Source organism: Salinibacterium sp. TMP30, assembly GCF_038397785.1.
GTDB lineage: Bacteria > Actinomycetota > Actinomycetes > Actinomycetales > Microbacteriaceae > Rhodoglobus.
On the sequence record NZ_CP151642.1, the window covers coordinates 1,953,523 to 2,011,193 of the forward strand.

The window sequence follows — 57,671 nt, forward strand, 5'->3', positions numbered from 1 at the left end:
AGCACCGCAGGCTGCGCGCCGCGGAATGAGCCCGTTGTGAGATCGGGGTCACCGAAACCGATAATCGTGATGCCGCGACTGGCCAGCGCGCGCAATAAAGAAATGGTGGCTTCGGTGAGCTCGTGGGCATCATCCACAATCAGCAAACGCAATCGATCGATGGCAGCGTAATGCCCCTGAGTGATGAGCCCCGCAGCCTCCGCAAGCAACTCACTCGCATCGAAGTGTCGATCGCGATAGCTGGCCTTTACAGCGTCGTATACAGAAATGAATGCGGATGCGGCCACCCATTCTGGTCGGCCGGTGCGTTCGCCCAACTGCGCAAGATCGCGGGGTGTGACACCAAACTCAACACAGCGCATCATGAGATCTCGCAACTCAGTGCGGAAGCCGCGGAGCCGGCGAACCTCCTCATCGAGGTGAGTGGGCCACGGAGCACCGCTATTGTCGGCAATCTCGCCCGCCAAGAGTTCGGCGATTATCTGATCCTGTTCGGCCCCAGTGAGCAGCGTGGGGGCACCGTCACCCGCCGCAGCAGCAGCCTCGCGAATCACTTCGAACGCCAACGAATTAGCGGTGCGCGCTAGGGGCCCGAGGGTCGGGGCATCGATGCGTGCCGCCAGCCGATCCCGCAAAGAGGTGGCGCTCTGCCGCGTCGCTGACAACACCACGATCTGTTCGGGTGACCAACCACGCGCGTGCACCCGATCGGCTACCACCTCAACGAGAGTCTCGGTCTTACCCGAGCCGGGCGCTCCGACCACGATCGCACTCATGCCATCCTCAAGCGCAACAACGGCCTGCTGTGAAACGTCGAGTGTGTGCGGCTCAGATGCCGCGACATCCGCACTCTCTCGTGGCAATGTGACCATGAATCAACGTTATCTGGATGCGCTGACAGAGAACGGACATTTGTCGACTCTGGTTGTGTCGTAATCTTGGCGTGTGGACATAAGCATCGGTATCAACAACAGCCCCCGTGAGATCAACTTTGAGTCGGCCCAGTCGTCGAGCGAGGTTGAATCGATCATTGCCGAGGCATTGAACTCGGATGCCAAGTACGTGAGCCTTCGCGACGCCAAGGGCAAGCTTTATATCGTTCCGACCGCGGCTGTCGCCTACGTCGAGCTCGGTGAAGAAGAATCCCGCCGCGTCGGATTCGTGGCCTAGCCGTGGAACTGCTCTTCGTCACCGTCATCGGAGCATCCCTCGCGGCGATCCTGCGTTACCTCCTGCCCTCACGCGGCATGTACGGCAGTGCACTCTTGCCTGCCGTCGGCGCGGCCGTGACCGCAACGGTCTGGGTCGCCCTCGTCTGGATTGGTCTCACGTTTGACGGGACCTGGATCTGGGTTGCCAGTTTGCTGGCGGGCGCAGGTGCAGCTCTGGCTACAGCGCTCATGCTTCCGCGGCACCGTGAAGCTGCAGATGCTCGCGCATTCAATGAGCTCGCCCGCAACTAGGCAGTAAGGCCGAGCACTAAGCCGTGAGGCCGAGCGCATCCATTCGACGCGTGTGTGCAGCGATGAGTTCGGTGAATACCGGTTCGACCTGCGCCTCGGTAGATCGTGTGTGATCGGGAAACACGAGAGCGGAGCGCGCGGTCAACATCATGTCGCCAACGAGCCGACGACCCCACATTGCCAGCCGGGAGTCGAGTCGCGGGTTGGCGTCGATGGCCGCCTGCAGGTATTCGGCAAGAACCTTCTCGCCGGATTCACCGGAGAAGATCGCCACTAATCGTTTGTGTGATTCGGTGGGAAGGCCGGCAGCGAGTCGCGCATAGAAGTCGTCGAAGAATCCGGCACTGAGATAGGCCGTAATCATTGCCTCGTACCAGTCAGCGCCGCGCGCGATACGTTCAAACTCATCAAACGCTTCGGTGAACGGGTCCATGACTTCAGCTGGCGATCCGCCCGCCTTCGATATTTCGGCAACAAGCGCTCGATGCTTGCCCAGGGACAACTCAGCGGCTTTGCCAATCGCGGTTTTTGCTGCCGTCGTTGGGGCATTGCTGATAACCCGAGACAGGTTCTCGAAAATCATGAGTTGCACATAGGCCGAACGCCCCAAGAACCCAAGGATGTCGGGGGCAAACTCTGCGAGGGCTACTTTTTCGGTCGGCAAATCAACGGCACGCGACCGAAGGCGGGGCACTTCGATGCGTCCTGATTTTCCTGAAAACCACTTAACCACGCAGTCAGCTTAGAGCGTGTTAGGACTCAACGCCGCTGCAACAACTCGCCTCGCCGCTCGTGTTCACGGCGTCAGCCCAGTCCGACCCGCTAAACTTCGGGCATCCCCCCGAATCTGGAGGGGGTCCGGCGCCCCAGGTCAAAAAGGGCGCATCGCACCTAGACGGGCTTCATACGTGACTTTTTCAGAACTCAATATCGATCAGGACATGGTCGATGCGCTTGCAACCAAGGGCATCCTCGAACCGTTCCCGATCCAAACTCAAACCATCCCCATGGGTCTTGCTGGGCAAGACATCATCGGGCAAGCAAAGACCGGTACCGGTAAGACACTGGGCTTTGGCCTTCCCGTGCTCCAGTCGCTGGGCAAAGATCCCGAGCCGGGCGTAAAAGCGCTCATCGTGGTTCCCACTCGCGAGCTGTGCGTTCAGGTTGCTGAAGACCTCGTACTTGCCGCATCCAATCGTTCGACCAAGATCGCCGCAATTTATGGCGGCAAAGCCTATGAGGGTCAGGTCGAACAGATCAAGGCTGGCGCTCAAGTCATCGTTGGTACTCCGGGTCGTTTGCTTGACCTTGCAAGTCAGCGCATGCTGTCGCTGAAAGACATCAAGGTCATGGTGTTGGATGAGGCAGACAAGATGCTCGACCTCGGCTTCCTTGCCGATATCGAGAAACTGTTTGCGCAGACTCCCCCCACCCGCCACACCATGCTTTTCTCCGCCACGATGCCAGGGCCGATCGTTGCTCTCGCTCGTCGCTTCATGAACAAGCCCATTCACATCCGTGCCACCGACCCCGACGAGGGTTTGACGCAGAAGAACATTAAGCACGTTGTGTACCGCGCGCACAACCTCGACAAAGACGAGGTCATTGCCCGCATTTTGCAGTCTGAGGGTCGCGGTAAGACTGTTGTCTTTACGCGCACTAAGCGTGCGGCAGCGAAGCTGGTCGAAGAGCTCAACGATCGTGGCTTCAACGCTGCGGCAGTTCACGGTGACCTCAACCAGGAACAGCGTGAGCGTGCCATGGCTGCGTTCAAGGCTGGCAAGAAAGACATTCTTATCGCGACGGATGTTGCGGCTCGCGGTATCGACGTTAGTGACGTGACGCACGTGATCAACCACACCATCCCCGACGATCATGACACCTACCTGCACCGCGCCGGCCGTACCGGTCGTGCAGGCAAGACCGGTGTTGCGGTGACGTTCGTGGATTGGGCAGACATGCTCAAGTGGACGCATATCAACAAGGCACTCGATATGGGCATCCCCGAGCCGACCGAAACGTACTCGTCGAGCCCGCATCTTTACTCTGAGCTCGACATTCCCGAGGGCACCAAGGGTCGCCTTCCCGGTTCGCACGCTCCGGTCGTTCGCGCGGCGACGTCGGGTGGCTCGGGAGCTGGCTCTCGTGCTGGCTCAGGCAGTGGCCGAGGCCGCGACTCGCAGCGTTCAGGCGACGGCTCGTCACGACCCCCGCGCAACCGTTCGCGTTCGACGGGATCCGATTCGGGGTCGAGCGGCGCTAGTAGTTCTGTCGCGAGTGCACGCGCATCCGATGACAACGTGCGCCCCGAAGGCGGCGGAACTCACGATGGTGGTGCTCCCGCACGTCGCAAGCGCACTCGTCGCCGCCGTGGTGGCAGCGAAGGCGCACCCACCGCACATCCGAACGCTTAAGCGAACTCGGCGTGGGGGTGGATTAACGAAACTTTCAGCCTGCTTCAGCTTCGGCTTTCTCACCGTGCGAGACGATATCGCCGTCCTTGAACAGGATTCCCTGAGCAATCTCGCGCCATTTTGGTTTCGCGCGGAGCAAAAATTCCAGTTCCATACTGAAGTGCTTGTACTCCTCCCCCAAGGAGTCGAGCATGATTTCCCGCGCCGTGTCATCTTGTTCAACGGCAATGCGTTGCTCGTACCATCCGATTGCTTCCGCCTCTTCAGACAGGCTCGCGCACATCCGCGCGAAGGTCCGCACTTCTGCGGAAAGCTCTTCCGGCGGCTCATGATATTGATCGGTGGTCATGGTGACTCCTCGTCATTTCGATGATCCAGATACCGCGCATATTACGCCCACCATGCGAGCATTCCCCGCTACGCGATCATGCCTCTGGTCTTATTGGCAGAACAGGCGCACAATGAGAGAAACGTTCCTCAGCGCACGGTAGGCAAGGAGGAGAGCAATGCCGGTGCATCAGAAGAACTATTCGCCAGAGTTCATGCCTGTTCTCTCAGCGGGGCGTCACAGAACCGCCCGCAGAGGTGGATGCTTCATGGAATTCGCCTCCTACCTTGCCGGAGAAAAGTGGAGCGACCACCCCGCGTGTACGCACCGCGCACTGGCCCTTCTCGCGCGTTTGATCAACGATTGCACCTCTGACGGAGAACGGTCAGAGCTGGCAGAACTAATTCCTTCGGTGATCGGCTTGACAAGTGCCGACCCGCGAGTGGAACTCCTCATCGCGCTACGAGCCGCATCAGCAGCGCTGCCGATTGCCAGCGAGGACCGTCAACGAGCTCTCGCAGTCGGCATCATTGCGACCCAGCAGCAGCTCGCTATGTGTGAGCCCGTTGCCGAGGCAAATCTGACACTCAGAGTCGCATCAGCTTTAGCTCAAGCACCGATTGCCGAACGTTGGGCTCGAAATTTCATCGCCGAGAACCATGTCGAACCTCGGGATCGCGCAGTTACGCGCATGACCGATTCCGTCATCCGCACGGCAGTGCTTGGCATCGCCCAGGCGTGCGCGCCCGGCACCGACGCGTGCATGCGAGCACTGCTTCGTAGCGCAATCGAGGATTGCCGGAGGCTCGTTGACAACAAGTTCGCGGAGGCGCAGCCGAGCACGCCAGCCATCGCTACGCCAATCGCTGCCCGCTAAGGAAACCTACTCATCGAGCCTGCACCTCTACACCGACCCCGATATTTCTGAAGTAACCGAGCGTGACTGGGTAATACGCGCACACGTCGCAGCGGTAGCGACGGTGCACTCGGGACACGGTCGCCACCCCTGACCTGTCTACTTTCTTAGCGAGTCAGCGACGCTACGGAGCGCCGTCGCCGACTTGGTAAGGAGGCGCATTTCTCCCTCACTAAACGTGGTTTCCTTGATCGGGGTAGCCCCCGAAGCGCTCACGATGCAGGGCACCGAGAGCGCGACGCCGCTGAGCCCATGGAAGTCGGTGAGCACGGGAGCGACTGGCATTACAGAGTGTTTGTCGCCGAAAATCGCTTCGACGATATGGGCCGTGGACAGGCCGATTGCGTAGTTCGTCGCACCCTTTCCTTCGATCACCTTGTAGGCGGCATCGCGGACGCCGATGGCGATTTCATCGAGCTCCGCTTGCGTCATCGGGGGGTGGCCCTCGCGTTCCCACTCAAGAATTGGCACGCCGCCGATCGTAGCGCGCGACCATAGCGGGAACTCGGAGTCGCCGTGCTCTCCAATGATTGACGCGTGAACGCTGGAGGGCGAAACACCAGCGCGTTCTGCGAGCTTCCACCGCAGTCGCGAAGTGTCGAGCACAGTGCCGGAAGCGAAAATGCGTTCGGGCGGAAGGCCCGATTGCTCTTGCGCGAGCACCGTAAGCACATCGCAGGGGTTTGTCACGAGGACATAGATCGCGTTGGGAGCGACCTCCATGAGCTGAGGCATCATAGAACCAAGAATGCGGGCGTTAACGTCGGCAAGCTCAATGCGGGACTGGCCAGGGTTCTGCTTTGCACCAGCGGTGATCACGACGACGTGCGAGCCCTTGACGACAGAGATGTCACTTCCGCCCATAATTTGACTTGACCCCGTGAATTGCGTGCCGTGGGCTAGGTCGAGCACTTCGGCATCCACTTTTTTCGTAGCGATGTCATACAACGCGATCTGGCGGGCCGACCCCCTGATTAGGGCTGCATAGGCGGCGCTTGCGCCCACGCTGCCGGCTCCAACAATGGTCAGCTTTGAGTTCTCGACTACGCTCATGTTTTTAGTGTGCCACGGCCGCTGATTTTTGTACGTGAACAAGATCCGGCCCGGCCTCTACGGGGACGTCCAATCGATCGACATCTCGTTTTCGCCAACTAGGCCGTCATCGCCTTCGCAAGCTCAGCGACAATCCGTTCCAAGATGGGGCGCGCTGTCGCAACATTCACACGAATATGACCCGCGCCGACAGCGCCATAACCGACACCACCATTGACGCGGATGCCCGCCCTCGTCGCCAACATCTCAGCGAGCTCTGGCTCATCCGAATACGCACGCAAGTCGAGCCACGCCAGATAGGTGCCCTGCATGGGAGCCATCTGCGCCTCGGGGAGTTGCTCTGCGAGCGCTGACCGCAGGTACTCAATGTTTCCCTCGATGTATTCCCGCACCTCGGCAAGCCACGGCTCGCCGCCACTGTAGGCCGCCGTGTTCAGGCGCATGCCCGGAGTGCTTGCCCCATGCGATGCCATCCACCCGATCGTTTCCCAGCGCTTACGGTCGGCGTCATTGCTGAGGATGATCTGCGCGCACTTGAGCCCGGGGAGATTGAACGCCTTCGACGGACTGGTCGCAGTGATCGCAACCCGTGCCCCGGCATCTGAAACACTCGCCAGCGGCACGTGACGGTTGCCAAACAGAGTGAGCGGCGAGTGAATCTCATCACTAAAAACACGAGCACCATGAGCGTCAGCAACGTCGGCGAGCGCCAACAACTCTTGGTGCGTGAATACTTTGCCAGTGGGGTTGCCAGGGTTGGCGAGCACGAGCAGGTTAGCGCCTGCGGCAAAGTGCGTCGCGATGTTGTCGAGGTCGAGAGTGAAGCTGCCATCGTCGCCGCGGAGCATGGGTGATTCGATGACCTCGCGTTCGAAGGACTTCGGAAGCATCAAGAACGGCATATAGGCCGGGGTGGGCACGATCACGGCAGCACCGGGTGTGCTGAACTCAAGGATCGCGAGTTCAAGCCCCTTCAGCACGTCAGCAAGTGGGAAGATATCCGCGGCGTCAACGGCCCAGCCATAATGTTCCTGATGCCAAGTCGCTGTCGCTGCGCTCATCTCCCGGGCGACTGACTCATTGGGGTAGCCGAATTCGAGACGCTCAGCGATTGATGCCCACTCTGAGAGTACCGCTGGCGCCGTGCCAAAATCCATCTCTGCAACGCCCGCGCAGAGCAGTTCCCCTTCGGGCGCGGTCCATTTGTTGCTTCCGCGACTGCGCAGAAGTTCGGGGGTAAGGGCATTCCACTGTTCGGCGTTGCTGGGCATAAGTTCTCCTACTCGGTGGGCTTAGCGTTGGCGATGTACGGCTGTGAGCCGGTTGCCCGCGCAATAATTTTGTCGAGCACTTCTGGTTCGGTGGTGTTCTCTCCCAGACGGTTGGGCTTTCCCATACCGTGATAATCGCTGGCTCCGGTGGCTTCAAGCCCATACTTGGCGCACAGGCCGAGCAAAAATTCGCGGCCCTCTGGCGAGTTGTCGCGATGGTTGACTTCAAGCCCGAAGAGGCCTTCGTCTGCTAACGACTTAATCACGGATCCGGTGAGTTGACGATATTTTCCGTGGGCGGCCGGATGCGCGAGCACAGGCACTCCGCCCGCCGCAATGATCATCTTCACTCCCTCGAGCGGGCTCGGAGCGTAGTACTTCTCGTAGTAGCCACCCTGCCAGTGCAGGATGCTCTCAAACGCCGCACTGCGGTTGGCGACGTGACCTTTGCGAACGAGCGCGTCGGCAATGTGCGGCCGCCCGAGCGTTGTTCCGTCTGACGATTCGGCGAGCACGTCATCCCAGCTCAGGTCGTAGTCCTGGGAGATTCGGTCGACGATGCGTTCCGCACGGCGAAGTCGTCCATCTCGAATGCGGGCAGTTTCGGTGACAATTGTTCGGTCGAGGGGATCGAAAAGGTAGGCGAGCACGTGCACACTCGCCGGACCGTAGTTGGTGCTCAATTCCATACCCGGGATCACGCTGATTCCTGAGGCTGTGGCGGCAACGATTGCCTCTTGCCACCCCGCCGTGGAGTCGTGATCGGTGAGCGCGACAGTTCCGAGCCCAGCGTGCTTGGCAGATCGAATCAACTGGGTGGGGGTCTCGGTGCCGTCGGACACCGCACTGTGAGTGTGCAGGTCGATCGGTATGTTGCGCATTGTGCAAGCCTATTGCTCTAGGGTGAGGTCGCTATGTTTCAACGCATCCTTGCAGCGACCTTTATTGTTGCTATCGCCGCCGCGCTTATTGTCGCGGCCTGGCCACAGCTGTTTTCCCTTGAGCAGACCGCGGGGATCGCCCAGGTGGTATCGCTGCGCGGACTCGCTGCCTCAGTGGCCTTTGTCGCGGTGTTGGGGCTAACACTGATCGCGTTACTTTCGGTGCGTATGCACCGGTTCACGGCATCCCTCGCCGTTGTTGCCCTCGCGTTCTGTGCACTCAACCTGGTGGTCCTCGCGACGCGCGGTTTCGGCAGTCCCGGTTTTGAGACCAAGGCTGAGGGAGATGTCACGGTGCTGTCGTGGAACACGCTGGGTGATGCGCCGGGTGCTGCAACCATCGCCGAGCTTGCGCTCATGAATGATGCGGATGTTGTGGCCCTGCCTGAGACCACCCGCGAGTTGGGCTTCGAAATTGCCCAGTTGATGGCGGATGGCAATCGCCCGATGTGGGTGCACACGCTGGCCTATGACGAGGTATCAAAGTCTCGCTCGACGACGATTCTGATTAGCGTGGATCTGGGCGAATACATCATTGACGAGTCATCCCGCACGACCTCGACATTGCCCAGTCTCGTGGCGGTTCCCCAGAACGGCCAAGGTCCGACGCTTGTCGCCGTGCATGCTGTTGCCCCGATTAGAGGGGAAATGTCCAACTGGCGCAGCGATCTTGAGTGGATCGCGGAACAGTGCCGCTTGAGCAACATCATCCTCGCCGGCGACTTCAACTCGACGCTCGACCACTACGCCGCGCTGGTCGACGGCAGCGATTTCGCGTTAGGAAGCTGCACTGATGCCGCATCGGCCACCGACAATGCGGCGATCGGCACTTGGCCGACGCAATTGCCGTCGCTACTGGGTGCCCCCATCGACCACGTTATGACCTCGAGCGATTGGTCGGTGACAGGAATGCGCGTCATCGAGTCTCACGATGGTCACGGAAGCGACCACCGGCCTATCTTGGCCACCCTCTCGCCAACCCAATAGTGTCTTTTGGTGTTCCAGGGGCGACACTAGAGGTATGGCAGATTCATCAACACCCAGCCCCCGCGCGACCTCCAACCGCTCGACAACCCCCCAGTCTTCGGGTTTCTCCGACTACATCTCTTCCGGATGGGCTGAGCGCGTCGAGGTCGACGTAATTCCGCGCGATCAAGCAGCATTTGCTGCAGACCGTCGCGCACGACTTTCGCAGCTGCACACGGGCAAGCGACTGATTGTTCCCGCCGGGGCTGCGAAAGTGCGCTCCAATGACACCGATTACCCGTTCCGCGCACATTCCACGTTCGCGCACCTCACTGGCTGGGGTTCGGATGCCGTCTCCGGCAGTGTGCTCGTGATGGAACCGACCGATGCCGGGCACACCGCCACTCTCTACTTCCGCCCCGCTGCACGCCGCGACACTAGCGAGTTTTATGCAAACCCGGATGTTGGAGAATTCTGGACCGGCCCACGTCCGTCACTCAGCAACGTAGCCACCGATCTCGGCCTCGCGACTCTGCCGCTGGCCGACTTCGAGGGTGTGCTTGACCTCGTCGACGCCGGTACCCTCATCGTTCGCGATGCTGATCGTAATGTCACCGACCAGGTTGATGGTCGCCGACTACTGACGGCCGATTCCGAAGCTCTTGAACACGACAGTGACGATGACCTCAGCCGTGACTTGAGTGAGCTGCGTCTCGTCAAAGATGCGTACGAAGTTGCCGAGATGCGCAATGCCGTCAACGCAACCCAGCAGGGCTTCAACGACGTCATCGCTGACCTGCCCAACATTGTTGAGCACGCCCGCGGTGAACGGCTTGTCGAGGGCACCTTCAATCGCCGGGCACGAGCCGAGGGCAACACTGTCGGCTACGACACGATCGCTGCTTCAGGACCACACGCGTGCGTGCTGCACTGGACCCGCAACGACGGCCCGGTAAAGCCCGGCGATCTGATCCTGATCGATGCCGGTATTGAGCTCGACAGCTACTACACGGCTGATATCACTCGCACCCTGCCCATCAGCGGAAGTTTCACCGAGATTCAGCGCCGTGTGTACAACGCTGTGTTGGAAGCGGCAGATGCCGCATTTGCGATCGTGCGTCCCGGAATCAAGTTCCGTGACATCCACGCCGAAGCGATGCGCGTAATCGCTGAGAAGACCGCTGAGTGGGGCCTGCTGCCCGTTTCTGCCGAAGAGTCAATGCTTCCGGATAACCAGTTCCACCGTCGCTACATGGTGCACGGAACTAGCCACCACCTCGGCATTGACGTGCACGACTGCGCTGCAGCGCGTCGCGACATGTACCTCGACGGCGTGCTTGAGCCCGGCATGGTCTTCACGATCGAACCCGGCCTCTACTTTCAGCCGGATGACATCACCGTTCCCGAGGAGTACCGCGGCATCGGTGTGCGCATCGAAGACGACATTCTGGTGACAGAAGATGGTGCCGAAAACATGTCGGTCAACATCCCTCGCACCGCGGATGCCGTGGAAGCCTGGATCGCGCGCTCCTAGTTCTGGAGGCGCGCATCAGCGAAAGCTCGGTGCGCGCCTCGCCAGTGCGGGCTATGAGTTCGCGCTATTTGGCATTCTCGTCGGAGTCATTGCTGTCGATCGTGTCTGACGAGCTTGGCACGTGCGGTGCAGCGTGCACACCGTGCATCCCCGGAGCGGCGGTGCCGAGAATGCCGTGCGCCTTAGCTGTGCGGTCGGGCGAAATGATGATCTCGTAGCGGTCGGCGATGAGTTGTGACGTCGCCGCGTAATCGCGACGCTTGCGCATTATGGAGTAGTTGACGACCCCGAAGATCATTCCGATACCTGCACCGGTAAGGATTGCAGCGAAGAAGATGCCCACCTGTTGAGGCGTAACAGGCGCAATGATGGTGGTAATCAGGCCGAAGAATAGCCCGAGCCAGGCTCCGGTGGTTGCTCCAGCGAGTGCTGCACGGCCATAGCTCAATCGGGTCGTAACCACTTCGACGGTGGTGAGGTCGCGGCCGACGATAGCAATGCTCTTGACGTCGAACTCTGCCTTGGCGAGTCGGTTGATAACGTTTTGGGCGTCGACATAGCTGTCATAGGTGCCGAGGACGTCTCCGCGCGGCACGCTCGTCTGGGGTGCGGCGCGGCGGGAAAATCCACTGAAGTTACTCATCGGTTCATTGTCCCATGCGGGGGTAGGGTTTTAGTTGTGAGCACATCAAGAGTATTCGTCGCCCGGTTGGTGGGCTGCTCGGTCTTCGACCCCAATGGCGACCGCGTCGGCAAGGTACGCGATGTACTTGTTGTTGAGCGCACCGATGCGAGTCCCCGCGTTGTGGGAATGATCGCTGAAGTTCCCGGCAAGCGTCACGTCTTTCTCTCTATCGGTCGCGTCACAAGCATCGGTTCAGGTCAGATCATCACGACAGGCCTCCTCAATCTGCGACGCTTTGAGCAACGTGGTGGCGAAATCCGGGTAATGGCGGAGTTGCTGGGTCGCCGAGTTGCCCTGAGCGATGGGTCTGGGGAAGCCCAGATCGAAGATGTTGCGATCGAAGAGGTCGACATTGCCGAGTGGGAAATCAGTCAGCTCTTTTTGCGTCGCCCCAAAACGACGGCCTCGCCATTTGCTAAAGGTCCCACCGATTTTGCGGCGTGGGATGAAATCAAGCACAACACCCACACGGGTGAGGCACAGTCGGCAACCCAACTGGTGGCCAGTTTTTCTGACCTGCTCCCCGCCGACCTCGCTAATGCGATGCTCGAATTGCCCGAGCAGCGGATGATGGAAGTCGCTGAAGAACTCTCTGATGATCGTCTCGCAGACGTGCTCGAAGAGATGCCAGAGAACGAGCAGGTTGACCTGCTCAACAAACTCGACGATGACCGCGCTGCCGATGTGCTCGATCAGATGCAGCCGGATGACGCAGCGGACCTCATCGCGCATCTCACAGTAGAACGCGGTGAGACCCTCCTCGAACTCATGGAGCCCGAAGAGGCCGAAGACGTTCGCTTCCTGCTGAGCTACGACTCCGATACGGCCGGTGGACTGATGACCACCGAACCCATCATTGTTTCTGCTGACGCAACGGTTGCTGAGGGTCTTGCCCTCATCCGGCGTCACGAACTCGCACCAGCACTCGGTGCTGCAATCTGTGTCACTCTGCCGCCGTATGAGCCGCCAACGGGTCGCCTCCTCGGCATGGTGCATTTTCAGCGGATGCTTCGCTACCCACCCAATGAGCGTCTTGGCGCTTTGATCGACCAATCGCTTGAGCCGGTACGCTCATCGACAACGGCGGCAGAAGTTTCGCGCATTCTTGCCAGCTATGACCTGGTGTCAGTTCCCGTGGTTGATGACAACCACCGTCTGCTTGGGGTGGTGACCATTGACGACGTACTTGACCACCTGCTTCCCGATGACTGGCGAAGCACGACAGACGAATCGGCGAGCTTCGACGACACATCTACGAGACCGCTAACCATAGTTCAGCAGAAAGCAATTCGCGCAGGGAGGACACGACGTGGCACCAGCTAAGCGGTCACTTCGATCACAGCGCAACGACGTTCGCCTCGACACCCCCAAAGGCCTTCGCAGCGGTTTCGGAATGTTCCAAAGCCGTGACCGGATGGGGCGGTACTCTGAAGCATTTGCCCGCGGCATGGGCACGCCGTGGTTTCTCGTTGGACTATCCGCGTTCGTTGGGGTGTGGTTGATTTACAACACCAGCGCACCTTTTGATGCCCAGTTTGACCCTAGGGCCACCAACTTCACGCTCCTGACGCTGATTTTGTCGCTTCAAGCCTCGTATGCGGCCCCCATGATCCTGCTCGCCCAGAATCGTCAAGATGACCGTGACCGCGTTCAGATCGAACAGGACCGCCAGCGTGCAGAGCGTAACCTCAACGACACTGAATACCTTGCTCGCGAAGTTGTCGCCCTCCGCCTGGCAATGACCGATTTGGCCAGCAAAGACTTTATCCGTGCCGAGCTTCGCGCCCTGCTCGAAGAGCTGGAGAGAGACGACGAGACCGATGATGAGAGCTCGGCGCCTTCGTGACCGCTGACCGTGACGACGGTGTGCCTGGCACGAATCCGCCCAGCACCAATTCGCCCCGCACTAATTTGCCCGACACCAATCCGCCCGAAACCAATCCGCTTGTGGCTGCGGTTCTGCAGTCGCTCGCCTCCGTCATCGATCCGGAGATTCGTCGCCCCGTAACGGAACTCAACATGATTTCTGGCGTTTCTGTCGATGATGCGGGTGCGGCATCTGTGGGTCTCACACTGACGATCGTCGGATGCCCGGCTGCTGCCACTATCGAACGTGACGTGCGCGAGGCTACCGCTCGTGTCGCTGGCGTTACCGAAGTGACGGTCGATGTCTCGATCATGTCGCGTGCCGAGCGCGATGCTCTGACCCAAAAACTTCGCAAGGGGCGCCCCAAGACGATGCAGTTCGGGCCAGACTCCCTGACCCAGATCGTTGCGGTAACGAGCGGTAAGGGTGGAGTGGGCAAATCGACGCTCACCGCAAACCTTGCTGTGTCGCTCGCGCAGAGTGGCCTGCGGGTGGGCGTGATCGATGCCGACGTTTTCGGGTTCTCGATCCCTGGCTTGCTCGGTTTGCATGGCGCGAAACCCACTCAGGTGGGGGAGATGATTTTGCCGCCGGTTGCTTACGACGTGAAGGTAATCTCAATCGGCATGTTTGTTGAAGAGAACACGGCGGTGTCGTGGCGCGGGCCGATGCTGCATCGCACGATTCAGCAGTTCCTCACCGATGTGTATTTTGGTGACCTCGATGTGTTGCTACTCGACCTTCCGCCCGGCACGGGTGACGTGGCGATCTCGCTCGGGCAGTTGCTGCCCCACTCCGATGTTGTTGTTGTTACGACTCCGCAGTCGGCGGCTGCAGACGTCGCTGAGCGCAGCGGACTCGTTGCCCGCCAGACCGGTCAGCGCGTGATTGGTGTCATCGAAAACATGGCTGGTCTCCCTCAGCCTGATGGCAGTGTGCTTGAACTCTTTGGCTCGGGTGGTGGAGCGGATGCCGCAGCTAAGCTCTCGACACCAGAGGAGCCCGTCTCGGTGTTGGCGTCGATCCCGCTCAGCATTGCCCTGCGCGAAGGTGGCGATGTGGGTGTCCCCGTGGTTATTGCGGCTCCCGAGGATCCGGCGGCCCAGGCCATCCATGCCGTCGCCGCTACCCTCCGGTCGCTCAAACGCAGCGTCGCTGGCCGCAAGTTGGGGCTCAACATCAGCTAATGCGCGTCGGCTAATGAGCGTCGGCTGCCCCGCCGCGAACTCGCCCGTTAACGCAAAAACACCACAGCGTTAGTTGCTGTGGTGTTGCGTGTACCGACGGGCGGTGGCTACGGCATCGAGTTGTAGCGGCGGGTGGGGATGCGGCGGTATCCGTCGATTGCGACGGTGCGCACGGTGGCGATGATGCCCACTGCAGCGAGTGCCCCGATGATGATGAGTTCGATGTTCATGTCTCTATTCCATCGCGTCTCACTTGTTAGAACAAGATGATCTTTCTTATCTAACTATGTAGACTGACTACATGGAGATACGTCGACTCGAACTGCTGCGTGAACTGGCCGATCGCGGCAGCATTACGGCGGTCGCGAAAGCGACGATGCGCACCCCATCAGCAGTTTCACAGCAACTCAAGATCTTGGAACGTGAAGCCGGCATTCCCTTAACTGAGCGAGTCGGGCGCGGAATTGTGTTGACGTCCGCTGGGCGGGCGCTCGCCCACACGGCTGCCGATGTCGCCACCGCTATCGAGAAGGCCGAAGCGCTCTGGAACGAATTTCGCGAGTCGCCCAGGGGTGAAGTCACGATGACAATTTTTCCCACGGGCGGCGAGATGCTCTTGCCCGGGCTTCTGCATTCCGTCAATCGCTTGGCTGGGCTGACGCTGTACTGCCACGACCAAGACTCTGTGCTCGAGGACGTCGCCAACCTCACTGCCGACTATGACGTCGTGGTCTCCGACTCCCCCCACGTTCTTCCCTCCTGGACTGAACGAGGGCTCGCAGTTGTTCCCCTCATGCGGGAGTCGCTGGATGTCGCACTCCCCGAAGATCATCCGCTCGGCCGTAAAACGGCGCTCACCCCTGCAGACCTCATTAATGAGACCTGGATCGGGGTTCCCTCTGGCCTTCCGTTCGACCGCATTCTTCGACGTATCGAGGCAGCCAATGGCGCACCAGCAAAGATTGCCCAGCGACTTACCGACAACAGCATCGTCGAAGCCGTTGTCGCCGCCGGTCACGGCATCGCGATTCTGCCGCGCTTCACCACTCGCGACCGGGAGAACGGGCTCATCACCCGGCCGCTCAAGGGCGTACCTTCGTCACGACTCATCTCTGCGCTCTTGCGTCCCGACCGTGCCGAACGCCCGTCAGTGCGCGCCGTTGTGAAAGCACTCGTTGATGAAGCCAAGCGTTTCGAACTCGAGCACACCGTGTAGCTAACGGGAGTACAGCCACGCGTAAGCTCAAGCATGTTCCGCCTGTGCGCCTATCTGGGAGTCTCCACAAGCCTCGCGATGAGTTCCGTGAGCAGTCGTTCGGTGAGCGTCGACGGAAGCGCACCAATCAGCGCAAGCAGTGGCGCCATCCGATCCGGAAGTCCGTCGCTGGCTTCCGCAAGGCCCATCATCGCTAAGAGTCCCCCAGCCTGTTCCGATGTGAGCGGTGGAGCATCGGGAGCCAACAGAGCCGCACCAACCTCGGCGGGAAGAGCAGCGAGCGCGACCTCGGCAGACACCGCAGGGAGTCCGCGCACTTCGTCTGCAGCCGAGCGCAGCGCCGTGCTCAACTCGCCGAGAACGCTCTGGGTGACCGGTGTGATCGTGAGGTGAGTAGTCGCAGGGAGCACTGTTCCATCGCTCTGGGCCAGACTGGGCTGCAGCTGCAGCAGGAAGCCATGCAGGCGCGCCTGATCGGCCCAGTGGTGTGCGTCGACGCGACGATCAGCTGGCACGGTCTCATCAGCAGCCACAGCAACAAGCGGACCAACCGGGTTGCCCACAATGCGCAGGCCATCAATGCCCTCGATAACGTCGCGCACAGCACGGGTTGATCGGGCACACGACTGCGCGAGTTCGGCAAGCCCACTGGTTCCCAGCGCCTGGATGATCGCCCACGCGGCCGCGAGAGGCCCGGCAGATTTCGAGCCAAGGATCGTCGGATTCACCACCGGGTAACCTGGCCAGCGTGTGGTGGCAAAATATTGGGCGCGCTGGCGGTCACGCCCACGCTGCAACAGCACCGAGACGCCCTTCGGGGCATAGCCGAACTTGTGCAGATCAGCACTGATGCTTGTCACTCCGGTCACCGCAAAGTTCCACGGCTCGACACCCTCCCAAAACGGCAACACCCAGCCACCGATACACGCATCAACGTGGCAGGCGATGCCACGCTGGGCAGCTGCAGCAGCAACCTCAACCACCGGATCCATCGCGGCGTGGGCATAGCTCGGAGCGGAGACCACTACGAGCGCGACATCGTCATCGAACCGGTCGATCAGATCCTGCGCCGCGGTCACCCCATCGGGGCCAACGGGAACCAAATCAATCTCAAGCCCAAAGTAGTGAGCGGCCTTCTGGAACGCCGCGTGTACTGTCACGGGGGCAAGCAGCCGAGGCGTGCCCGTGCGTGCCGAGGAGCCAACACCTCGCCATACGTCGCGCGCCGTCTTGACCGCCAGCAGACAGCTTTCGGTGCCGCCCGTGGTCACCGTGCCCACGACATCCGTATCGCCACCGAGTAGCTCGCGCGCAAACTCAATCACTTCGCGTTCCATTACCGCTACCGAGGTGAATGTCGTCGGATCGAGCCCATTCACGGGTTGCACGGCACGAATGGCGCTGGCTGCGAGCTCGTCAAGCTCGGCCAGCCCCGAGTCGTACACATACGAAAGCACACGGCCACCGTGGGTGGGTGCATCCGCAAGCCGCAGTTGCGTGAGGCGGTCCAAGATGTCGGCGGGGGCGTGGTCGAAATTCACTACTTCTCCTGATCGTTGGTTGCGGGGTCGAGATGCGCGCGGTCGAGATGCGCAGCGTCGCCGTCGGCAGGCTCCGTCTCGGCAGCTTCCGTGTCGGCGTGCTCGATGTCATGTCGCCGCAGCGGATAGCGGGCAAAGGTCAGCAGCGAGAGGCCGATAATCACGGCGGGCACGATGCTGAAACTGATGATGATGCCGGCGATTGCCGAATCGGGTTGGATGACGATCTGGTTTGCGACCGATTCGACGTAACCGGATGTCGCAAGCACGATCGTCAGCACTGTTGCGCCGAGTGCCATTCCTGTGGTTTCACCCGCAGTCCAGACTCCCCCGAAGCTTCCGGCCGAGGCAATCTTGTGGCGGCGCGAGTCGTGGGAAATGACGTCGGGCAACATCGACATCGGCAGGGCCTGCATTCCGGCATAGCCAGCACCCGCGAGTGCTACCGGCAGGTAGATCCATTCGCCAGGCCACCACAGTTGTAGGACGATCAGTAGGGCCGCAACGCCGTACAGCGCAGAAGCCCACACAAAGGCACGTTCCTTGCCGATGTGGCGTGAAATCGCGGCCCATACGGGGGCGAAGAGCAACGCCGGCCCAATCAGGGAGACGAAGAGGATGGCAACCCCGGCACCGAGCACCCAAGTTGCAACGTACTGCGCTCCCGCAAGCATCACGCCAGTGGCGAGCCCCTGGAGCAAGAAGGTGAGCAGTAGTGCCCTGAAGGGCTGGCTGCGGGTGAGAGCCGCTAGGCCAGCGCGGTAGGTGTCGACGATTGACACTGTTGGAGCAGCAGCCATTGTGCCAGTAGGGGCAACAAACGAGGAAATGATAAGCGAAACGCCAATGAGCGCCGCTGCAGAAACGGCCATCACGAGATAGCCGAGCCGTTCATCCGCAAATGCGTCACGAATCTCTGGGGCACCAGCACCAAACAGCAAGATCGCTATCGTCAGCACAACCACGCGGGTCGCCAGCAACTTGGTGCGTTGGTCATAGCCGCTCGTCAACTCGGCGGGAAGGGCAATATAGGGCACCTGAAACAGGCTAAAGGCGGTAGCCGCAGCGACGAACGCCACAAACACCCAGATGCCCGACGCCACTGGTCCGATACCGGCAGGAACCGCAAAAGTGAGCACGAAAAGTATCGGAAGCAGAATCGCGCCCAACAGCATCACCGGTCGACGGGTGCCGCGGTGGGCAAGGCTGTGATCACTTCTGGCACCGATCACGGGATCAATGAGCACATCCCACACTTTGGCGATTGTCACCAGAATTCCTGCGGCGAGCGCGGCAATACCGAGGGTGTCGGTCAGGTAGTAGACCAACACAAGGCCGGGAAGCGCGGCAAACCCTCCGGTGCCCAGAGAGCCGATGGCATAGGTAGCAATTGTGGTTCGGGTGAGGGTTCGCGGCGCTGCGGTCGTCATCTTCGTGAGCCTATCGCTACCCACAGCCGAAATTGTGGTGCCCGGTCGTAGTGTTGACCCATGTCGCCCCACACCATTGCCGCACTCGTTGGAGCCCGACGTCGCGATGCCCTCGTCGCCCAACTGAGCTACACATCCTCCGATACTGCTACCGTGATTGCCCCGTTCACCGGGCAACCCCTGCATGAGCTGCCACTGAGCTCGATCCGCGATGTTCAGGATGCCGCAGCATCCGCCCGTCACGCCCAGCAAGCCTGGAAAACCGCCGGCTTCGCGCACCGCCGCCGCGTGCTCTTGCGCGCCCACGACCTGCTGTTGGAGCGCCGCGAAGAACTACTCGACCTGCTACAGACCGAATCAGGCAAGACCAGAGGTCAAGCGTTTGAAGAGATCTTTCAAGCGGCGAGCGTCACGCGCTATTACGCCCTCTCCGCGCAGCGCGTGCTGGCCACGAGACGACGTCGGGCCGGAATCCCCCTGCTCATGACTACCCGTGTCAGCTACTCGCCCAAGCAGCTTATTGGGGTAATCACGCCGTGGAACTACCCGATCGCCCTGGGCACGATGGATATTGTTCCCGCGCTCGCTGCCGGAAGCGCAGTGATCCAGAAGATTGACAATCAAGGCGCCCTGTCGATGCTCGCAACCCGTGAGGCTTACCTCGACGCCGGAGTCCCCGCCGAAGTCTGGCCCATCGTTGCCGGCCCCGGAAACAAAGTTGGCAATGCCGTGGTCGACAGTTGCGACTACGTCTGCTTCACAGGCTCAACTCCCACCGGCACGCGCGTTGGAGAACGTGCCGCCGGCCGGCTCATCGGTGCTTCGCTTGAACTTGGAGGCAAGAACCCACTCATCGTGCTCGGCGATGCTGACCCGGACACCGCAGCAGCGGATGCCATCTACGCCTGTTTCTCCTCGATGGGCCAATTGTGTGTCTCCATCGAACGCATCTATGTGCACACGTCAATCGCCGATGCGTTCACCCGCGAATTCGTGAAGCGTGTCGAGTCGCTCACACAGACAGCCGCCCTCGACAACACCGGGGATGTCGGATCGCTCACCTCGGCAGCCCAACTCGAACGCGTTCAGGGACACGTCACCGACGCGGTCACCAAGGGCGCCACTGTGCTCGCTGGCGGCACAACCCGGCCAGACATCGGCCCCTACTTCTTTGCACCCACCGTGCTCACCAATGTCACCGAAGACATGCAGTGCTACGCCAACGAAACGTTCGGCCCCGTCGTTGCCATTGCGACAGTCGCGAGCGACACCGAAGCGATCGCCCGAGCTAACGACACCGAATTTGGTTTGAACGCATCCATCTTCAGCGGATCTGTTGCCCACGCTCGACGCTTGGCCGATCGCTTGGACGCCGGCAGCGTAAACATCAACGAGGGCTACCGTGGCAGCTTCTCAAGTGTCGATGCGCCGATGGGTGGCATGAAGCACTCGGGACTTGGCCGTCGCAACGGCCCGGAGGGCATCTTGCGATTCGCGCAGTCGCGCACGGTTTCGCAGTCGAACGGCATCCTGCAACTGCCTCGCACCGGTGCCGAGTTTGCTGCGATGGCCGGGCTCATGGTCACGCTACTCAGCGTGCTGAAGGTTATGCGTCGCCGCTAGGTTGCTTCGTTGCCACTTCAGAACTTTTCACGGCGGCTGGGGCACGTCGTTGACCACAGCTACTGAGGAGCCCTCCTGGTGGGAGAGCCCCTCAGCGATCGCTTGAATGCTGCCGTACCGGCAGTGAGGGCGTAAAGGAGATAGGAACTAGCCGCGTGGCACTGTGCCGCGGCGGCGGTTGCTGAGCATCACAGCGATTCCACCCGCTGCCACCAGTGCGGCGCCGAGCCCAATGGACGCGAGAGAGTCGGTGCCGGTCGCCGCCAACTGCGGGCCAGCCGGTGCGGCTGCCCCACCCGCTCCTGCTGCCGGAAGTGTTCCCGCATCCGCCCCGTTCAACGTCGGAATGGCGAACCCCACAGTCACGCCACCGACCATTTTCCAAGTGTAACGACCGAGAACCGCGCTGTTGAGTCGGTTGTTTACGAGGGCCGTAGTTCCCGCACTGTCGATAAGCGTGTTGATGGGTGCAGCGGCGAAGAGCTCGTAGGCATCAGCGGTCGCGGTGACGGTGTCATAGTTCGCCCATCCGACGCCCCAACGGCAGTTATCGATTGAACCGGGGTCGGAAGGATCCGCATCGCAACTAGACGTAGGATCCGCGGCGGAGTATCCGTCATCGTTTTCCGTCGCGGTGCCGATGTTGATCTGGATGGTGAAGTCATAGCCGACTACCGCAGCGTTCGCCGTCGGCTCCTGGATCAGTACGATCTGGAAAGTGTTCGACAGCAGCGGGCTGTTGTACGTATCGTTCGTGGGAACGCGGTACCACGTGATTACAACGGCTGGTTTGCCATCGATCGTTGTCGTGCCCTCATATATCTGCTTTACGGCTCCGAAGCCATCGTCTGCAAGGCCATCGGCATTCGTATCGTCGCGGACGTCATCATAGTTGCCGATCGATACGGTTGCACCGGTGACTGCGCGAACCGGCTCGTCGGGGAGCGCAGTGGCAAACGTGAAAGAAGTCGGGGTCGGAACAGAAACCACGACGCCGCTTTCCTGTTCGGCGAACGAAGGGTCATCAAAGGCGAACCACGAGTTGTAGGTGTCTCCAGCGATGAAGGGATGTGGAGTTGACGTGGTGATCGTCGCGACGCCACCCGTGATCTCGACAGAGGCGACCCCCACACCGGGAACCCACAGATCCTCAGACGGATCGAGGTCGTTTGCGAGCACCGCAATTACCGGGGTTCCAGAACTGAGCGCGAGGCTCTCTACGTCGACGTCGTAGTCGTCCGAACAGCCGTCGGCGGGGGTGAGCACCGGATAAACCGAGCCATTAGTGGAGATGCAGAGGCCTTCATAGCGCGTGCCGAAGAAGTTGATTGCGAATGGCGCGGCGACAGTTGTGCTGTCGTCGTCTTGACCGATCAAGTCGCTAAGCACTGTTCCGACCGGAGCACTCGCGCCATAGACCATGGCGTCGCTGACATCGCCATAGCCGGGACCCGCCGCAGAGACTGCTGTGGCGCCAAGGCCGAAAGTAAGGGCCGCAGCGAGGGCTGCGACGGCCGCTGCTGAGCGCACACGAGATGATTTCATGAAAAACCGATCTTCATAAGGAGAGGTCATCTTCGAATAAGAGACCGATAAAATTTGACGATAGCAGAGCTAGGACGTCGAAACTGAGGTGGTGCGCAATTGGTACCCCTATTGGGGGCAACGGTGCACATGCAGTGATCGATCCGCGTTCTCCCTAGGGGCGAGAAGACCCGCAGGCGGGAGACGCCAGAGGGCTCTCCTAGCTCTGCCAGGCGCTAAAGTTCGGCCCTGGAACGCTAGGTTGCTTCGTTGTCGAATGGGGCTTTCTCGCCAGATTCGAGAGCGCTCTGCCGCTCGGCCAGGGCAGCCTGACGTTCCGCGTACGCTGCTGAGCGTGGCGGGCGCACCTTTACCGCAGGCGTGTCGTCGTCGTCAATCAGTGCGTCGCGGATGATGCGGCGCGGATCATATTGGCGAGGGTCGAGCTGCTTCCAGTCGATTTCGTCAAAATCGGGGCCCATCTCTTCACGCATGCGATCTTTCGCACCGTTCGCCATATCCCGCAGCGACCGAACTAGTCGAGCGAGCTGGGAAGCGTAATACGGTAACCGTTCTGGTCCAAGCAAAAAGACAGCGATAAGCCCAATGATGAGGAGCTTGTCGAAACTGAGACCGAAGGACACCCGTTTAGCTTACCGGCGGCATCGCCTGCTGCGTCTACAGTTGAGGCAGCGATAGGAGCAATGTGTCAGACAAGCAGCTGAGCTGGAAGTACGCCGAGGAGTTCGTTGTCGAACGCCCAGAGATTGCTGCAGCGCGCGTGCATTCACTTGAGCTCGGCATCGAAGCCATCTCTCCTGCGGTCGGCGCGCAACTGGCTCTCTTGGCTGCTGCGACCGGCGCTAAAAGCATCATCGAAGTCGGTACCGGCGTTGGCATCAGTGGACTCTGGATGCTCGCAGGAAGTCCAACGGCGCTGCTCACCACTATCGACTCTGAGCTCGACCACCAACAGGTCGCCCGCACTGTATTCGCTGAAGCGAATATTCCTGCGAACCGGGTTCGCCAGATCGGCGGAAAAGCTGCCGAAGTTTTGCCCCGCATGAACGAATCAAGCTACGATCTGGTCTTCATCGATGCCGACCCCCAATCAGTGATCGAATACGTCGAACACGGCCTTCGACTGGTTCGGCCCGGTGGCGTTGTCGCTGTTGCACACGCACTCTGGCGTGACCGGGTTGCTGACCCCGCCCAACGCGATGCAACGGTTTCGAACTTCCGATCGCTGCTCACCGAGATTTCTCAATCCGAGGCAGTGATCAGTTCACTGATTCCCGTCGGCGATGGGCTTCTTCAGCTCACCAAACTCAGCGACTAGCTCCCTCCCAGAATTGGCCGGTAACGTTGAGCCAATGACTCTGAACGACTCCGATGGCTGGGTACACGTGCGCGGTGCTCGCGAGCACAATCTTCAGAACATCGATCTTGACATCCCTCGAGACCGGTTAGTTGTCTTTACCGGTGTTTCCGGGTCAGGAAAGTCGTCCCTCGCGTTCGGAACGCTCTATGCGGAAGCTCAGCGGCGCTACTTCGAATCGGTTGCTCCGTACGCGCGTCGGCTTCTTAACCAGGTCGGCGCACCGGATGTCAGCGAGATAAGCGGGTTGCCTCCTGCGGTCGCCCTGCAGCAACGTCGGGGAGCACCCAGTTCACGATCTACGGTTGGCACGATCACCACGCTGTCGAATCTGCTGCGCATGCTGTACTCCCGCGCTGGCACGTATCCTGTTGGCGTCGATCATCTCTCCGCTGAAGCGTTCTCGCCCAATACCGTTGCGGGCGCGTGCCCCCGATGCCACGGTCTCGGGGTGGTGCACGACGTCACCGAAGACCTCCTCGTACCCGACACCTCACTGAGTATCCGTGAGGGAGCCATCGCCGCCTGGCCCGGTGCCTGGCAAGGCGCGAACCTGCGAAGCATTGTTACGGGCCTCGGGATCGACATTGAGAAACCGTGGCGTACGCTTGCGCGCGCCGATCGAGACTGGCTGCTCTACACAGAAGAGCAACCCTCCGTTCTTGTGAAGCCCGAGCGCGATCGAATAGATCACGGCTATTACGGCAAGTTTTGGAGTGCGCGCAAGCACATCATGAACGTGCTCTCGCAATCACAGAGCCAGCGGATGCGCGATCGCGCGTTGCGGTTCGTGCAAAGCATGGAGTGCCCTGACTGTCGCGGCAGCGGACTCCAGCCCGGCGCCGGTGCGGTCACTTTCGCCAACCTCACTATCGCCGAAATGAATGCGGTGCCATTCGCGGATCTTGCGGCGCGCTTGAGGCGCGGAATCGACACTGCGAGCACCGGCGATGCAACTGCCCCCACCGAATCCGCTGAGGTTGCCCGTCGCATCGGAACCGATGTGATTGCCCGCGTCGAAGTACTTCTTGACCTTGGTCTTGGATATCTGAGCCTTGGCCGTAACTCCACCACACTGTCCCCCGGCGAATCGCAACGGTTGCGCATTGCAACCCAGCTGCGCTCGGGCCTCTTTGGCGTCATCTACGTTCTCGACGAGCCCTCAGCAGGATTGCATCCCGCCGATGCGCAACCGTTGTTGGATGTTCTAGACCGGCTGAAGGCATCAGGGAATTCACTCTTTGTCGTCGAGCACGATCTCGACGTTATCCGCCGAGCTGATTGGGTGATCGACATTGGCCCCGGTGCAGGCGAAGGTGGCGGCCAACTTGTGTACTCGGGCCCCGTTGATGGTCTCAAGGCTGTCGAAGAATCAGTTACTGGTCAGTACCTTTTCCCTCGCCACGCGCAACCCGCGCGTGACATCCGTTCGCCACACTCTTGGCTGCAGCTAACCGGCGCATCTCTCCACAACCTCCGCAATGTCTCGGTCGATTTCCCTGTCGGAGTCATGACCGCGGTCACCGGTGTTTCAGGATCAGGCAAGTCGACCCTCGTCACCCAGGTACTCGCGCAGATAGTACGCCAGCACCTGGGAACAACTCCGGATGACTCGGAAGAAGCCGAACCGAAGGTAGACGTAGCCGAAGTTTCGGGAGTCGAATCATTTGATCGGTTGGTTCTCGTTGACCAGCGCCCGATCGGACGAACCCCACGATCCAACCTCGCCACCTACACGGGCATGTTCGATGTTGTGCGCAAGCTGTTCGCCGCGACCGACGAGTCCAAAGCCCGAGGGTACACCGCCAGCCGCTTCTCGTTCAACGTTGCTGGCGGCCGCTGTGAGACGTGTCAGGGTGAAGGATTCGTGTCCATCGAACTTTTGTTCCTGCCCGGCACCTACGCCCCTTGCCACACGTGTCACGGCGCACGCTACAACGACGAGACCCTCGAAGTGAAGTACCACGGTCGGTCAATTGCTGAAGTATTGACGATGACCGTCGACACGGCAGCAGAGTTCTTCGCTGATGTACCGTCCGCCGCGCGGAGCCTCACCACGCTTCGCGATGTCGGGCTCGGATATCTGCGACTCGGCCAGCCCGCGACTGAACTTAGCGGAGGCGAAGCGCAACGAATCAAGCTGGCAACCGAACTGCAACGCGCCCAACGCGGTCACGCCCTCTACCTGCTCGACGAACCAACGGCGGGCCTCCACCCCGCCGACATCCAGCTATTGCTCGAGCAGTTGCAGCGACTTGTCGATGCGGGCAATACCGTCATTCTGGTGGAACACGATCAGGCAGCGATCACCGCGTGTGACTGGGTCATCGACTTGGGGCCAGGTGGAGGAGACGCAGGCGGTCAAGTCGTCGCCGTCGGCACCCCAGAAAACATCTCGAAGGGCTCGGGCGCTACAGCAGAGCACCTCGCGGCCTGGATCGCCAAGAACACCGCGAACTAGTTCCCGTCCCCGAGACTCTTTCGTGCAGCCAATTGTGTGGGCAAAGCGAAAGCGCCAACCGGAATCCGGGTGGCGCTTTCGGTGAAACTAGGTGCAGCGTAAAACTTGCGGAAGAATCCGCGAGTTCACTGATGGTGGATGGAGCCCCTCTAAACGGGAGCTACAACACCCGCAAGTGCGTCGTGCAGTTCTTTAGCTTCGTCGTCGTTTACGGATACAACAAGACGACCGCCACCTTCAAGAGGCACTCGGACAATAATCAGTCGACCCTCTTTGACAGCCTCCATTGGCCCGTCACCGGTCCTCGGTTTCATGGCTGCCATAGCTAGTCCCCTTTCATTGGTACTGACTTCTATTATCCCGCATAACACGCCGATATTGAAACTGTGGGGAATCAATTCTGGAGAACTCGTCAGCTTACGGCGGAGACCAGTCGTAGTTATCGACCCACCACGCGATGTGGATCCACCCCCACTGCCCCGCAATGCAGGCAAGGAGAAGCAGAATTCGATAGATAGGCGACTTCGGCTGCGCGAGAACTCCCGCGACAGGGAACATCGGCATCAGGAGGCGGAAAGTGCTCGACTGCGGAAAGAACACGGCCAAGATGTAGAGCGCATAGCTCAGCAACCAGAAGCGCAGGTCGACCCCCAACCGCCGCGCGGGCCTAGTGAGCAAGAACCCCAAGAAGCCCAACACACCGACAACCAACGCAGCCGATAACACCCACTGCGGGATGTTCCACCAGAGTTGCCAGAATCCAGCCGCCTGAAACCACGCCGTAAACGGCACAAGCTCAACACGGCCAATATAGGGCGCTCGCCACGCCAACTCAGTGTCCGTATACGCGGTCAGCGAGCCGGTAACTGCCGCCGCAATCAGCAACCACGCGAACCCCATCACTACGCTAAATACGGTTGCTGAGATTGCCGCGATGGCCTCGCGGGGAGGAAAACCGTCACGGTCGCGAACCCACCAGCGATACACGACGTGCAGCCCCAGGGCGAGCGCGAATGCCAGTCCACTCGGTCTGGTCAGCGACATCACCGCAACAACCGGCAGGAGCATCCAATAGTGACGTTTCAGCAGCCAGTAGAGCGCGAGAATGAGCAAGAACAGCGACATTGATTCGGCATATGCCACCTGCAGTATGGGCGACAACGGGGCGAAACAGAAAATAGCTACCGCGAACAAAGCCGTGCGAGAGGGAAACACACGATTCATTAGCCTGTAGAACACCAGCGCAGCACCGAGCGCGAAACCCACCGAAATGATAACGGCTGCGACGGCGAAGTCGAGCGTCGTCACGGTCATGACAAAGCGCACAACAGCGGGATACGCCGGCATGAACGCCCACGCGTTCTCCGCAACATGACCGGTCTCATCCAGCGGCAACTCGGTCGGATATCCTGTGAGCGCGATGATGTAGTACCAGTGACCGTCCCAGATTTTCGCGAACGAGAAATAGTCGGGCTGTGGTCCGGTCCAGCTATTTGCCTTTTGGAGCGACGCATAAGCCAGCACAAGCGATGTCGTCACCACCCGGGAGGCCGCGAAAATTGCGATGACGGCAACCCACCATCGCTCGGGAGCAAGCATCACCGTCGTTGCGCGGCGCACCACCGAGCCTAACGAGCGGTCAGCCACGCCCTCAGCCCTTGCTCGCAGGCCACAATCTCGCTCGTCGCGACGCGTTCATCGTCGGCGTGCGCGCGCAAAGGATTGCCGGGTCCATAGTTCACTGCGGGGATTCCGAGCTCGGAAAAGCGGGCGACATCAGTCCAGCCATACTTGGGGGCCGGGGTGCCACCAACAGCATTCACAAAGTTTTGCGCAAGGGGGGCATCCAGTCCGGGCCGCGCTCCGCCGGCAAGGTCGGTGATGTCGAAGTCGAAACCGGCGAAGACTTCTCGCAGGTGATCAATGGCTTGCTCCGCGCTGCGATCAGGGGCGAAACGGAAGTTCACGGTGACCGTTGCGCGGTCAGGGATCACGTTGCCTGCCACTCCCCCCGAGATTCCGACAGCGTTGAGTCCCTCGCGATACACAAGGCCGTCGACCTCGCGCTGCTCGGGCTCGTAGGCGGCAAGAATCGCGAGCACGGGAGCCGCAGCGTGAATCGCATTCACGCCAACCCAGGACCTCGCGGAGTGCGCCCGCAGGCCGGTTAAGTGGATTTCTATGCGGGCCGTTCCATTGCAGCCGCCCTCGACGGAAGCGTTAGACGGCTCTCCCAAGATAGCGAAATCGCCAGCCATCAGATCGGGGCGATTGCGAGCGAGACGACCAAGGCCGTTCAGCTCAGCTTCTACCTCTTCATGGTCATAGAAAACCCACGTGACATCGATTGACGGGTCACTGAGTTCAGCAGCCAATTTGAGCGCAACAGCAACGCCGCCCTTCATGTCAACGGTGCCGCGGCCGACCAAGTGCTCTTCGCCGTCAATCTCCTGCGTCGTGGTGGGAAGATTCGCGTTAATCGGAACCGTGTCAATGTGACCGGCGATCACCACACGCTGAGCCTTGCCACCGTTTGTGCGGGCAACGACGGCATCCGCATCCCGAATCACCTCAAGATGATTGACGGCGTTCAGAGCCGATTCAATGGCGTCGGCGATGCGCCGCTCGTCACCCGACACCGACTCGATATCGCACAACTGGCGAGTAAGGTCGGGGCTCGAGGCACCCAAATCGAGCACGGGGATTGGGCGATCGGTCACGGGCATGCACCCAGTGTAAGTAATCTGGAGGTATGACTTCGCGCACTGCATGGGGATACGGGCTCGCAACAATCGCTGCCGACGGAACAACACTGGATGTGTGGTTCCCTGCCCCACACCTAGGATCCATTCCCGAGGGCACCGACCCGCACTACGCCCCCGCCGATCTCGAGCAGCATTTAGGCACGGACGACCGTCGTCGAGTCGCCATCGAATTTGTCACCATCGAGATTGATTTGGATGCCGCACCGCACAACACGGCCGACGCCTACCTGCGTTTGCACCTGCTCAGTCATCTGCTCGTCGAGCCCAACAGCATCAACCTCGACGGCCTTTTCGGCACCTTGCCGATCGTGGTCTGGACCAACGCCGGCGCCGTGCACCCCGAGGACTACGCCGACCTGCGCGTCTCGCTACAGCGCGCAGCAATCGCCGTTACCGGCATCGACAAGTTCCCCCGGATGCTCGACTATGTTGTCCCGAAGCGCGTACGCATCGCCGACGCCTCGCGGGTGCGGCTCGGCGCCTACCTCTCGCCCGGCACCACTGTGATGCACGAAGGCTTCGTCAACTTCAATGCGGGTACGCTCGGCAGTTCGATGGTCGAGGGCCGCATCTCGCAGGGTGTTGTTGTGGGTGACGGTGCCGATATCGGTGGCGGAGCATCCATCATGGGCACTCTCAGCGGTGGCGGCACAGAACGTGTGTCGATCGGCGCTCGCGCCCTCCTCGGCGCCAACTCGGGCATCGGCATCGCGATCGGCGACGACTCGGTGGTCGAAGCTGGCCTCTATGTGACGGCCGGCACCAAGGTCACCATCATTGACGGTTCGGCAACGCCTCGCACGGTCAAGGCTGTCGAACTCAGTGGCGTAAACGGGTTGTTGTTCCGCCGCAACTCGCTCACCGGTGCGGTCGAAGTGCTGCCCCGAAGCGGCACGGGCGTTGAACTCAACACGGTGCTGCACGCCTAACAACGGCTAAGCGTCACGCTGTCGCAGAGTCCTATTAGCGCTGAGGCCAAGCGCGCGTTTCGGGTCCCGTGTATAGCTGCTGCGGGCGACCGATTTTGGTGTTCGGGTCTTCGTTCATCTCGCGCCAGTTGGCGATCCAGCCGGGAAGACGGCCAATCGCGAACAGCACAGTGAACATGCGCGGGGGGAAACCCATCGCCTTGTAGATGACTCCTGTGTAGAAGTCGACGTTGGGGTAGAGCTTGCGCGAGATGAAGTAGTCATCCGCGAGGGCAGCTTCTTCGAGTTCACGAGCAATGTCAAGCAGCGGGTCGCTGACACCCAGGTCAGCAAGCACCTCATCCGCACTCTCTTTCACGAGACGGGCACGCGGGTCGAAACTCTTGTACACGCGGTGGCCGAAGCCCATCAGGCGAATGCCCTCTTCTTTGCGCTTGACTCGTTCGACAAACTTTTGCACACCCTCGCCCGACCGCTGAATCTCGCTAAGCATCTTGAGAACAGCCTCGTTAGCCCCACCGTGAAGCGGGCCATAGAGCGCGTTGATACCCGCGGAAATCGAGGCGAAGATGTTTGCTTCGGTCGAGCCGACGAGACGCACGGTTGAGGTGGATGCATTCTGCTCGTGGTCTTCATGCAGAATGAGCAGGCGATCCAGCGCCTTGCTCAGCACAGGATTGACCTCGTAGTCCTCGGCCATGTTGCCAAAGTTGAGCTTCAAGAAGTTGTCGACAAAGCTCAGCGAGTTGTCGGGATAGAGGAGCGCTTGGCCCAGCGATTTTTTGTGGGCGTAGGCCGCAATCACCGGCAACTTAGCGAGCAGTCGGATGGTCGAAAGCTCGACCTGCTCGGGGTCGCGCACGTCGTGCGAGTCTTCATAATAAGTCGACAGCGCCGACACTGCGCTGGACAGCACAGACATCGGGTGCGCACTGTGCGGCAGCGCATCAAAGAAACGACGAAGGTCTTCGTGCAGCAGGGTGTGACGACGAATCTTCTCGTCGAATTCTTCGAGCTGCGAGGTAGTCGGCAGCTCACCATAGATGAGCAACCATGCGACTTCGAGATATGTGGAGTTAGCTGCGACATCTTCGATTGCGTATCCGCGGTACCGCAGAATGCCACGATCACCATCGATGTAGGTGATCTCGCTGCGGGTGGAGGCTGTGTTCACGAAACCTTGATCAAACGCCGTGTACCCGGTCTGCTTCATGAATGTAGAAATGTCGATGCTGTTGTGACCATCGACTCCCCGAACTATCGGGAACTCGGCAGCGCCGCCCGGAAAGTGGAGGGTGGCCATCTCTGGGTCTTGACGGGCATCATTCACCATTACAGCCTACAAGGCTTGAATGGCCACTGTCACACCGACCAACCAAGTAGGACAGCCTTTAGAGGACACAGACAAAGCCCTAGCGGGCTGGTGCACTTAAGCCAGCAATTCGAGCCGCGCTACAGCCTCCGCAATGGTGTCATCACTTGCCGTGAGAGCAATACGAACGTGACGGGCAGGTTCTTCGCCATAGAACGAACCAGGAACAACAAGGATGCCGGACTGCGCAAGATCCCCCACCGTCTGCCACGAGTCTTCGTTCTTGGTTGCCCACAAGTAGAGACCAGCAATGCTGTCGTCGATGTGGAATCCAGCGCGCTCCAAGGCGGGGAGCAGTTTCGCTCTCCTCACCCGGTAGAGTTCACGCTGATGGGCAACGTGGGCTTCATCGCGCAGCGCCGTAACCATGGCTTCTTGCACGGGGGCTGGCGCAATGAGACCGGCATGCTTGCGAACGGCAAGCAGTTCCGCGATGAGCTGCGAGGATCCGGCAATGAATGCGGCGCGGTAGCCGGCGAGATTCGACTGCTTGCTGAGCGAATACACCGCGAGCACTGACGAACGATCGTCTCCGATCACCTCGGGGTCCAGAATCGACGGTGTGGGGTCTGGTCCGCTCCAGTTCAACTCGGCGTAGCACTCATCCGAGGCGATCACCGCTCCGAGTTCACGGGCTCGAGCAACCGCTGTCCGCAGCTGTTCGACATCAGAAACGCGACCATCGGGGTTACCGGGGCTATTGAGCCAGACGAGCGCCGTGTTTTCCGGCCACTCAGCGGGGTCGTCTGAGGCGAACGATGCGGCACCGACTAGCGCCGCACCGATCGCATAGGTGGGGTAGGCGACCGACGGATGCACAACCACATCGTCCTTGCCCAGTCCGAGCAATAGCGGCAGCAGTGCCACGAGCTCCTTCGAGCCGATCGTGGGCAGCACGTGATCGACAGTCAGCCCGGCCACACCGCGGCGACGTTCAAACCATTCCACAATCGCTTCGCGCAACTGCACGGTGCCGGTGGTGGTGGGGTAAGCGTGAGCATCCGTTGCTGACGCAAGTGACTCACGGATGATCTGCGGGGTTGGATCTACGGGCGATCCGACCGAAAGATCGACGAAACCGTCGGGATGCGTGCGCGCAATCGTGCCGTAGGGAACGAGAGCGTCCCAAGGGAAATCGGGCAGGGCCAACGGCGTGCGCGCCATCAGTCTGAGGATCCGCCGCCCTCAGGAAGCGCAGCGACAAGCGGGTGATCCAGGTGAATCACGCCAACCTTCGCGGCCCCACCCGGCGAACTGACCTCGAGGAGGTCGAAGAACTCGACATTGACCTTGTAGTAATCCGCCCACTTATCGGGCGTATCATCTTCGTAATAGATGGCCTCAACCGGACACACTGGTTCACAGGCCCCGCAATCAACGCACTCATCCGGGTGGATGTAGAGCATGCGATCACCCTCGTAGATGCAATCGACAGGGCATTCGTCGATGCACGCGCGATCTTTAAGGTCGACACACGGCTGGGCGATGATGTACGTCAAGAGTTATCCGCACCTTTCACGGGAGAGTTCAACTCAATGTTATCGCGGCTTGGCGTCGACGCCTGACGGTTCACCCGTGGCCAGCCGACGACCAGCAGCACGATCAGCACCGGGGCAAAGGTCCAGACGTAGCCCGACACATTTCCCGGGATCAGAATAGTGCCACCGGGCATTGCAGTCGCTAAGACGGCAGACATCAACAACACGCCAAGGGACGCGAATCCTGGTGCGATGCGAGTGTCATAGATGAGCCGCAACCCAAGAATGAGAGCTGTTGTCAACGCAACAGCGGCGATGATGCCCCACGGCACACGCGCACCAAAGAGTGTGATTGCCGACTGATGTACCGCCGTGAGAACGAGACCAACGAGCGCGCCAACCGCCATCGAAGCAAGCGCGAGCACTACGCGCTCAAAGCGACTACGCTCCCCGATCACCACTGCGCGGCGGCGAAAACGGCACAAATACTCGGGCGGCGTCGAAACGCTCTCGCCCACAGGAACCTCGTCGTCGTAAATCTCCATGGCACGACGCTTAAAGGCAATGGCCGTGGACGTGGAGACCGCAACGCCCCGATCAACAGGAACAGATGATGCCGTGTAGAACGGAACACCCGCAAGCTCAGTAGCATGCGCCGTTGCCTCGTGCACGAGTCGCGCTTCCGACTCTCGGTTGCTGCCGCTGGCAGACGACGCGTAGCTCACAACGACATCCGGCTTAATCGAGGTAATTGCTGCGGCAAGATCAGCTGCCAAGTCGCGTGCAGTGACGGAACTGAACTGGTGCCCGTCATCATTACGCAAGACGTGGTGCGCGGTGATACCCAAGATCACTCGCGCACTGGCGTCGACGTCCTCTGTGGCCGACGAATTACTGCAGGTCAGCACAATGAGTTCGGTTCCGCGCTGCACCAGGGTGGCGATGGTCGCACCGAAAACCGGTGCCTCATCGTCGGGGCGTGCTGTGATCACCAACACCCGCTGTGCCCGATCTTTCATGGCCGTACCTCCACCACTCATTCTCCAGTACACAGAATAAGCACACGTAGGAGGAATACGGTTGCTTAGGTTAGGCTTACCAACCTGCATAATTTTCGATGATACGAGAGAGTCCAGCGCTCAACTTCTCCCCCGCAACCACCTGGTTCGAGGCAGGCGTGTGGCTCACCGATGTCGGGATTGTCATGACCATTTTCATTCGCACCGTCCGCGGCAACGGGCGCGCAGACAAGCCCACTGCGCCCGCAGCATCTCTCAGCGCTCAAGGAGCCTGATGATCACCCGCCCCACCCGCTTCGGTCTCGCCGCAGCGGCAACGATCGCTACGCACACACTCACCGGGTGCGTGCCCAACGATGCCGCGTCAACAGACAACACCATTTCCGTTGATAGCAGCGCAACCGACTGTGTCGTGAGTACCAGCGAAGCACCCAGCGGAAACCTTGTTTTTCGGGTCACCAACTCCGGCGATCAGGTTACCGAGTTCTATCTGCTCGCAGCTGATGGCTTGCGTATTGTCGGCGAGGCCGAGAACATTGGGCCCGGTATAAGCCGTGACCTCGTGGTCCTTGTGCAGCCCGGCGACTATTTCACCGTGTGCAAGCCCGGCATGATCGGTGATGGCGTCGGAAAATCGCCATTCACGGTGACAGAATCCGGCACCGACCGCTCGTTCAGCGGAGATATTGGCACCCAAGTTGACGTAGCGAACGCCAACTACACGAGCTACGTCAAAGATCAGATCGAGAACCTGGTTGCTGGCAGTGAAAAGTTCGCGGATGCCGAAGCCAGCTTTGACGCCTACGACCAGTCCAAGCGCGAAGCACTAGCGACACAACTCGTCGCCTACACCACAACGCTATACAGCAACGTGCAAGACCTCCAATTTACGCTCGACCAGCAGACCAACGGGGCGATCGGACTGCTCGACGAGGTTGCCAGTGGCAAGGTCCCTGGTGAAGAAGAATTCTGGTGGCACACCGACCTCGGCGATTTCCAAGCCAACATCGACGGCGCCCACGTTCTGTATCAGGGTGTTCGCGGCATCCTGCTGGAGAAAGATGCGGAGCTTGCAGCAACACTCGACCCCGAGTTCGAGCAAGTACAGGCCCTGCTCGACGCGCAGAAGGTGGGCGACGGCTTCCGCCTCTACACCGAGCTCTCAACCTCAGAGATTCGCGCATTCTCCGACCAAGTAAATGCTCTCGCCGAGCCCCTGTCCCGCCTTACCGCGGTACTGGTGCTATAGGCCACTGACGTTTACCCACCGACACAGACACACCGAAAGAGTAGCTATGTCTACCGATGACACCAGCGGCCTCTCCCGGCGCGGCCTTCTGGAGCTAGCGGGTGCGGGCGTTGTGGGTGCCGGCTTCGGTGCCGGCGGCGCCTTTGCCTTCGGTGCGGACGGCGCGGCGTCCACTGGCAAAGCCGTGGCTTCGACGTACCCGTTCTTCGGCGAACATCAGTCGGGAATTGTCACTCCCGCACAGGATCGCCTGCACTTTGCCGCCTTCGATGTTAACGACATCTCGCGGGATCAGCTCATCGAGCTATCGAAAGACTGGGGCTATGCGGCAGCCCGAATGACCACGGGTGAGGGTGCCAGAGCCTACGGCCCCGCAAACGGCCCCTACGATGCACCCCCAGATGACACCGGCGAAGCACTGCCCCTCCCCCCTCCCGGGTGGCCTCACAATTACGTTCGGTTTCGGCCCCAGTCTCTTTGACGACAGATTCGGCCTTGCCAGCAAGCGACCACCCGCCCTCATCGACCTACCCAAGTTTCCCAGTGGCGCCCTTCAGCCCGAACTTGTCGGCGGTGACCTGTGCATCCAAGCGTGTAGTGACGACCCCCAGGTGGCTGTTCATGCCATCCGCAACCTTTCCCGCATAGCTTTTGGTCGGGCCACCCTGCGCTGGTCTCAACTGGGCTTCGGTCGCACCTCATCAACAACAAGAGCCCAAAAAAACTCCCCGCAATCTGTTCGGCTTCAAAGACGGCACAGCTAACCTGCGGGCTGACGACACCGCGGGGGTGAAGATGCGCCACTGAGCAGCGGCAGCGAGTTCACCGATCCCAACTTCACAACGACTGGTCGAGGGGATGCACCGCTTATCGATGAGAACGAGCACATGAAGTTGGCGCATCCTGACACTCACGGCGGTGTGCAGATCTTGCGCCGCGGCTACAACTTTACTGACGGCAACGACGATCTCGGCCGGCTCAACGCTGGGTTGTTCTTCATCAGTTTTCAGCGTGACCCCGGCACCCAGTTTGTGCCGATCCAGCTCGGGCTTTCGCGCAATGACCTCATGAACGAATATGTCCGTTACGTGGGCTCGGCAATCTTTGCGGTGCCGCCGGGCGCAACAACATCAAGCTTTGTCGGTGCGGGGATGTTCGATCTGGCCTAGTTCGGTCGCTGTCGTCGAGCACCTTCCCACCAGAAATGGACTCCAGTCTGCTGTTCGCTAGTTGCCTGAGGCCGCAACCGTGTAGTTCGCTGTGTAGCCGTCGTCCGTCTTCGCGACGATGACACCGCCGGCCCACGCGTCACTCGTGAAGATAATGGTGCCCACACCATCTGAGCCGCTCCCCTGCAGCTGGATTTCAAAACCAGCATCCGACAACTCAGTCTCAATGCCCTTGAGCGGAGACTCAGCGCCAGCCAAAATCGTGACGTTATAGCCTCGGCTGTCGCCCTCACCGGCAGCGATACCAAACTGAACATCGCCAGCCACGAGAGGAACCTCGCTCGGGAAGCCCTCAGGGATTTCCTTGCCACCTAAATCGACCTGCCCACCGGTCGCCTGTTCAACCAGGCTCTCAATGGGATTGCCGAAGCAGCCAGAGAGTGCTGGAGTGATGCCCACAGCAAGAACGATAGCGATGGATGCACTGATGCGTCGTTTCGGGCTGATCATGACTACTCTCCTGATGATCTCTATCCGGGGCCGTTGCGCGGCAATTGATGCCGTCTTCGTTAGCGCGCTCCGGGGTGCGCTGCGCGTTAACGAACAATGCAGCCACGATCGTAATGACCGTAGCTGCATCGTACTCCCGCAACCCGAACGACTCCTCGCTCAGTTGCGCGAGGTGAGGCTATGCGTTTTGCTTCTTGAGGCGCGAGGTTTGACGTGCGCGCGCGTTAGCGTCGAGTTCAACCTTGCGGATTCTCACGAACTCGGGCGTAACTTCTACACACTCGTCTTCGCGAGCGAATTCGAGGCACTCTTCCAAAGTCAGCTTGCGCGACGGCGTCATGCGTTCGAACGAGTCAGACGTCGACTGGCGCATGTTGGTGAGCTGCTTCTCTTTGGTGATGTTGACGTCCATGTCGTCGGCGCGCGAGTTCTCGCCAACAACCATGCCTTCGTAAACCTCTTGAGTGGGCTCAACGAAGAACGACATGCGCTCTTGCAGAGCAACCATCGCGAATGGAGTAGCAACACCGGCACGGTCGGCAACGATCGAACCATTCACGCGGGTGAGGATCTCGCCAGCCCACTGCTCGTAGCCGTGGGATACCGCGTTAGCGATACCGGAACCACGCGTGATGGTCAGGAACTCGGTGCGGAAACCAATGAGACCGCGCGAGGGAACAATGAACTCCATGCGAACCCAGCCGGTTCCGTGGTTGCTCATGCCCTCCATGCGGCCCTTGCGAGCAGCAAGAAGCTGCGTGATAGCGCCGAGGTACTCTTCGGGCGCATCGATCGTGAGGTGCTCGAAGGGCTCGTGAACCTTGCCGTCGATCTTTTTGATAACTACCTGCGGCTTGCCAACAGTCAGTTCGAATCCTTCACGACGCATCTGCTCGACGAGGATGGCGAGCGCGAGCTCTCCACGGCCCTGAACCTCCCACGCGTCGGGGCGTCCGATGTCAACGAGCTTGAGCGAAACGTTTCCGACGAGTTCGCGGTCGAGACGGTCCTTGACCATTCGAGCTGTGAGCTTGTGACCCTTAACCTTGCCGATGACCGGCGAGGTGTTGGTGCCGATGGTCATAGAGATTGCGGGCTCGTCGACGGTGATGGTCGGCAGCGGGCGAACGTCATCGGGGTCACACAGGGTTTCACCGATGAAGATGTCTTCGAATCCGGCAACAGCGACGATGTCGCCGGGGCCCGCACTCTCGGCAGGGTAACGATCGAGCGCTTTCGTGATCATCAACTCGGTTACGCGCACATTGGCGACGCTTCCATCGTGCTTGACCCAGGCAACAGTCTGACCCTTCTTGATGGTTCCGTTGAAGACGCGAAGCAACGCGAGGCGACCGAGGAACGGCGAGGAGTCGAGGTTAGTGACCCACGCCTGAAGGGGGTGTTCGTCATCGTATGACGGCGCAGGAACGTGCTTGAGGATCGCATCGAACAGCGGCTCGAGGTCTTCGTTGTCTGGCATCGTGCCGTTTTCCGGCTTGTTCCAGCTTGCAGCGCCAGCACGACCCGACGCGTAAACAACCGGAACGTCAAGGATGGCGTCGAGGTCAAGATCGGGAACGTCATCGGCCATATCGCTTGCGAGACCCAACAGCAGGTCTTGGCTCTCGCCAACAACCTCGTCGATGCGCGCATCTGGGCGGTCCGTCTTGTTGACCAACAGGATGACGGGAAGCTTAGCCTCAAGCGCCTTCCGAAGCACGAACCGAGTCTGCGGAAGCGGGCCCTCACTCGCGTCAACGAGAAGAACTACTCCGTCGACCATGCTGAGTCCACGCTCAACCTCGCCACCAAAGTCGGCGTGGCCAGGGGTGTCGATCACGTTGATGGTGATCGGTCCGTCTGTGGCGTACTTGCCCTTGTACGAGATCGCGGTGTTCTTCGCGAGAATCGTGATGCCCTTTTCGCGCTCAAGCTCGTTCGAGTCCATTGCACGCTCTTCTAGGTGCGCATGCGCCTCGAACGAGTTCGTCTGGCGAAGCATCGCGTCAACGAGGGTGGTCTTTCCGTGGTCAACGTGGGCAACGATTGCTACGTTGCGCAAGTCGCTGCGAGTGGCCATAGCCATAGCAATATTCCTTAATTCATTGGAGGCTGTGCGGTCTCTCACCGCAGACGCTGCGCAGAAAATTTCGGCAGCAGATCGGCGGCCTAATGCCACCGGGTAAAGATCATGGGAGGGCGCAGAAGATCATTCAGAGTATCCTGCTCCACCAGTTTACCCTGTTTGACAAGATTTATCGCCGACTTCGCTCCGGGCACACCCGAATGGCTACGGTTTCCACTCCCATACGTTCCACCAGATGCCACGGCTCAGTGAAGATAGCGACACCGTGGAGACCCGATCCTGATCAAACGCGGCGGTTGCCGGATGCTGGAAAAGTGGCACTCCGTAGCGGTTTTGCCAGAGGGCGGCGTCTGCATCTGCAAGCAACTTGGCTTGCGTGTCTGCATCCGTAGTGACCGAATTGGCGTCGCTCAGGAGCGAGTCAACGCGGGAGTCTGAGAAGTAGTTGAGGTTCGCATAACCATCGGTGCTGAACACGCCGGGAGCAATTCCGACTCCTGGTCGCGCCACTTGCCAGCTGAACAGCGCGGCATCGTACACACCGGGCGTCCCGAGCGCCGCGCGCCAATCTTCGGTGGAGCAATCGCTCACAACAAAACCTGCGGACGCCGCAGATTCTTTAATCAGTTCAAACTCGGTCACACGCATCGGGTCCTCGGCCGCGAACAGCACACAGACGGCCGGCTTGCTCACGCCCGCTTCTGCCAATAGTTCCTTCGCACCTTCGATGTTCACTTCAGCAAACTCACTTGAGCCGTTGTCTGATCGCACGCTGCGGTAGCCGGGGTCGTTGGGGGCGAAGAGGAACGAATCGCGAAGAGTGGCGCGTGGCTGGATGTCGGCAAGTGCGGCAGAGGCAAGCTCCCGGCGCGGCACAGTCTTGAGGAAGGCTTCACGCACGAGGGGGTCGTCGAATGTACCGTTTTTCGATTCCGCGAACTGCAAGTCAAGGTGTTCGAAACTGTCGGTCGTGCCGTCGATGACTGTGGCATCCATCGTTTCGAGGGCATCCCGAACGTCAGTTCGCATTGTAGGAAGTACGATCTGCACCGCACCGACAAGGAGTGCTTGGGCCTGAGCAAGCGGGTCGCTCATGAAGCGAATTGTGATCTCTTGAAACGTCGGCTGACGGTCGCCGCTGTAATTCTCGTTGGCGCGCAACGTTACGTACTGGTTCGCAACAAAACGCGAGACAACGTATGGCCCATTCGAGACCACGAGGCTCTCGTTTGCGGGCATGCCCTGAAAGTTGAAGACGGTGTTCCACGTGCGCGCAATCTCGGCGAGATCGCTTTCGTCACCACCCGTGATGGCCGAAAAAACGCGCTCCTTCGCGGTGAGTGCGTCGTCGCTGGCGAACGACATGATCCCCACCACATGCGCAGGCTTCGCCGCAGAGTCAGCGCCAAAGAACGCGGTCTCCCAGTCAGCGAACGGCTCGTCAAAAACGAGGGTGAGCGACATGCGATCGTCACTGATCTGCGGAAGTTCAGTGACCAGCTCGATCCCGCTGTTGGCAGGGGCTCCTGCATCAAACAAGACTCGGGCGTCAGCACGGTCGAGGGGCGCACCGGTCTCGGGGTTAATCGTGTTCGCCGGGTCAGCGTCTGGAGTGTTGAGCGCTCCGGATGTTGCGGCCCACTCCAAGAGCAAGTCGACGGCATCCACCGCGGTTCCGTCTGACCAGCGCACACCGTCTGACACCGTATAGGTCACGGCGAGCGGGTCATCCGACACTTTCTCGTAGTGCCCGAAGGACTCGTCACGAACCAATTCGGAGTCGTCGTTGAAGTAGGTGAAGCCGGTGCCTGTTGCATACGCAATGCTCGCGTTGGTCTCGCTAGCCCCGTACGAGGTGACGGGATTTCCGGAGGTGTACGGCTGAGTGACCGCTACGGTCAACTCTGAGCCGGCAATCGTTGTGGATTGCTGGGGAACGCATCCGGTGAGCACTAGTGCTGCACTGGCGGCAACCGCAATGGTCGCCATGATTTTCGTGGCGGTCACTGAACCTCCTGCATACGATCACGCAATTCACGGTGGCACGCTGGTGACGATTCTAAGCGAGAAGGGCCGCTCCACGGGGAACAGCCCTTCTCCGCTAATGAACTAGGCACCCAGTTTAATGTTGGCGCCCGGAATCGCTTCGAGTAGTTCCTGGGTGTACGGGTTGCTCGAGTTCTCGAACACCTCATCTGTCGTTGCCGCTTCAACAATGCGGCCACCCTGCATAACGCACACATTGTCTGCCACTAGTCGCACAACGGCGAGGTCGTGAGTGATGAACAGGTACGTGAGGTCAAGCTCCGCCTGCAGCTCTGTGAGGAGGTTCAGCACTTGCCCCTGCACCAGAACGTCGAGTGCAGACACGGCTTCATCAAGCACGAGTACATCTGGCTTGAGGGCTAGCGCACGCGCGATTGCTACCCGCTGGCGCTGGCCGCCCGAAAGCTCACCGGGATAACGGTGACGGGTTGCCTGCGGCAATGACACCTGATCGAGCAATTCGCTCACACGAGTGAAGCGTTCCTTGGTGGTACCTACGCGATGCGCGAGCAGCGGCTCGGCGATCGTGTTTCCCACGCTGTATTGCGGGTCAAGCGAACCGTATGGATCTTGGAACACCGGCTGAACTCGACGACGGAAGTTCAGGAGCTCTTGCCCCTTGATCCCTGCGAGGTCAACGCCGTCGAACTCGATGCTTCCGCTTGTGAGCGACTCCAGTTGCAGAATCAATTTGGCAACCGTCGACTTGCCCGAGCCCGACTCGCCAACCAGGGCTGTTGTTGTGCCCTTCTTGACGCCGAACGAGATGTCGTTAACGGCCAACAACTTGTCTTTGCGGAACCCCTGCTTGCGGATCTCATAAACCTTGGTGATGTTGTTTACCTTGATCAGGTCCGTGGTCGCGGCAGATTCGCGACTCGCAGCACGCGCGATGAGTGCATCATCGAGAGAACCCTGCCCAAAGATGCGCAGATCATTATCGGAACTCTTCTGAGACTTGATCGACTGGATACGACGCGAGGCAAGGCTCGGAGCCGCAGCAACCAGACGCTGCGTGTACGGGTGCTGCGGATTCTCCAGGATCTCGCGGGACGGACCCGACTCAACAACTTTGCCCTTGTACATGACGACGAGTTGCTCCGCACGCTCGGCAGCAAGGCCGAGGTCGTGCGTGATGAACAGCACCGAGGTGCCGTAGTCACGCGTAAGCGTCTGCAAGTGATCCAATATCTGTCGCTGTACAGTCACGTCGAGCGCCGAGGTGGGTTCGTCGGCAATCAGCAGCTTCGGGCGAGCCGAAAGACCGATACCGATGAGAACACGTTGACGCATTCCACCAGAGAACTGGTGCGGGAACTGCTTGAGCCGGTCGGCAGCATCGCTGAGTCCCGCCTCTTTCAGCACCTCGATGGTGCGCTGGCGCGCTTCTTTACCCTGAGCAATGCCGTTGGCCTTGATGGCTTCTTCAACCTGGAACCCGATGCTCCACACCGGGTTCAAGTTCGACATCGGGTCTTGCGGCACATAACCTATCTGGCTTCCACGAACCTCAGAGAACTGAGCATCCGAGAACTGAGTCAGGTCGTTGCCCTCAAACTCGATTGAGCCGCCAAGCACCTTTCCTGTGCCGGGAAGCAGGCCGATCACTGCTTGAGCAGTGGTGGACTTTCCCGAACCAGATTCGCCGACGATGGCAAGCGATTGTCCTTGGTACAGCGTGAGATCGATACCCCGCACTGCCTGCACTACTCCGCGCTGGGTTTCAAAACCAACTTCGAGTCCGCGAATTCTCAGCAGAGGGGCCTCTTCGCTCGATGACGATGATGTCACGGGAACTGTTTCTGGATTGGTCATCGGCGGGCTCTCGCTTCCGGGTCAAGGGCATCGCGAACTACGTCGCCGAACATCAAGAATGCAAGCACCGTAATCGACAGTGCGGCCGATGGCAGCAGCAGCGTTTGCGGGTGCGTGCGAACGGAAACTCGTGCCTGGTTGATGTCGTTACCCCACGACATGATGGTCGACGGAAGGCCGATTCCAAGGAACCCAAGCGTTGCCTCAGCGACGATGAAGATACCGAGCGACACCGTGGCAATAACGATCACCGGTGCGATGGCGTTAGGGATGACGTGACGCACGAGCGTCTTGAAGCGTGAAACTCCGAGCGCGGCAGATGCCATCACATAATCGGAGTTTCGGGCCGAAAGCACCGAACCACGCATGATTCTCGCGATCTGGGGCCACGCAAAGAGCGCGAGAACGAATGACACGCTCAGCGCGTCCCGAACGGGGATAACCGAGATAACAACGATTGCACCGAGAACGGTGGGGATAGCGAAGAATACGTCACCGATGCGCGATACGAATGAGTCGAGGAGCCCACCATAGAAGCCAGCAAGGGCTCCGATGATTCCGCCAAACAGGGTCACCATGATCGTAGTAAGAAGACCGATCGTGACTGATGCCTGAGTCCCAAAAATAATCCGGGAATAGACGTCACAACCTTGCCTCGTGAAGCCGAGCGGATGCCCCGCTTGCGGGTCTCCGTTGCTGAACTTCAGATAACACTCGGTCGGGCTATAGGTCGCAAAGAGCGCAGGGAATGCCGCTACTAACACGATGATCAGGATGAGGACAGAAGAAATCCAGAACATCGGGCGACGACGCATTGACTCCCAGGCGTCTGCCCAAGTGCTGCGCGCTTTACCGGTCTCATCGACTTGGTCGATTTCGGCGACCGGGGTCTCGGCGAGCGAGGCGATGTAGTGGTCTTGGCCGGGCCGTTGACGGCCACTGTTGTTACTTGGCATAACGAATCCTTGGGTCGAGCGAGGCGTAGAGCAAATCGACGAGCAGGTTGGCGAGCACGAAGATGATAACCATCACCGCAACGAACGAGACGACCGTGGGGCCCTCTCCCAATGTGATTGCTCGGTAGACGGTTCCACCGACGCCGTTGATGTTGAAGATTCCCTCGGTGACGATTGCGCCGACCATGAGCGAGCCGATATCGACGCCCAGATAGGTAACAACCGGAACGAGCGAGTTGCGCAGCACGTGCACGGTGACCACTCGACGTCGAGATAGTCCCTTTGCAGTTGCTGTGCGAACAAAGTCAGCACCGAGGTTGTCGGCAACGCTCGCACGGGTCAACCGCACGATGTAGGCAAAGGAAACCGAAGCCAGCACGATTGCAGGCAGAATCAGTTCGCCCCAGGGAGCGTCGCCACTCACCGTCGTTCTTGCCCAACCGAGTTGGATGCCGAAGATGTATTGCAGTACGAAACCCACGACGAAGGTCGGCACCGAGATCAGCAACAGGCTGATGACGAGGGCAGAGGCATCGAACAGCTTGCCCTTGCGAAGACCAGCAACGAGGCCGACGATGATGCCGAAGAAGGCTTCAATGGCGAGTGCCAGCAGCGCGAGGCGAGCTGTGATGGGGAAGGCCTGAGCCATTACATCGGTGACCGATCTGCCGGAGAACGTTGTTCCGAGGTCTCCCTGGAACAGTCCACCGATGTAGAGCAGGTACTGAACGATGAATGGCTTGTCGAGGTTGTACTCAGCCCGGATGGCTTCGATTACGCCAGGAGCTGGTGGGTGGTCTCCGTACAGTGCGGCGATTGGGTCGCCGGGAACTGCGAAGACCATGAAGTAAATCAAGAAGGTGGCGCCGAAAAACACCGGGATCATCTGGAGGAAACGCTTGCCTGCGTACCACAGCATCAGATGGTTCCCTCATTGGAACGGATAAGCATAGGAGTCACAATCGCTGAATGAAGGTACTCAGTGTAATGCCCGGGGCTGAAACGAACCCCGGGCATTACACATTGAGAGTGGAAACTGGGTAAAACTAGGAGCTAATTAGCCCTTGGTTACCTCGTTGTACAGGGGAACAGAGTCCCAACCGAATACAACATTGTCAACAGTTTCTGAGTAGACACCGGTGACGTTCGAGTACCACAGCGGGATCGAAGGAAGGTCGACCAGGAGGATTTCCTGAGCTTCCTGGTACTTCGCCGTTGCTTCTTCTACCGATGATGCGCTTGCACCCTCTGCGAGGACCTTCTCGAACTCGGGGCTCGAGTAGCCTTCCTTGTTCGAGCCAGCGCCATCAACGTAAAGCGGGCCGAGGAAGTTGTACAGCGACGGGTAGTCCGCCTGCCATCCAGCACGCGTTGCACCGGTGAGCGCGTTAGCGTCACGGTCGTTCAGCGCATCCTTGAAGGTGGGGTATGCCTTACCAACGGCCTCGATGCCGAGCGTGTTGCTGATGCTGTTTACCACAGCGTCAACCCAAGCCTGGTGTCCACCATCGGCGTTGTATGCGAGGTCGAACACCGTGTCACCGTAAGGTGCGATCGCGTCAGCTTCAGCCCACAGCTTCTTTGCCTCATCCGGGTTGAAGTCAAGAACTTCAGCGCCAGCGAGGCTGTCGGAGTGACCAGCGATTACTGGCGAGGTGAAGTCGGTTGCCGGAGTGCGGGTGCCCTGGAAGATGACATCCGTGATTTCTGCGCGGTCGATCGACATTGAGATAGCCGCACGACGCAGCGTGCCCTCTTCGCCAGACCAGTGGTCAAGGTAGTAAGGCATGTTGAACGCCTGGAAGATCGCTGCAGGCTGGTTGACCGAGCGACCCGGGAAGTCCGACTCGTAGGTCTCGAATGCGGAGTCTGGGACAGCATCGAGGATGTCGAGGTTGCCACCGAGAGCGTCAGCATATGCAGCATCCTGGCTCGTGTAGAAGATGATCGAGACGCCACCGTTTACGGGCGTGCGAACACCGCTGTAGTCAGGGTTCGTTACCAGGTCGATCTGAACATCGTGCTGCCAAGCGCCTTCGCCATCGAGCATGTACGGACCGTTACCGATCGGGTTCTCACCGAAAGCGTCAAGGTCTTCCCAAGCAGCCTCAGGCAGCGGCATGAATGCCGAGTAGCCGAGACGCAGCGGGAAGTCTGCCTCAGGGTTGATCAGATCAACGGTGAACTCGGTGTCGCTAACGACCTCAAGCCCGGTCAGTTCTGAGTCTTCGTCGTAGCTGAAGCCTTCGATGTTGTCGAAGAAGTACGAAGAGCTCTGCGCGTTGCTGAGCAGGGCGCCGTATTGCCATGCCTTGACGAACGAGTCTGAGGTTACGGGCTCACCGTTGGTGAACTCCCATCCCTCGTTGAGCGTAACCGTCCAGGTTTGTCCATCTTCGGACTCGATGGATTTCGCAACTTCATTCTCTACATCGCCATCGGCGGTGTAAGAAACGAGACCAGCGAAGATCGAAGTAATGACCTTGCCGCCGCCAGTTTCGGTGGTGTTCGTGGGAATGAGCGACTGCTGTGGCTCACTACCGTTGGTGGTGATGATCGCGGAAGTGTCGCCGTCGGCCGGTGCCTCGGTGGCCGCGCAACCCGCAAGCGCGAGCGCTGAGGCTGACAGCAGCGCGACCGCGCTGAAGCCTATGCGTGATCTTTTCAATGTTTCCTCCTGTGCAGAATTTGCAAACGGTACGGAATTTTTGGCGCCGCACCGCGCGTGATAGTTCACACCCTAAACGGGGGGATGCCCCATTCAAAACTGTAAAGCCAAACGTTACACACTGGTAACGCCCGTGAAGATTATGTGCGGAGATTGCAGCATTTTCGCGCACAAACCGCGGCTGACAGCAGAATACTGCGCAAAGTCTCCACGCTTATCGCCCAGCATTGTGAGTTAACATCGTCCTATGGCTGCCACAAGCTCTTCGCTCACCCCAGACAATCGGGTGCTCATCTTCGACGGAGACTGCGCATTCTGCAGCCTGTGGGTTGAGAGGCTTCGCGCCATCCTCCCCGCGTTTCCGACAAGCACACCGTGGCAATGGATCGATCTCGACGACCACGCGCTCACTCGTGACGATGTCGAGAAAGCCGCCTGGTTCGTAACCCCCACTCGACAATTTGCCGGTCACCTCGCATTCTCCGCACTCTTGCGAAGCCAGCCAACCATCGGATGGCGCTTTCTTGGCCACCTCATCGCCACCGAGCCATTCAGTTCGCTAAGTGCGCTTGCCTACCGTTTTGTTGCCCGATATCGCCACCGCCTTCCAGGGGGAACGCCCGCCTGCGCAATGCGCCGCCCCGAGTGACCGCGTCTCCCCCACTCGCGCACTCGCGGGGCAGACTGTGGGCAGAAATCTCGATCGTGCTCGCGCTGTCTCTTGGGGCATCCGCAATTTATTCAGTCGTATCGATCACGAATCGACTCACCCGGGTTGAACCGCTCTCCCAGCAGACAGCAACGCTCAATTCCTCGTTGAGCCCTCGGCCAACCTTTGATTTGATCTACCAAGTCCTGGGGATAACTTTCGACCTCGCCCCGGTGGCACTTGTAGCGTTCCTGCTGTGGAACGCAACGAGGCCGCGGCTGGCTCGACTCGGCGTCGATTTCACGCGCCCCACGCGCGATGCTCTGAGCGGTGTCGCGCTGGCTCTAGTCATCGGGATTCCCGGCATCGTGGTGTACCTCGTGGGCCGCAGCCTGGGTGTCACGGTGAACGTCGTCCCCGCGGCGCTCGATCAATACTGGTGGACAGTTCCCGTGCTGCTGCTTTCAGCTTTACGCGCCGGCATCACCGAAGAAATTATCGTGATCGGCTACCTCTACGCGCGACTCGGCGATCTGGGGTGGGGCCGCTGGCAGATCATCTTCTCGACGGCCATTTTGCGCGGCACCTACCACCTCTACCAAGGCATCGGTGCGTTCATCGGTAATGCCGCGATGGGGCTTCTCTTCGGCTGGCTGTACACGCGCTATCGCAGAGTTCTCCCGCTCGTCATCGCACACACGCTCATTGATGCTGCTATTTTCGTGGGCTACGGCTGGGCCGCCGTGACCTTCCCCGAACTCTTCGGACCACGCGGAACCCCCGAGTAATGCAGCGCCCTCGACGGTGCACCCGTCGCCCGATTTTCGCCTCCTCGACCTCCCCGCTGCGCCGGTCGACACTGTGACTACATTTCTTGCCGCACCCATAGCACTAGCTATAGTGAGGAATTAGCGCCAGAGAAGGCGAATATCGACAAAGGAGTCGACATGAGTGTGATCCGCCGAGACGTCGTCATCATCGGTGCCGGAGTTGCCGGGCTCACTGCTGCCAACGACCTCAAGAAGGCTGGCCTATCGGTCGCCGTTCTGGAAGCTCGCGACCGTGCCGGCGGACGGTTGTGGACTGATGTGATTGACGGTGCGATGCTTGAGTTGGGCGGGCAATGGGTGTCGCCCGACCAAGACGCACTCATCCAGACAATCGCAGAGTTAGGGCTCAAAACCTTCGACCGCTACCGCACAGGCGACAGCGTCTATCTGGATAAGTCGGGCACACTCACGCGCTTCACTGGGGATATCTTCCCCGTACCGGTCGCGACCGAGAAAGTTATCGTCGACCTGATCGACCGCCTCGATGAGATGGTCGCGCAAGTAGACCCTGACCGCCCCTGGGAATACGCGGAAGCGGAGGCGATGGACAAGATCTCGTTTGAAGCGTGGCTCTATGAGCAGACTGACAACAAAGAAGCTGTCGACAACATCGCGATGTTTATCGCTGGCGCCATGCTGACGAAACCTCCCCACGCGTTTTCGACACTTCAGGCGCTGCTGATGGCCGCCAGTGCTGGCAGCTTCAGCCACCTCGTCGATGCTGATTTCATTCTCGACAAGCGAGTAGTCGGCGGACTCCAGCAGGTTCCGCTGCTACTCGCCGAGCAGCTCGGCGATGATGTCTTCCTCTCGCAGCCAGTACGCGCCCTCGAATGGGGACCGGATGGCGTCACCGCCGTGGCAGACGGCATGACAGTGCACGCCCGTTTCGCGATCGTCGCACTCGCTCCAGTGCTATATAACCGCATTTCTTTCGTCCCACCCATGCCTCGCCGCAAGCATCAGATGTATCAGCACCTATCGATGGGCTTCGTCATCAAAGTGCACGCCGTTTACGAGACCCCGTTCTGGCGAGACAACGGCCTTTCCGGCACTGCGTTCAGCCCGTACGAGATCGTGCACGAAGCGTACGACAACACCAACCACGATGATCCCCACGGAACCCTCGTCGGGTTTGTATCCGACCTGCACGCCGACGACGCGCTCACTCTCTCCGCTGCCGAGCGTAAAGACCGCATCCTCGAATCGCTGTCGCACTACTACGGGCCCGAAGCGAAGAGCCCGATCGTCTACTACGAAAGCGATTGGGGCACCGAGGAATGGACTCGAGGCGCCTACGCCGCGAGCTTTGATCTCGGTGGGCTTTCGCGGTACGGCAACGACCTGCGCACGCCCGTCGGCCCAATCCACTTCGCCTGCAGCGACATCGCTGGCGCCGGCTATCAGCACGTTGACGGAGCGATACGCATGGGCCGTATCGTGGCCGACGACATCACTAACGAAGCCCACGCCTAAAAGGGCTCTATCGTGTTCGGAGCCCACGGCTACCTCACATGACTAGGCTGCGGCATGGCTCGCCGGTGAATGCTGCGCCTATACCTTCCCGCAGCCATGAAGCGTAGAGTGTGCGCCATGTCGCAGGAGATATCTTTCGAGACGGTTGATTCTGAACAGGTCGCGGGCATTGCGTTCTCGACCACGCTGGCAACCCTGTCCACCGATCTCGACGCCACCATCAACCGGCTCTTTCATCAACTCTCCGACACCGGTGTGACACCACACGGCCCCGTGATTGTTGTGTACACCGATGAGATGCGCACCGATTCCCGCTGGAAGTGCGAAGTCTGCACGCCAATCACCAGGGCAATTAGCGGGCATCCGGTGCTGATCACGCACGAATTGCCCGGCGGCCTCGTCGCCACCGTCACCCACACTGGTCCTTACAACGGGCTGAAAGCGACGTACGACCAGATCTTCGACTGGTTCACCGCGTACGGCCACACCTACGCCGGACCGCCGCGCGAAATCTACCTCAACAGCCCAGCAGAAGTAGCAGACGACGAACTGCTTACGCGAATCGAGTTCCCTTGCGTCGCCAGCATCCGCAGTACAAACCCACGGATGCCGGCGACAGCATGACCTGCTAGCCAACTGGTTAGTGCGCGAACGCCTCAATCGGCGGGCACGAGCACAGCAGGTTGCGGTCGCCGAATGCGTTGTCGACGCGCCGAACCGGTGGCCAGTACTTGCCCGAGACGAGCGAGCGCAACGGATACACAGCTTGTTCACGCGAGTATGCGTGCTGCCAGTCACTCGACACCACTGACTGCGCCGTGTGCGGAGCATTGATGAGGGGGTTGTCATCGGCAGGCCACGTTCCAGCTGCGACAGCATCCGCTTCGTCCTTGATAGCAATCATCGCGTCGATAAAGCGGTCGAGCTCAGCAAGGTCTTCGCTCTCGGTGGGTTCCACCATGAGTGTGCCCGATACCGGGAACGACATCGTTGGTGCGTGGAAGCCGTAGTCGATGAGACGCTTGGCGACATCGTTGTTGTCGATGCCGGTCGCCTCTTTGAGCGGACGCAGATCGAGAATGCACTCGTGAGCAACAAGTCCGTTATCTCCCGCATACAGCACCGGGTAGTGCTCGCGCAGGCGCACCGCGATGTAGTTTGCGGAGAGGACTGCAGCACCGGTTGCCGCCTTAAGGCCAGCTGAACCCATCATGCGCACGTACGCCCACGTGATGGGCAAAATGCTTGGGCTGCCATACGGCGCAGCGCTGACCGCTCCCCCGGCGTGAACATAAGGCCCTGCTTCACCGGTCTGCATGTCGAATGCCGGATGCTGCTGGCTCTGCGCCATCGGATGTCCGGGCAAGAACTCGGCGAGGTGTGCTTTCGCTACAACCGGCCCCACACCCGGTCCGCCACCACCGTGAGGGATGCAGAAGGTTTTGTGCAGATTGAGGTGGCTGACGTCGCCACCGAAGTCACCGAACCGCGCGTAACCGAGGAGGGCGTTGAGGTTGGCGCCGTCAACATAAACCTGTCCACCGGCGTCGTGCACGGCCTGCGTAATTTCGCGCACTTCATGCTCGTACACCCCGTGGGTCGAAGGGTAGGTGATCATGAGGGCGGCGATTTCACTCGCGTGCTCGGCAATCTTGGCGCGCAAGTCACCAAGGTCAACGTTGCCGAGTTCGTCGCAGGCCACGACCACAACCCGCATTCCGGCGAGGGTCGCGCTGGCAGCGTTAGTGCCGTGAGCGCTCGACGGGATGAGGCAGATCGTGCGCTCCACATCGCCGTTGGCGCGGTGGTAGCCGCGAATCGCGAGGAGTCCCGCAAGCTCGCCTTGGCTGCCGGCGTTGGGCTGCAGCGAGGCAGTGTCATAACCGGTGACCTCGGTAAGCCACGATTCAAGGTGCGAAATCATCACCAGGTAGCCAGAAACGTCTTCCGCCGGGGCGAAGGGGTGGATGCCCGCAAACTCTGGCCAGCTCACCGCTTCCATCTCGGTCGCAGCGTTGAGCTTCATCGTGCACGAGCCCAATGGGATCATGCCGCGGTCCAGCGCATAATCCTTATCGGCGAGGTACTTGAGGTAGCGCATCATGCTCGTCTCCGAGCGGTGCGTGTTGAACACCGGGTGAGTGAGGTACTCGCTCGTGCGTTCGAGGGCTTCAGGGACGCTGGTGTCTTCACCCACATAGCTGAAGAAGCCAGGAGCCAGTCCGAAAGCCGCCGCAAGGTCGTTCTCCTGCGCCGCAAAAATACCCTCGTAGGGCTGCGTCGAGACTTCATCGAAGCTCAGACGCACGGTGTCGGCATCCACCACATGAAGAAGGATGTTGAGCTCGAGGGCCTGCGCAGCGATCGCGTGAGCCTGCCCAGGCTTCGTCACCGAAAGGGTGTCAAAGAAAGTCTCGTTCTCGATCGTGTAGCCCGCGGCGCGCAAACGTTCTGCGAAATTGACGGTGTCGTGGTGGATGCGCTGAGCGATCCGCTTGAGTCCCTGCGGACCGTGGTAGACGGCATACATGGATGCCATAACCGCCAGCAAAACCTGGGCGGTACAGATATTGGAGGTCGCCTTTTCGCGGCGAATGTGCTGCTCACGAGCTTGCAAGGAGAGACGGTACGCGGGGTCACCCGCCGCATCCTGCGACACGCCAACGAGGCGGCCGGGCAGCTGGCGTTCGAGACCTTTACGCACCGACATGTAGCCGGCGTGCGGTCCGCCGAAGCCCATCGGAACGCCAAAACGTTGCGTGGTTCCCACAGCAACATCTGCGCCGAGTTCGCCGGGTGACTTCAGGATAGTGAGAGCGAGCAAGTCGGCCGCGACAACCGCGAGCCCCCCGTGAGCCTTGACCGCAGCGATGACGTCGCTGGAATCCCAGACTCGGCCCGACGCACCCGGGTACTGGATGAGTGCGCCAAAGCATTCGGGCAGCTCAGGGTTCGCACCCAGTGTTGCTAGGTCGAGTTCAACAAGCTCAATCCCGACCGCCTCCGCGCGATTCGCGAGCAGAGCCTTGGTTTGCGGAAGAGTGTCTGCATCCACGATGAACACATTCGACTCCACGCGGGCAGCACGACGAGCGAGCAACATTCCCTCGACAGCAGAAGTGCCCTCGTCGAGCATCGACGCGTTCGTGGTGGTCATCCCGGCAAGGTCAGCAACCATTGTCTGAAAGTTGATCAGCGCTTCAAGGCGACCCTGTGAGATTTCGGGTTGGTACGGCGTGTATGCCGTGTACCAGCTCGGGTTCTCGAGCACGTTGCGCTTGATGACGGCCGGCGTGATGGTGTCGTAGTAGCCGAGACCGATCATGCTGCGGCGAACCTTGTTCGCGCCAGCGAGGGCGCGGAGTTCGGCGAGCGCCTGCCGCTCCGAGGCGGGAGCCGGGATCGTGGAATTCACGACAGGAGTCTGGTGGATTGCGGGCGGAACTGCGGCATCCACGAGCGATTCGAGGCTGTCGTAGCCGACGGCGGCGAGCATCGCGCTCTGGGCCTCAGCGTCCGTGCCGATGTGGCGGTCGGCGAAGGTGCCGCTGACGAAAGGATTGGGCATTATTCGCCCGTCAATGCGGTGTATTCGTCGAGGCTCAGCATCGACGGCAGGTCGGCAAATTCGATCTTCACGAGCCAGCCTTCACCGAAGGGGTCACTGTTGACAAGCTCGGGGCTGTCAGCAACAGCGTCGTTCGCTTCGACGACGGTGCCAGCGACCGGAGCGAAGAGTTCGCCCACCGACTTGGTCGATTCGATCTCGCCGACAATCTTGCCGACAGCGACGATGTCTCCCACCTTGGGCAGGTCAACGAACACGATGTCGCCCAGCTTGCCCGCGGCGAAGTCGGTGATTCCGACGGTCGCAACGTTTCCGTCAACCAGCACCCACTCGTGCTCGGCGGTGTACTGCAATTCGCTCTTCTCAGCCATGATCAGGCCTCTCTCTTATAGAAGGGTAGGGATACAACGGATGCAGCAATACGGCTGCCCCGCACATCAATGTGAAGCTCGGTGCCAACCTCGCTCACGTCAGGGTCGACGTAGGCCATGGCGATCGGGTGCCCCAGAGTGGGCGAGAGTGCGCCGGAGGTGATGACTCCGACTTCGGCGTCACCGTGGTAAATCAGGTAGTCGGCGCGACCAGCACGGCGACCTTCTGCGGCGAGACCGACAAGAACGCGAGCTCCAGCATCCGGGCCCACTTCGATTGCCGCACGGCCAACAAAGTCACCCTCCTTGCTGAGGGCAACGACGCGACCAAGCCCGGCCTGCACCGGGAAGGTGCTGAGGTTCAATTCGTGACCGTACAGCGGCATGCCCGCTTCGAGGCGAAGAGTGTCGCGGCAGGCGAGACCGGCGGGCACGAGGCCGAGCGGTTCGCCGGCAACCGTGAGCGCTGCCCAGAGGTCGGCTGCGGCCCCCACGTGAATGTACAGTTCGAAACCGTCTTCGCCGGTGTACCCGGTGCGGCCGATGATGAGGTCGTGGCCGGCAAAGGTGGCAGCGGTTTCGCGATAGTACTTGAGTTCATCAAGCGGTGTCGCGAAGTCTGTGAGGCCTTCAGTTGCTTCAAGGATGGCCCGCGATACCGGTCCCTGCACGGCAATGAGGGCGTAGTCGTCGCTCTCGTCGGTGACCGTGACAGCGAAGTCTGCAGCGCGCTCGGCGAGAGCGGTGGCTGCGGCGAAACGGTTACCCGCGTTCGCCACCACCAAGAAATGTTCGTCAGCGAGGCGGTAGGTGACGAGGTCGTCGATGATTCCGCCGGCCTCATTGAGCAGGAGACTGTACTTCGCTTGCGCGAGAGCAATGCCCGAGAGCTTGCCCGCGAGTGCGTAGTCGAGAAAGGCGCCAGCCTCGGCACCCCGTACGTGGATCTCAGCCATATGCGAGATGTCAAAAATACCTGCGGCTGTGCGCACGGCATGATGCTCAGAGAGGTCGGAGCTGTACCGCACCGGCATCATCCAGCCAGCAAAGTCGGTGAATGACGCGCCAAGCTGTTCGTGGATGCTGTGCAGCGGTGAGTACCTCACCGCAGCAGGTGAAGAGTCGGCGGATGAAGCTGTAGTCGTTGATTCATCGGTCACGGAGTTCTCCTGGCGCGTGGCTAGTGGATAGAACTCCCCCTCTGTGATGAGCCTGAGAGCTTCACGCACCTTCAAGCTAGTGCGCTTTCACCGTCGGCGGAACCTCATGGTGATGCGAGATTCTCTTTCCAGAGTGGCCAGTGCGGTGCGGTACATGAACCTGAGAGATTGGCGGGGAGGCTTGCTCCTTCGGTGCCGTGCTCCGCGTTCGATCACCGGGTGGTGACAAACGCCGGGGCCCGGCTCTCCCGCATCGTTTTGCGGCCCGATGTTCAGTTGTTAGCTCAGCATACCAATCCCCAACGTGTGCAGGCTTACAGCAGGGCCGAGCTGAGCAGCAGACTCGTCTCGCTGTTGACGACACCGTCAACATTGCGCATGCGGGCGAGCACCCGGTCAAAGTTGCTGAGGCTGTCGGTGCGGATGTCTGCCACCAGATCCCAGGCGCCGTTGGTGGTGTGAAGTTCGTGGATCTCTGGCAGCCCTCGCAGCTTGCCGATCACGGCATCCGTAGACCGCCCCTCTACCTCGATAAAAGAGATTGCCCGGATGAAGGATGGATCACGATCTTCGCGAATACGCACCGAAAACCCCAGCACTGTTCCGCCGCTCACGAGGCGGTCAATGCGGCTGGTGACGGTGGCTCTGGTGACATCGAGGCGGCGCGCCAGACTCGCGATCGACTCACGCCCGTCGGCCCTGAGGGCTGCGAGAAGGCGACGGTCGAGATCATCCAATTGAGCCATGCACAAAGTGTATAGGAACGCTCTCAATTATGCTCAGTTGTTGTCAACTAATCGCGTCTAATGGTTGTTGTCGGTGCATAGTGCATATTCGTAACGTGGGGACTAGCCATACTGCAACGAAGGGAGTGACCGTGGTCAACTACGTAGACGTCAACAACATGAGGCGCTGGATTTCTGACACTGGAATCGAGCCAATCATTATGGGCATTGTGGGCTACCTTGAGCAGGATTATGCCAAGTGGCCGCAGTTCGACAAGTCCCCGCGCGTTGCTGCACATTCCCCCGAGGGTGTTATCGAACTCATGCCCACGAGCGACGGCGAAACGTATGCATTCAAGTACGTCAATGGCCACCCCTCGAACCCGGGCAACGGTTTTCAGACCGTTACCGCTCTCGGCATGCTCGCGCGCGTCGACAACGGTTACCCCACTTTCCTTTCTGAGATGACACTGCTCACCGCGTTGCGCACCGCCGCAACTTCGGTGCTCGCGGCCCGCGCTCTTGCTCGCCCCGATTCCCGTGTGCTCGCCCTCATCGGCACCGGCACCCAATCCGAGTTCCAGGCACTCGGGTTCCGCGCCGGCCTCGGTATCACTCAGCTTCGTGCTTGGGACACCGACCCCGCAGCGCTCGACAAGTTCATTCGTAACGTTGAGCCGCTCGGTTTTCAGGTCGTGCGCGCAACCTCCGCTGCGGATGCGGTTGCTGGCGCAGACATCGTCACCACCTGCACCGCAGACAAGACGGATGCAACAATCCTTACAGCAGACATGATCGAACCCGGAATGCACCTTAACGCGATCGGTGGCGACTGCCCAGGCAAGACTGAACTCGAGGCCGCGATCGTGAGGAACGCGACAGTGTTCGTAGAGTTCCCCGAGCAAACCCGCATCGAGGGAGAGATCCAGCAGCTCGAAGCTGACTCCCCCATCACCGAACTGTGGGAGGTGCTGGCAGGAATGGCTGCCGGTCGCACATCAGCGAGTGAAGTTACTCTTTTCGACTCGGTCGGATTCGCGATCGAAGACTTCTCGGCCCTGCGCTACGTGTTTGATTCTGTTCGGGGCACCGACTACGCAACGGACCTTGACCTCATTGCCGAACCATCCGACCCCAAGGACCTGTTCTCGCTCGTGTCGCGCGCACCCGTGCTAACCGCATAGGCGTTCGGTGAGCGTTCAGGCCCCTTCGGCCGCAGTACTAATCCGACCGCACCTGTTCACCCCGAACAGCCAGACGGCCGGCGACAACGCATTCCAGTCGACCGATCCCACGCGCACCCCGGATGAGATTGCTCGCGCCGCGTATGCCGAGTCCACGATGGTCGCAGAAACGTTGCGCGACGCTGGCGTGAACATCCATGTCTTTGAGGACACGGAGAGCACCCGACCTGACAGTGTGTTCCCCAATAACTGGTTCTCGACACACAGCGGCGGGCGCGTGGCCGTGTATCCGATGTACGCTCCGAATCGCCGCACCGAGCGACGCACCGATGTGGTTGAGATGCTCAAGCATGATTTTCGCGTGCAGGATGTGGTCGACTATTCGGGGCTGGAGCACGACGGTATCTACCTGGAGGGCACGGGGGCGATGGTCATCGACCACACGAACCGCGTCGCTTATGCTGCAGAATCGCACCGCGCAAACCCTCTCGCGCTGGAACGGTTCTGTGCCTCGTTCGGCTATGAGCCGATGATGTTCGAGGCGCGAGATAGCCACGGGGTGCCGATTTATCACACCAATGTGATGATGTGCATTGGGACAGATTTTGCGATGATCGGGCTCGACTTGATTGCCTCTGGTGATCGTCGTATGGAGATTGCGGAGCGCTTGACGGAACCTGGCCGCACTCTAATCGATTTGACTGCCGATCAGATTGGAAACTTTGCCGGCAACGCTTTGGAATTGCGCGGGTCGAACGGTCGAATCTTGGCGTTATCTAGTCGCGCGTTGAAGAGCCTCACGGCTGCTCAGCGTTCGGTAATTGAGCAGAGTTGCCAGGTTGTGCCGTTGGATATTCCGACGATTGAGTTGGCTGGTGGATCGGTGCGCTGCATGGTTGCGGGCATCCACCTTGATCGTCGTTCCCGCATGGCTGCCGACGTTGCTGCTGGTGTTCCCGCTGCCGGTACCACCGAAGCAGCACCGACAGCTGGCGCCTAGCTGTTCTGTGGCGCAGTCGGGTCCCTCCGACTGCGCCACAGATCCCAGTGCAGTGCGACGCTAGGGCGACGCGGCGTGCTGGGCTGTCGCTAACTGCAGTTCGGGCGGCAGTCGCGCTGGGACAACGCCTCGAGCATCACAGTGCTGAGCTCGGTGGGGTTGTTTGCTTGGTAGGCGGTTCCGCCAGTCGCTTGCGCGATTTTGCGCATCGCTTCGACGTCGGTATCCGGGCCGATTCCGACGAGCACTACGGGTACCGGCTCGTCGGTGTCTTTGTCGATCATGGAAGTGAGTTTGTCGAGCAGTTGCTGCAGCGAAATTCCGTTGTCGTCTTCGTTGCGGCCGTCAGTGATGAGCATCACCGAGTTAACCTTGTCTGGGTTGTAGGCTTCGCGCACGTGGGTGACTGCCGCGAGCACGGTGTCGTTGAGCCCGGTGTAGCCGTTGATGCGTGAAGGTAACGAGTCGATGATGGCCTGCAGATTGTTGACGTGTTCGGGGTCGTTCATGGAACGGATGCCCGCGACGTCTTCCCAGTCCTCGACGCCAACGCGCTCTTTGGAGAACAGCCACATGCCAAGTTCATCGTCTTCGGAGAGCGTGCTGAAGGCATCCTCTGCCGAGTTTTGGAACATCTCGATGCGGCGCTGACCATCCCAGGCTCGCTCGAGCATGGAGCCCGAAACATCGACGACGGTGAGGATGCGCGAGCGAAGGTTGAGTGCGTTCCAGTTGCGCAGGATCGACACCATCTCATCAGTGTCTCCCATCGATCTGGTTTGGGTTGGAGCGGCGATGACGCCGGAGGCAAGGATCTCTCCCCCGCCAGCGTTGTCGCGAAACCCTTC

53 protein-coding genes, 1 pseudogene and 1 riboswitch (2 of these 55 only partly in view) are annotated in these 57,671 nt (G+C 60.1%); of the genes and pseudogenes, 23 read left to right on the forward strand and 31 right to left on the reverse strand.

Annotated features, from left to right (window positions below; translation table 11 throughout):
- A protein-coding gene (locus AADH44_RS09450; RefSeq protein WP_341952553.1) for an ATP-dependent DNA helicase crosses the window boundary here: on the reverse strand, nt 1–872 show its 5' portion. Its footprint begins 2,230 nt before the window's first position; 872 of the gene's 3,102 nt are visible here — the first part of the coding sequence; it begins with the start codon at nt 870–872; its stop codon lies off the left edge, out of view.
- A gap of 73 nt (nt 873–945) precedes the next feature.
- Between AADH44_RS09450 and AADH44_RS09455 the strand changes: the two genes are divergently transcribed.
- Together AADH44_RS09455 and AADH44_RS09460 are read left to right on the forward strand one after the other, a co-directional pair.
- The gene (locus tag AADH44_RS09455; RefSeq protein WP_341952554.1) at nt 946–1,170 is read left to right on the forward strand and encodes a DUF3107 domain-containing protein; all 225 of its coding nucleotides are present in this window, start codon (nt 946–948) and stop codon (nt 1,168–1,170) included.
- A gap of 2 nt (nt 1,171–1,172) precedes the next feature.
- On the forward strand, nt 1,173–1,463 hold the full coding sequence (locus AADH44_RS09460; protein ID WP_341952555.1) for a hypothetical protein: 291 nt from the start codon (nt 1,173–1,175) through the stop codon (nt 1,461–1,463).
- A gap of 16 nt (nt 1,464–1,479) precedes the next feature.
- On the opposite strand, the gene AADH44_RS09465 is transcribed toward AADH44_RS09460, so the two are convergent.
- Complete coding sequence (locus AADH44_RS09465) at nt 1,480–2,196, reverse strand: ferritin-like fold-containing protein (protein ID WP_341952556.1); 717 nt, start codon at nt 2,194–2,196, stop codon at nt 1,480–1,482.
- Nucleotides 2,197–2,371: 175 nt separating this feature from the next.
- Here AADH44_RS09465 and AADH44_RS09470 point away from each other — a divergent pair, with 175 nt between their 5' ends.
- Nucleotides 2,372–3,877, forward strand: a complete 1,506-nt coding sequence (locus tag AADH44_RS09470) for a DEAD/DEAH box helicase (protein WP_341952557.1) — start codon at nt 2,372–2,374, stop codon at nt 3,875–3,877.
- A 34-nt stretch (nt 3,878–3,911) separates the two neighbouring features.
- Here the strand turns inward: AADH44_RS09470 and AADH44_RS09475 are convergent, their stop codons facing one another.
- Nucleotides 3,912–4,226 carry a hypothetical protein gene (locus AADH44_RS09475; protein WP_341952558.1) on the reverse strand — a complete coding sequence of 105 codons (315 nt, stop codon included), beginning with the start codon at nt 4,224–4,226 and terminating at the stop codon, nt 3,912–3,914.
- A gap of 247 nt (nt 4,227–4,473) precedes the next feature.
- On the opposite strand from AADH44_RS09475, the gene AADH44_RS09480 reads away from it, so the two are divergent.
- Complete coding sequence (locus tag AADH44_RS09480; RefSeq protein ID WP_341952559.1) at nt 4,474–5,082, forward strand: hypothetical protein; 609 nt, start codon at nt 4,474–4,476, stop codon at nt 5,080–5,082.
- A gap of 138 nt (nt 5,083–5,220) precedes the next feature.
- Here AADH44_RS09480 and AADH44_RS09485 read toward each other — a convergent pair whose 3' ends face one another.
- From AADH44_RS09485 to AADH44_RS09495, 3 genes are all read right to left on the reverse strand, one after another.
- Nucleotides 5,221–6,174: an L-lactate dehydrogenase gene (locus tag AADH44_RS09485; RefSeq protein ID WP_341952560.1), complete on the reverse strand. Its 954-nt coding sequence runs from the start codon at nt 6,172–6,174 to the stop codon at nt 5,221–5,223.
- 98 nt (nt 6,175–6,272) lie between these two features.
- Nucleotides 6,273–7,445, reverse strand: coding sequence for an aminotransferase class I/II-fold pyridoxal phosphate-dependent enzyme (locus AADH44_RS09490; protein WP_341952561.1), 1,173 nt, complete (start codon nt 7,443–7,445; stop codon nt 6,273–6,275).
- An 8-nt stretch (nt 7,446–7,453) separates the two neighbouring features.
- On the reverse strand, nt 7,454–8,326 hold the full coding sequence (locus tag AADH44_RS09495; protein ID WP_341952562.1) for a PHP domain-containing protein: 873 nt from the start codon (nt 8,324–8,326) through the stop codon (nt 7,454–7,456).
- A 33-nt stretch (nt 8,327–8,359) separates the two neighbouring features.
- Between AADH44_RS09495 and AADH44_RS09500 the strand changes: the two genes are divergently transcribed.
- Both AADH44_RS09500 and AADH44_RS09505 read left to right on the forward strand, forming a co-directional pair.
- Complete coding sequence (locus AADH44_RS09500; RefSeq protein ID WP_341952563.1) at nt 8,360–9,373, forward strand: endonuclease/exonuclease/phosphatase family protein; 1,014 nt, start codon at nt 8,360–8,362, stop codon at nt 9,371–9,373.
- A 34-nt stretch (nt 9,374–9,407) separates the two neighbouring features.
- A complete protein-coding gene (locus AADH44_RS09505; RefSeq protein WP_341952564.1) occupies nt 9,408–10,886 on the forward strand; it encodes an aminopeptidase P family protein in 1,479 nt (492 codons plus the stop codon).
- A 64-nt stretch (nt 10,887–10,950) separates the two neighbouring features.
- On the opposite strand, the gene AADH44_RS09510 is transcribed toward AADH44_RS09505, so the two are convergent.
- Nucleotides 10,951–11,529: a general stress protein gene (locus AADH44_RS09510; RefSeq protein ID WP_341952565.1), complete on the reverse strand. Its 579-nt coding sequence runs from the start codon at nt 11,527–11,529 to the stop codon at nt 10,951–10,953.
- A 36-nt stretch (nt 11,530–11,565) separates the two neighbouring features.
- Between AADH44_RS09510 and AADH44_RS09515 the strand changes: the two genes are divergently transcribed.
- From AADH44_RS09515 to AADH44_RS09525, 3 genes are all read left to right on the forward strand, one after another.
- Nucleotides 11,566–12,894: a CBS domain-containing protein gene (locus AADH44_RS09515; RefSeq protein ID WP_341952566.1), complete on the forward strand. Its 1,329-nt coding sequence runs from the start codon at nt 11,566–11,568 to the stop codon at nt 12,892–12,894.
- Nucleotides 12,881–13,417, forward strand: coding sequence for a DUF1003 domain-containing protein (locus AADH44_RS09520; RefSeq protein WP_341952567.1), 537 nt, complete (start codon nt 12,881–12,883; stop codon nt 13,415–13,417). Before AADH44_RS09515 ends, AADH44_RS09520 begins: the two co-directional genes overlap by 14 nt.
- A 101-nt stretch (nt 13,418–13,518) precedes the next feature.
- The gene (locus tag AADH44_RS09525) at nt 13,519–14,625 is read left to right on the forward strand and encodes a P-loop NTPase (protein ID WP_341954979.1); all 1,107 of its coding nucleotides are present in this window, start codon (nt 13,519–13,521) and stop codon (nt 14,623–14,625) included.
- 107 nt (nt 14,626–14,732) lie between these two features.
- On the opposite strand, the gene AADH44_RS09530 is transcribed toward AADH44_RS09525, so the two are convergent.
- On the reverse strand, nt 14,733–14,855 hold the full coding sequence (locus AADH44_RS09530) for a hypothetical protein (protein ID WP_341952568.1): 123 nt from the start codon (nt 14,853–14,855) through the stop codon (nt 14,733–14,735).
- 71 nt (nt 14,856–14,926) lie between these two features.
- Between AADH44_RS09530 and AADH44_RS09535 the strand changes: the two genes are divergently transcribed.
- A complete protein-coding gene (locus AADH44_RS09535; RefSeq protein WP_341952569.1) occupies nt 14,927–15,841 on the forward strand; it encodes a LysR family transcriptional regulator in 915 nt (304 codons plus the stop codon).
- A gap of 50 nt (nt 15,842–15,891) precedes the next feature.
- On the opposite strand, the gene AADH44_RS09540 is transcribed toward AADH44_RS09535, so the two are convergent.
- Both AADH44_RS09540 and AADH44_RS09545 read right to left on the reverse strand, forming a co-directional pair.
- On the reverse strand, nt 15,892–17,382 hold the full coding sequence (locus tag AADH44_RS09540) for an aminotransferase class V-fold PLP-dependent enzyme (RefSeq protein ID WP_341952570.1): 1,491 nt from the start codon (nt 17,380–17,382) through the stop codon (nt 15,892–15,894).
- Nucleotides 17,382–18,812, reverse strand: a complete 1,431-nt coding sequence (locus AADH44_RS09545) for an MFS transporter (protein ID WP_341952571.1) — start codon at nt 18,810–18,812, stop codon at nt 17,382–17,384. Before AADH44_RS09545 ends, AADH44_RS09540 begins: the two co-directional genes overlap by 1 nt.
- Nucleotides 18,813–18,872: 60 nt before the next feature.
- Here AADH44_RS09545 and AADH44_RS09550 point away from each other — a divergent pair, with 60 nt between their 5' ends.
- Nucleotides 18,873–20,435 (forward strand): succinic semialdehyde dehydrogenase, encoded by a 1,563-nt coding sequence (locus AADH44_RS09550; protein ID WP_341952572.1) that lies wholly within the window; start codon nt 18,873–18,875, stop codon nt 20,433–20,435.
- Nucleotides 20,436–20,582: 147 nt separating this feature from the next.
- Here the strand turns inward: AADH44_RS09550 and AADH44_RS09555 are convergent, their stop codons facing one another.
- A complete protein-coding gene (locus AADH44_RS09555; protein WP_341952573.1) occupies nt 20,583–21,980 on the reverse strand; it encodes a nidogen-like domain-containing protein in 1,398 nt (465 codons plus the stop codon).
- A 236-nt stretch (nt 21,981–22,216) separates the two neighbouring features.
- On the reverse strand, nt 22,217–22,603 hold the full coding sequence (locus AADH44_RS09560; RefSeq protein WP_341952574.1) for a sec-independent translocase: 387 nt from the start codon (nt 22,601–22,603) through the stop codon (nt 22,217–22,219).
- Nucleotides 22,604–22,665: 62 nt separating this feature from the next.
- Between AADH44_RS09560 and AADH44_RS09565 the strand changes: the two genes are divergently transcribed.
- Together AADH44_RS09565 and uvrA are read left to right on the forward strand one after the other, a co-directional pair.
- Nucleotides 22,666–23,298, forward strand: a complete 633-nt coding sequence (locus tag AADH44_RS09565) for a class I SAM-dependent methyltransferase (protein ID WP_341952575.1) — start codon at nt 22,666–22,668, stop codon at nt 23,296–23,298.
- 34 nt (nt 23,299–23,332) lie between these two features.
- Complete coding sequence (uvrA, locus tag AADH44_RS09570) at nt 23,333–25,798, forward strand: excinuclease ABC subunit UvrA (protein ID WP_341952576.1); 2,466 nt, start codon at nt 23,333–23,335, stop codon at nt 25,796–25,798.
- 149 nt (nt 25,799–25,947) lie between these two features.
- On the opposite strand, the gene AADH44_RS09575 is transcribed toward uvrA, so the two are convergent.
- From AADH44_RS09575 to dapE, 3 genes are all read right to left on the reverse strand, one after another.
- On the reverse strand, nt 25,948–26,121 hold the full coding sequence (locus AADH44_RS09575; RefSeq protein WP_341952577.1) for a DUF3117 domain-containing protein: 174 nt from the start codon (nt 26,119–26,121) through the stop codon (nt 25,948–25,950).
- 94 nt (nt 26,122–26,215) lie between these two features.
- Complete coding sequence (locus tag AADH44_RS09580) at nt 26,216–27,445, reverse strand: hypothetical protein (protein ID WP_341952578.1); 1,230 nt, start codon at nt 27,443–27,445, stop codon at nt 26,216–26,218.
- Nucleotides 27,427–28,524 carry a succinyl-diaminopimelate desuccinylase gene (gene dapE / locus AADH44_RS09585; protein ID WP_341952579.1) on the reverse strand — a complete coding sequence of 366 codons (1,098 nt, stop codon included), beginning with the start codon at nt 28,522–28,524 and terminating at the stop codon, nt 27,427–27,429. The genes AADH44_RS09580 and dapE overlap by 19 nt, the downstream gene beginning before the upstream one ends.
- Nucleotides 28,525–28,550: 26 nt before the next feature.
- Between dapE and dapD the strand changes: the two genes are divergently transcribed.
- Nucleotides 28,551–29,492 carry a 2,3,4,5-tetrahydropyridine-2,6-dicarboxylate N-succinyltransferase gene (dapD, locus tag AADH44_RS09590; protein WP_341952580.1) on the forward strand — a complete coding sequence of 314 codons (942 nt, stop codon included), beginning with the start codon at nt 28,551–28,553 and terminating at the stop codon, nt 29,490–29,492.
- A 34-nt stretch (nt 29,493–29,526) separates the two neighbouring features.
- On the opposite strand, the gene AADH44_RS09595 is transcribed toward dapD, so the two are convergent.
- From AADH44_RS09595 to AADH44_RS09610, 4 genes are all read right to left on the reverse strand, one after another.
- A complete protein-coding gene (locus AADH44_RS09595) occupies nt 29,527–30,795 on the reverse strand; it encodes a citrate synthase (protein ID WP_341954980.1) in 1,269 nt (422 codons plus the stop codon).
- A 126-nt stretch (nt 30,796–30,921) separates the two neighbouring features.
- Nucleotides 30,922–32,028, reverse strand: coding sequence for a succinyldiaminopimelate transaminase (dapC, locus tag AADH44_RS09600; RefSeq protein ID WP_341952581.1), 1,107 nt, complete (start codon nt 32,026–32,028; stop codon nt 30,922–30,924).
- Nucleotides 32,028–32,363, reverse strand: a complete 336-nt coding sequence (gene fdxA / locus AADH44_RS09605) for a ferredoxin (protein ID WP_341952582.1) — start codon at nt 32,361–32,363, stop codon at nt 32,028–32,030. The genes dapC and fdxA overlap by 1 nt, the downstream gene beginning before the upstream one ends.
- Nucleotides 32,360–33,361: a PIG-L family deacetylase gene (locus tag AADH44_RS09610; RefSeq protein WP_341952583.1), complete on the reverse strand. Its 1,002-nt coding sequence runs from the start codon at nt 33,359–33,361 to the stop codon at nt 32,360–32,362. Before AADH44_RS09610 ends, fdxA begins: the two co-directional genes overlap by 4 nt.
- 98 nt (nt 33,362–33,459) lie before the next feature.
- Between AADH44_RS09610 and AADH44_RS09615 the strand changes: the two genes are divergently transcribed.
- The 3 genes and pseudogenes from AADH44_RS09615 (at nt 33,460) to AADH44_RS09625 (ending at nt 35,779) form a co-directional block, all read left to right on the forward strand.
- Nucleotides 33,460–33,636 (forward strand): hypothetical protein, encoded by a 177-nt coding sequence (locus tag AADH44_RS09615; protein WP_341952584.1) that lies wholly within the window; start codon nt 33,460–33,462, stop codon nt 33,634–33,636.
- Nucleotides 33,636–34,610, forward strand: a complete 975-nt coding sequence (locus tag AADH44_RS09620) for an imelysin family protein (protein ID WP_341952585.1) — start codon at nt 33,636–33,638, stop codon at nt 34,608–34,610. Before AADH44_RS09615 ends, AADH44_RS09620 begins: the two co-directional genes overlap by 1 nt.
- Before the next feature lie 46 nt (nt 34,611–34,656).
- Nucleotides 34,657–35,779, forward strand: a pseudogene (locus AADH44_RS09625) (Dyp-type peroxidase).
- Nucleotides 35,780–35,836: 57 nt separating this feature from the next.
- On the opposite strand, the gene AADH44_RS09630 reads toward AADH44_RS09625, so the two are convergent.
- The 7 genes from AADH44_RS09630 to AADH44_RS09660 form a co-directional block, all read right to left on the reverse strand.
- Complete coding sequence (locus AADH44_RS09630) at nt 35,837–36,289, reverse strand: hypothetical protein (RefSeq protein ID WP_341952586.1); 453 nt, start codon at nt 36,287–36,289, stop codon at nt 35,837–35,839.
- Between the two features lie 178 nt (nt 36,290–36,467).
- The gene (typA, locus tag AADH44_RS09635; RefSeq protein WP_341952587.1) at nt 36,468–38,375 is read right to left on the reverse strand and encodes a translational GTPase TypA; all 1,908 of its coding nucleotides are present in this window, start codon (nt 38,373–38,375) and stop codon (nt 36,468–36,470) included.
- A 204-nt stretch (nt 38,376–38,579) separates the two neighbouring features.
- Nucleotides 38,580–40,382, reverse strand: coding sequence for an ABC transporter family substrate-binding protein (locus tag AADH44_RS09640; RefSeq protein ID WP_341952588.1), 1,803 nt, complete (start codon nt 40,380–40,382; stop codon nt 38,580–38,582).
- Between the two features lie 102 nt (nt 40,383–40,484).
- The gene (locus AADH44_RS09645) at nt 40,485–42,236 is read right to left on the reverse strand and encodes an ABC transporter ATP-binding protein (RefSeq protein WP_341952589.1); all 1,752 of its coding nucleotides are present in this window, start codon (nt 42,234–42,236) and stop codon (nt 40,485–40,487) included.
- Complete coding sequence (locus tag AADH44_RS09650) at nt 42,233–43,192, reverse strand: ABC transporter permease (protein WP_341952590.1); 960 nt, start codon at nt 43,190–43,192, stop codon at nt 42,233–42,235. The genes AADH44_RS09645 and AADH44_RS09650 overlap by 4 nt, the downstream gene beginning before the upstream one ends.
- Nucleotides 43,182–44,111, reverse strand: coding sequence for an ABC transporter permease (locus tag AADH44_RS09655; protein ID WP_341952591.1), 930 nt, complete (start codon nt 44,109–44,111; stop codon nt 43,182–43,184). The genes AADH44_RS09650 and AADH44_RS09655 overlap by 11 nt, the downstream gene beginning before the upstream one ends.
- A 138-nt stretch (nt 44,112–44,249) precedes the next feature.
- Nucleotides 44,250–45,860 carry an ABC transporter substrate-binding protein gene (locus AADH44_RS09660; RefSeq protein WP_341952592.1) on the reverse strand — a complete coding sequence of 537 codons (1,611 nt, stop codon included), beginning with the start codon at nt 45,858–45,860 and terminating at the stop codon, nt 44,250–44,252.
- A gap of 247 nt (nt 45,861–46,107) precedes the next feature.
- On the opposite strand from AADH44_RS09660, the gene AADH44_RS09665 reads away from it, so the two are divergent.
- From AADH44_RS09665 to AADH44_RS09680, 4 genes are all read left to right on the forward strand, one after another.
- A complete protein-coding gene (locus AADH44_RS09665; RefSeq protein ID WP_341952593.1) occupies nt 46,108–46,509 on the forward strand; it encodes a DCC1-like thiol-disulfide oxidoreductase family protein in 402 nt (133 codons plus the stop codon).
- Complete coding sequence (locus AADH44_RS09670; protein ID WP_341952594.1) at nt 46,506–47,297, forward strand: CPBP family intramembrane glutamic endopeptidase; 792 nt, start codon at nt 46,506–46,508, stop codon at nt 47,295–47,297. Before AADH44_RS09665 ends, AADH44_RS09670 begins: the two co-directional genes overlap by 4 nt.
- Nucleotides 47,298–47,456: 159 nt before the next feature.
- Entirely contained in the window at nt 47,457–48,815 is a 1,359-nt protein-coding gene (locus AADH44_RS09675) for an NAD(P)/FAD-dependent oxidoreductase (RefSeq protein ID WP_341952595.1), read from the forward strand.
- Nucleotides 48,816–48,932: 117 nt separating this feature from the next.
- A complete protein-coding gene (locus tag AADH44_RS09680) occupies nt 48,933–49,439 on the forward strand; it encodes a GyrI-like domain-containing protein (protein WP_341952596.1) in 507 nt (168 codons plus the stop codon).
- 16 nt (nt 49,440–49,455) lie between these two features.
- On the opposite strand, the gene gcvP is transcribed toward AADH44_RS09680, so the two are convergent.
- The 4 genes from gcvP to AADH44_RS09700 form a co-directional block, all read right to left on the reverse strand.
- On the reverse strand, nt 49,456–52,383 hold the full coding sequence (gene gcvP / locus AADH44_RS09685) for an aminomethyl-transferring glycine dehydrogenase (protein WP_341952597.1): 2,928 nt from the start codon (nt 52,381–52,383) through the stop codon (nt 49,456–49,458).
- Nucleotides 52,383–52,754, reverse strand: a complete 372-nt coding sequence (gene gcvH, locus AADH44_RS09690; RefSeq protein WP_341952598.1) for a glycine cleavage system protein GcvH — start codon at nt 52,752–52,754, stop codon at nt 52,383–52,385. Before gcvH ends, gcvP begins: the two co-directional genes overlap by 1 nt.
- A gap of 2 nt (nt 52,755–52,756) precedes the next feature.
- A complete protein-coding gene (gene gcvT, locus AADH44_RS09695; protein ID WP_341952600.1) occupies nt 52,757–53,914 on the reverse strand; it encodes a glycine cleavage system aminomethyltransferase GcvT in 1,158 nt (385 codons plus the stop codon).
- Nucleotides 53,915–54,052: 138 nt separating this feature from the next.
- Nucleotides 54,053–54,175: riboswitch (glycine riboswitch) on the reverse strand.
- Nucleotides 54,176–54,228: 53 nt separating this feature from the next.
- On the reverse strand, nt 54,229–54,660 hold the full coding sequence (locus AADH44_RS09700; protein ID WP_341952601.1) for an Lrp/AsnC family transcriptional regulator: 432 nt from the start codon (nt 54,658–54,660) through the stop codon (nt 54,229–54,231).
- A 131-nt stretch (nt 54,661–54,791) separates the two neighbouring features.
- Here AADH44_RS09700 and AADH44_RS09705 point away from each other — a divergent pair, with 131 nt between their 5' ends.
- Both AADH44_RS09705 and AADH44_RS09710 read left to right on the forward strand, forming a co-directional pair.
- Nucleotides 54,792–55,823: an ornithine cyclodeaminase gene (locus AADH44_RS09705; RefSeq protein WP_341952602.1), complete on the forward strand. Its 1,032-nt coding sequence runs from the start codon at nt 54,792–54,794 to the stop codon at nt 55,821–55,823.
- A gap of 7 nt (nt 55,824–55,830) precedes the next feature.
- A complete protein-coding gene (locus AADH44_RS09710; RefSeq protein ID WP_341952603.1) occupies nt 55,831–56,823 on the forward strand; it encodes an arginine deiminase-related protein in 993 nt (330 codons plus the stop codon).
- An 89-nt stretch (nt 56,824–56,912) separates the two neighbouring features.
- Here AADH44_RS09710 and AADH44_RS09715 read toward each other — a convergent pair whose 3' ends face one another.
- On the reverse strand, nt 56,913–57,671 hold the 3' end of the coding sequence (locus tag AADH44_RS09715; protein ID WP_341952604.1) for a VWA domain-containing protein. 930 nt of this gene lie beyond the right edge of the window; only the last 759 of its 1,689 coding nucleotides appear in the window; its start codon lies off the right edge, out of view; the stop codon is at nt 56,913–56,915.

Excerpts from the sequence above, each read along its gene's own strand:
- AADH44_RS09505 (WP_341952564.1), top strand. The coding sequence starts at position 9,408 with ATGGCAGATTCATCAACACCCAGCCCCCGCGCGACCTCCAACCGCTCG.
- AADH44_RS09680 (WP_341952596.1), top strand. The coding sequence starts at position 48,933 with ATGTCGCAGGAGATATCTTTCGAGACGGTTGATTCTGAACAGGTCGCG.
- dapC (WP_341952581.1), bottom strand. The coding sequence starts at position 32,028 with ATGGCGCGCACGCCGTTGGCCCTGCCCGATTTCCCTTGGGACGCTCTC.
- AADH44_RS09595 (WP_341954980.1), bottom strand. The coding sequence starts at position 30,795 with ATGGCCACCCTCCACTTTCCGGGCGGCGCTGCCGAGTTCCCGATAGTT.
- typA (WP_341952587.1), bottom strand. The coding sequence starts at position 38,375 with ATGGCTATGGCCACTCGCAGCGACTTGCGCAACGTAGCAATCGTTGCC.
- dapD (WP_341952580.1), top strand. The coding sequence starts at position 28,551 with ATGACTTCGCGCACTGCATGGGGATACGGGCTCGCAACAATCGCTGCC.
- AADH44_RS09510 (WP_341952565.1), bottom strand. The coding sequence starts at position 11,529 with ATGAGTAACTTCAGTGGATTTTCCCGCCGCGCCGCACCCCAGACGAGC.
- AADH44_RS09485 (WP_341952560.1), bottom strand. The coding sequence starts at position 6,174 with ATGAGCGTAGTCGAGAACTCAAAGCTGACCATTGTTGGAGCCGGCAGC.
- AADH44_RS09535 (WP_341952569.1), top strand. The coding sequence starts at position 14,927 with ATGGAGATACGTCGACTCGAACTGCTGCGTGAACTGGCCGATCGCGGC.
- AADH44_RS09480 (WP_341952559.1), top strand. The coding sequence starts at position 4,474 with ATGGAATTCGCCTCCTACCTTGCCGGAGAAAAGTGGAGCGACCACCCC.
- AADH44_RS09490 (WP_341952561.1), bottom strand. The coding sequence starts at position 7,445 with ATGCCCAGCAACGCCGAACAGTGGAATGCCCTTACCCCCGAACTTCTG.
- gcvH (WP_341952598.1), bottom strand. The coding sequence starts at position 52,754 with ATGGCTGAGAAGAGCGAATTGCAGTACACCGCCGAGCACGAGTGGGTG.
- AADH44_RS09555 (WP_341952573.1), bottom strand. The coding sequence starts at position 21,980 with ATGAAATCATCTCGTGTGCGCTCAGCAGCGGCCGTCGCAGCCCTCGCT.
- AADH44_RS09500 (WP_341952563.1), top strand. The coding sequence starts at position 8,360 with ATGTTTCAACGCATCCTTGCAGCGACCTTTATTGTTGCTATCGCCGCC.
- AADH44_RS09610 (WP_341952583.1), bottom strand. The coding sequence starts at position 33,361 with ATGAAAGATCGGGCACAGCGGGTGTTGGTGATCACAGCACGCCCCGAC.
- AADH44_RS09495 (WP_341952562.1), bottom strand. The coding sequence starts at position 8,326 with ATGCGCAACATACCGATCGACCTGCACACTCACAGTGCGGTGTCCGAC.
- AADH44_RS09630 (WP_341952586.1), bottom strand. The coding sequence starts at position 36,289 with ATGATCAGCCCGAAACGACGCATCAGTGCATCCATCGCTATCGTTCTT.
- AADH44_RS09700 (WP_341952601.1), bottom strand. The coding sequence starts at position 54,660 with ATGGCTCAATTGGATGATCTCGACCGTCGCCTTCTCGCAGCCCTCAGG.
- AADH44_RS09655 (WP_341952591.1), bottom strand. The coding sequence starts at position 44,111 with ATGCTGTGGTACGCAGGCAAGCGTTTCCTCCAGATGATCCCGGTGTTT.
- uvrA (WP_341952576.1), top strand. The coding sequence starts at position 23,333 with ATGACTCTGAACGACTCCGATGGCTGGGTACACGTGCGCGGTGCTCGC.
- AADH44_RS09475 (WP_341952558.1), bottom strand. The coding sequence starts at position 4,226 with ATGACCACCGATCAATATCATGAGCCGCCGGAAGAGCTTTCCGCAGAA.
- AADH44_RS09620 (WP_341952585.1), top strand. The coding sequence starts at position 33,636 with ATGATCACCCGCCCCACCCGCTTCGGTCTCGCCGCAGCGGCAACGATC.
- AADH44_RS09665 (WP_341952593.1), top strand. The coding sequence starts at position 46,108 with ATGGCTGCCACAAGCTCTTCGCTCACCCCAGACAATCGGGTGCTCATC.
- AADH44_RS09530 (WP_341952568.1), bottom strand. The coding sequence starts at position 14,855 with ATGAACATCGAACTCATCATCATCGGGGCACTCGCTGCAGTGGGCATC.
- AADH44_RS09575 (WP_341952577.1), bottom strand. The coding sequence starts at position 26,121 with ATGGCAGCCATGAAACCGAGGACCGGTGACGGGCCAATGGAGGCTGTC.
- AADH44_RS09545 (WP_341952571.1), bottom strand. The coding sequence starts at position 18,812 with ATGACGACCGCAGCGCCGCGAACCCTCACCCGAACCACAATTGCTACC.
- AADH44_RS09645 (WP_341952589.1), bottom strand. The coding sequence starts at position 42,236 with ATGACCAATCCAGAAACAGTTCCCGTGACATCATCGTCATCGAGCGAA.
- AADH44_RS09675 (WP_341952595.1), top strand. The coding sequence starts at position 47,457 with ATGAGTGTGATCCGCCGAGACGTCGTCATCATCGGTGCCGGAGTTGCC.
- AADH44_RS09550 (WP_341952572.1), top strand. The coding sequence starts at position 18,873 with ATGTCGCCCCACACCATTGCCGCACTCGTTGGAGCCCGACGTCGCGAT.
- dapE (WP_341952579.1), bottom strand. The coding sequence starts at position 28,524 with ATGCCCGTGACCGATCGCCCAATCCCCGTGCTCGATTTGGGTGCCTCG.
- gcvP (WP_341952597.1), bottom strand. The coding sequence starts at position 52,383 with ATGCCCAATCCTTTCGTCAGCGGCACCTTCGCCGACCGCCACATCGGC.
- AADH44_RS09615 (WP_341952584.1), top strand. The coding sequence starts at position 33,460 with ATGATACGAGAGAGTCCAGCGCTCAACTTCTCCCCCGCAACCACCTGG.
- AADH44_RS09650 (WP_341952590.1), bottom strand. The coding sequence starts at position 43,192 with ATGCCAAGTAACAACAGTGGCCGTCAACGGCCCGGCCAAGACCACTAC.